This is a genomic window from Actinomadura sp. GTD37 (assembly GCF_041951365.1).
GTDB lineage: Bacteria > Actinomycetota > Actinomycetes > Streptosporangiales > Streptosporangiaceae > Spirillospora.
The window spans coordinates 1281109-1335174 of record NZ_JBGNUS010000001.1 but is presented as its reverse complement, the minus strand read 5'-3'; the positions used below and the strand labels follow the sequence as shown (position 1 = coordinate 1335174).

65 protein-coding genes (2 of these 65 cut by a window edge) are annotated in these 54066 nt (G+C 70.7%); 14 read left to right on the top strand and 51 right to left on the bottom strand.

Annotation, left to right across the window (positions count from 1 at the left end):
- Positions 1-1422, bottom strand: partial view of an NAD(P)H-hydrate dehydratase gene (locus ACA511_RS06550; protein ID WP_375023139.1) — the 5' portion only. Its footprint begins 54 nt before the window's first position; only the first 1422 of its 1476 coding nucleotides appear in the window; its start codon is at positions 1420-1422; the stop codon falls past the left edge of the window.
- 225 nt (positions 1423-1647) lie between these two features.
- Here ACA511_RS06550 and ACA511_RS06545 point away from each other — a divergent pair, with 225 nt between their 5' ends.
- From ACA511_RS06545 to ACA511_RS06535, 3 genes are all read left to right on the top strand, one after another.
- Positions 1648-2508, top strand: coding sequence for a helix-turn-helix domain-containing protein (locus tag ACA511_RS06545; protein ID WP_375023138.1), 861 nt, complete (start codon positions 1648-1650; stop codon positions 2506-2508).
- Between the two features lie 40 nt (positions 2509-2548).
- Positions 2549-2767, top strand: coding sequence for a DUF397 domain-containing protein (locus tag ACA511_RS06540; RefSeq protein ID WP_375023137.1), 219 nt, complete (start codon positions 2549-2551; stop codon positions 2765-2767).
- Positions 2768-3030: 263 nt separating this feature from the next.
- Positions 3031-3237 carry a DUF397 domain-containing protein gene (locus ACA511_RS06535; protein WP_375023136.1) on the top strand — a complete coding sequence of 69 codons (207 nt, stop codon included), beginning with the start codon at positions 3031-3033 and terminating at the stop codon, positions 3235-3237.
- Between the two features lie 162 nt (positions 3238-3399).
- Here the strand turns inward: ACA511_RS06535 and ACA511_RS06530 are convergent, their stop codons facing one another.
- From ACA511_RS06530 to glmS, 3 genes are all read right to left on the bottom strand, one after another.
- Positions 3400-4419: an ABC transporter permease gene (locus tag ACA511_RS06530; protein ID WP_375023135.1), complete on the bottom strand. Its 1020-nt coding sequence runs from the start codon at positions 4417-4419 to the stop codon at positions 3400-3402.
- A gap of 6 nt (positions 4420-4425) precedes the next feature.
- On the bottom strand, positions 4426-5370 hold the full coding sequence (locus ACA511_RS06525; RefSeq protein WP_375023134.1) for an ABC transporter ATP-binding protein: 945 nt from the start codon (positions 5368-5370) through the stop codon (positions 4426-4428).
- A 78-nt stretch (positions 5371-5448) separates the two neighbouring features.
- Positions 5449-7293, bottom strand: a complete 1845-nt coding sequence (glmS, locus tag ACA511_RS06520; protein WP_375023133.1) for a glutamine--fructose-6-phosphate transaminase (isomerizing) — start codon at positions 7291-7293, stop codon at positions 5449-5451.
- Positions 7294-7417: 124 nt separating this feature from the next.
- Here glmS and coaA point away from each other — a divergent pair, with 124 nt between their 5' ends.
- Complete coding sequence (coaA, locus tag ACA511_RS06515; RefSeq protein WP_375023132.1) at positions 7418-8359, top strand: type I pantothenate kinase; 942 nt, start codon at positions 7418-7420, stop codon at positions 8357-8359.
- Positions 8360-8369: 10 nt separating this feature from the next.
- On the opposite strand, the gene ACA511_RS06510 is transcribed toward coaA, so the two are convergent.
- Positions 8370-9737, bottom strand: coding sequence for an alkaline phosphatase PhoX (locus ACA511_RS06510; protein ID WP_375023131.1), 1368 nt, complete (start codon positions 9735-9737; stop codon positions 8370-8372).
- A gap of 169 nt (positions 9738-9906) precedes the next feature.
- On the opposite strand from ACA511_RS06510, the gene ACA511_RS06505 reads away from it, so the two are divergent.
- From ACA511_RS06505 to ACA511_RS06490, 4 genes are all read left to right on the top strand, one after another.
- Positions 9907-11787: a DUF4132 domain-containing protein gene (locus tag ACA511_RS06505; RefSeq protein WP_375023129.1), complete on the top strand. Its 1881-nt coding sequence runs from the start codon at positions 9907-9909 to the stop codon at positions 11785-11787.
- Between the two features lie 88 nt (positions 11788-11875).
- Complete coding sequence (locus ACA511_RS06500; RefSeq protein WP_375023128.1) at positions 11876-14032, top strand: MMPL family transporter; 2157 nt, start codon at positions 11876-11878, stop codon at positions 14030-14032.
- A gap of 5 nt (positions 14033-14037) precedes the next feature.
- Positions 14038-15207, top strand: a complete 1170-nt coding sequence (locus ACA511_RS06495; protein ID WP_375023127.1) for a sensor histidine kinase — start codon at positions 14038-14040, stop codon at positions 15205-15207.
- A 1-nt stretch (position 15208) separates the two neighbouring features.
- Complete coding sequence (locus ACA511_RS06490; RefSeq protein ID WP_375023125.1) at positions 15209-15835, top strand: response regulator; 627 nt, start codon at positions 15209-15211, stop codon at positions 15833-15835.
- Here the strand turns inward: ACA511_RS06490 and ACA511_RS06485 are convergent.
- From ACA511_RS06485 to ACA511_RS06465, 5 genes are all read right to left on the bottom strand, one after another.
- Positions 15832-16548, bottom strand: a complete 717-nt coding sequence (locus tag ACA511_RS06485; RefSeq protein ID WP_375023124.1) for an ABC transporter permease — start codon at positions 16546-16548, stop codon at positions 15832-15834. The genes ACA511_RS06490 and ACA511_RS06485 overlap by 4 nt on opposite strands.
- On the bottom strand, positions 16545-17483 hold the full coding sequence (locus tag ACA511_RS06480) for an ABC transporter ATP-binding protein (protein ID WP_375023123.1): 939 nt from the start codon (positions 17481-17483) through the stop codon (positions 16545-16547). The genes ACA511_RS06485 and ACA511_RS06480 overlap by 4 nt, the downstream gene beginning before the upstream one ends.
- Positions 17480-18358, bottom strand: coding sequence for an ABC transporter permease (locus ACA511_RS06475; RefSeq protein ID WP_375023122.1), 879 nt, complete (start codon positions 18356-18358; stop codon positions 17480-17482). Before ACA511_RS06475 ends, ACA511_RS06480 begins: the two co-directional genes overlap by 4 nt.
- Positions 18355-19302, bottom strand: coding sequence for an ABC transporter ATP-binding protein (locus ACA511_RS06470; protein WP_375023121.1), 948 nt, complete (start codon positions 19300-19302; stop codon positions 18355-18357). The genes ACA511_RS06475 and ACA511_RS06470 overlap by 4 nt, the downstream gene beginning before the upstream one ends.
- 85 nt (positions 19303-19387) lie before the next feature.
- A complete protein-coding gene (locus ACA511_RS06465) occupies positions 19388-20344 on the bottom strand; it encodes a DUF389 domain-containing protein (RefSeq protein WP_375023119.1) in 957 nt (318 codons plus the stop codon).
- A gap of 124 nt (positions 20345-20468) precedes the next feature.
- Here ACA511_RS06465 and ACA511_RS06460 point away from each other — a divergent pair, with 124 nt between their 5' ends.
- Positions 20469-21269: an HNH endonuclease family protein gene (locus ACA511_RS06460; RefSeq protein WP_375023118.1), complete on the top strand. Its 801-nt coding sequence runs from the start codon at positions 20469-20471 to the stop codon at positions 21267-21269.
- 251 nt (positions 21270-21520) lie between these two features.
- Here the strand turns inward: ACA511_RS06460 and glmM are convergent, their stop codons facing one another.
- From glmM to rplM, 3 genes are all read right to left on the bottom strand, one after another.
- Positions 21521-22864 (bottom strand): phosphoglucosamine mutase, encoded by a 1344-nt coding sequence (gene glmM / locus ACA511_RS06455; protein ID WP_375023117.1) that lies wholly within the window; start codon positions 22862-22864, stop codon positions 21521-21523.
- A 119-nt stretch (positions 22865-22983) separates the two neighbouring features.
- A complete protein-coding gene (gene rpsI / locus ACA511_RS06450) occupies positions 22984-23496 on the bottom strand; it encodes a 30S ribosomal protein S9 (RefSeq protein WP_375023116.1) in 513 nt (170 codons plus the stop codon).
- Between the two features lie 93 nt (positions 23497-23589).
- On the bottom strand, positions 23590-24042 hold the full coding sequence (gene rplM, locus ACA511_RS06445) for a 50S ribosomal protein L13 (protein ID WP_375023115.1): 453 nt from the start codon (positions 24040-24042) through the stop codon (positions 23590-23592).
- A 528-nt stretch (positions 24043-24570) separates the two neighbouring features.
- On the opposite strand from rplM, the gene ACA511_RS06440 reads away from it, so the two are divergent.
- The 3 genes from ACA511_RS06440 to ACA511_RS06430 are packed head-to-tail and all read left to right on the top strand — an operon-like array spanning position 24571 to position 28296.
- Positions 24571-25497 (top strand): CAP domain-containing protein, encoded by a 927-nt coding sequence (locus ACA511_RS06440; protein ID WP_375023114.1) that lies wholly within the window; start codon positions 24571-24573, stop codon positions 25495-25497.
- A 41-nt stretch (positions 25498-25538) separates the two neighbouring features.
- Entirely contained in the window at positions 25539-26597 is a 1059-nt protein-coding gene (locus ACA511_RS06435; RefSeq protein WP_375023113.1) for a hypothetical protein, read from the top strand.
- Between the two features lie 25 nt (positions 26598-26622).
- Positions 26623-28296, top strand: a complete 1674-nt coding sequence (locus ACA511_RS06430; protein ID WP_375023112.1) for a hypothetical protein — start codon at positions 26623-26625, stop codon at positions 28294-28296.
- A gap of 103 nt (positions 28297-28399) precedes the next feature.
- Here ACA511_RS06430 and truA read toward each other — a convergent pair whose 3' ends face one another.
- The 8 genes from truA to infA form a co-directional block, all read right to left on the bottom strand.
- Entirely contained in the window at positions 28400-29287 is an 888-nt protein-coding gene (truA, locus tag ACA511_RS06425; protein ID WP_375023111.1) for a tRNA pseudouridine(38-40) synthase TruA, read from the bottom strand.
- Positions 29288-29542: 255 nt separating this feature from the next.
- Positions 29543-30061 (bottom strand): 50S ribosomal protein L17, encoded by a 519-nt coding sequence (gene rplQ, locus ACA511_RS06420; RefSeq protein WP_375023110.1) that lies wholly within the window; start codon positions 30059-30061, stop codon positions 29543-29545.
- Between the two features lie 95 nt (positions 30062-30156).
- On the bottom strand, positions 30157-31170 hold the full coding sequence (locus ACA511_RS06415; RefSeq protein WP_131950911.1) for a DNA-directed RNA polymerase subunit alpha: 1014 nt from the start codon (positions 31168-31170) through the stop codon (positions 30157-30159).
- A gap of 113 nt (positions 31171-31283) precedes the next feature.
- Positions 31284-31910: a 30S ribosomal protein S4 gene (rpsD, locus tag ACA511_RS06410; RefSeq protein WP_375023109.1), complete on the bottom strand. Its 627-nt coding sequence runs from the start codon at positions 31908-31910 to the stop codon at positions 31284-31286.
- A gap of 20 nt (positions 31911-31930) precedes the next feature.
- Positions 31931-32332 carry a 30S ribosomal protein S11 gene (rpsK, locus tag ACA511_RS06405; RefSeq protein ID WP_021596710.1) on the bottom strand — a complete coding sequence of 134 codons (402 nt, stop codon included), beginning with the start codon at positions 32330-32332 and terminating at the stop codon, positions 31931-31933.
- Positions 32333-32382: 50 nt separating this feature from the next.
- The gene (gene rpsM / locus ACA511_RS06400) at positions 32383-32763 is read right to left on the bottom strand and encodes a 30S ribosomal protein S13 (protein ID WP_375023108.1); all 381 of its coding nucleotides are present in this window, start codon (positions 32761-32763) and stop codon (positions 32383-32385) included.
- A 198-nt stretch (positions 32764-32961) separates the two neighbouring features.
- Positions 32962-33075, bottom strand: coding sequence for a 50S ribosomal protein L36 (rpmJ, locus tag ACA511_RS06395; RefSeq protein ID WP_021596712.1), 114 nt, complete (start codon positions 33073-33075; stop codon positions 32962-32964).
- 65 nt (positions 33076-33140) lie between these two features.
- The gene (gene infA, locus ACA511_RS06390; RefSeq protein WP_067629441.1) at positions 33141-33362 is read right to left on the bottom strand and encodes a translation initiation factor IF-1; all 222 of its coding nucleotides are present in this window, start codon (positions 33360-33362) and stop codon (positions 33141-33143) included.
- Positions 33363-33621: 259 nt separating this feature from the next.
- On the opposite strand from infA, the gene ACA511_RS06385 reads away from it, so the two are divergent.
- The gene (locus tag ACA511_RS06385; protein ID WP_375023107.1) at positions 33622-34179 is read left to right on the top strand and encodes a hypothetical protein; all 558 of its coding nucleotides are present in this window, start codon (positions 33622-33624) and stop codon (positions 34177-34179) included.
- A 442-nt stretch (positions 34180-34621) separates the two neighbouring features.
- Positions 34622-35437 (top strand): phosphodiesterase, encoded by an 816-nt coding sequence (locus ACA511_RS06380; protein ID WP_375023106.1) that lies wholly within the window; start codon positions 34622-34624, stop codon positions 35435-35437.
- 17 nt (positions 35438-35454) lie between these two features.
- Here the strand turns inward: ACA511_RS06380 and ACA511_RS06375 are convergent, their stop codons facing one another.
- The 30 genes from ACA511_RS06375 to ACA511_RS06230 form a co-directional block, all read right to left on the bottom strand.
- On the bottom strand, positions 35455-35898 hold the full coding sequence (locus ACA511_RS06375; protein WP_375023105.1) for a DUF1707 domain-containing protein: 444 nt from the start codon (positions 35896-35898) through the stop codon (positions 35455-35457).
- A 14-nt stretch (positions 35899-35912) separates the two neighbouring features.
- Entirely contained in the window at positions 35913-36752 is an 840-nt protein-coding gene (gene map, locus ACA511_RS06370) for a type I methionyl aminopeptidase (protein WP_375023104.1), read from the bottom strand.
- 87 nt (positions 36753-36839) lie between these two features.
- Positions 36840-37490, bottom strand: coding sequence for an adenylate kinase (locus ACA511_RS06365; protein ID WP_375023103.1), 651 nt, complete (start codon positions 37488-37490; stop codon positions 36840-36842).
- Positions 37490-38716 (bottom strand): preprotein translocase subunit SecY, encoded by a 1227-nt coding sequence (secY, locus tag ACA511_RS06360; protein WP_375023102.1) that lies wholly within the window; start codon positions 38714-38716, stop codon positions 37490-37492. The genes ACA511_RS06365 and secY overlap by 1 nt, the downstream gene beginning before the upstream one ends.
- A gap of 301 nt (positions 38717-39017) precedes the next feature.
- Positions 39018-39494 carry a 50S ribosomal protein L15 gene (gene rplO / locus ACA511_RS06355; RefSeq protein WP_375023101.1) on the bottom strand — a complete coding sequence of 159 codons (477 nt, stop codon included), beginning with the start codon at positions 39492-39494 and terminating at the stop codon, positions 39018-39020.
- A gap of 1 nt (position 39495) precedes the next feature.
- A complete protein-coding gene (gene rpmD / locus ACA511_RS06350) occupies positions 39496-39678 on the bottom strand; it encodes a 50S ribosomal protein L30 (RefSeq protein ID WP_375023100.1) in 183 nt (60 codons plus the stop codon).
- Positions 39675-40295, bottom strand: a complete 621-nt coding sequence (gene rpsE / locus ACA511_RS06345; RefSeq protein ID WP_375023099.1) for a 30S ribosomal protein S5 — start codon at positions 40293-40295, stop codon at positions 39675-39677. Before rpsE ends, rpmD begins: the two co-directional genes overlap by 4 nt.
- Before the next feature lie 34 nt (positions 40296-40329).
- The gene (gene rplR / locus ACA511_RS06340) at positions 40330-40716 is read right to left on the bottom strand and encodes a 50S ribosomal protein L18 (protein ID WP_375023098.1); all 387 of its coding nucleotides are present in this window, start codon (positions 40714-40716) and stop codon (positions 40330-40332) included.
- Positions 40717-40774: 58 nt separating this feature from the next.
- Positions 40775-41311, bottom strand: a complete 537-nt coding sequence (gene rplF, locus ACA511_RS06335) for a 50S ribosomal protein L6 (RefSeq protein ID WP_375023097.1) — start codon at positions 41309-41311, stop codon at positions 40775-40777.
- Between the two features lie 17 nt (positions 41312-41328).
- On the bottom strand, positions 41329-41727 hold the full coding sequence (rpsH, locus tag ACA511_RS06330; RefSeq protein WP_375023096.1) for a 30S ribosomal protein S8: 399 nt from the start codon (positions 41725-41727) through the stop codon (positions 41329-41331).
- A gap of 145 nt (positions 41728-41872) precedes the next feature.
- A complete protein-coding gene (locus ACA511_RS06325; protein WP_018657585.1) occupies positions 41873-42058 on the bottom strand; it encodes a type Z 30S ribosomal protein S14 in 186 nt (61 codons plus the stop codon).
- Between the two features lie 2 nt (positions 42059-42060).
- Positions 42061-42636 (bottom strand): 50S ribosomal protein L5, encoded by a 576-nt coding sequence (rplE, locus tag ACA511_RS06320; RefSeq protein WP_375023095.1) that lies wholly within the window; start codon positions 42634-42636, stop codon positions 42061-42063.
- A gap of 5 nt (positions 42637-42641) precedes the next feature.
- Entirely contained in the window at positions 42642-42950 is a 309-nt protein-coding gene (gene rplX, locus ACA511_RS06315) for a 50S ribosomal protein L24 (RefSeq protein WP_375023094.1), read from the bottom strand.
- A complete protein-coding gene (gene rplN / locus ACA511_RS06310; RefSeq protein ID WP_021596728.1) occupies positions 42950-43318 on the bottom strand; it encodes a 50S ribosomal protein L14 in 369 nt (122 codons plus the stop codon). Before rplN ends, rplX begins: the two co-directional genes overlap by 1 nt.
- Positions 43319-43417: 99 nt before the next feature.
- Entirely contained in the window at positions 43418-43690 is a 273-nt protein-coding gene (gene rpsQ, locus ACA511_RS06305; protein WP_375023093.1) for a 30S ribosomal protein S17, read from the bottom strand.
- A complete protein-coding gene (gene rpmC / locus ACA511_RS06300; RefSeq protein WP_375023092.1) occupies positions 43687-43932 on the bottom strand; it encodes a 50S ribosomal protein L29 in 246 nt (81 codons plus the stop codon). The genes rpsQ and rpmC overlap by 4 nt, the downstream gene beginning before the upstream one ends.
- Entirely contained in the window at positions 43932-44351 is a 420-nt protein-coding gene (gene rplP, locus ACA511_RS06295; RefSeq protein WP_021596731.1) for a 50S ribosomal protein L16, read from the bottom strand. The genes rpmC and rplP overlap by 1 nt, the downstream gene beginning before the upstream one ends.
- Before the next feature lie 7 nt (positions 44352-44358).
- A complete protein-coding gene (rpsC, locus tag ACA511_RS06290; protein ID WP_375023091.1) occupies positions 44359-45249 on the bottom strand; it encodes a 30S ribosomal protein S3 in 891 nt (296 codons plus the stop codon).
- A complete protein-coding gene (gene rplV / locus ACA511_RS06285) occupies positions 45249-45632 on the bottom strand; it encodes a 50S ribosomal protein L22 (RefSeq protein ID WP_375023090.1) in 384 nt (127 codons plus the stop codon). The genes rpsC and rplV overlap by 1 nt, the downstream gene beginning before the upstream one ends.
- Before the next feature lie 39 nt (positions 45633-45671).
- Positions 45672-45953, bottom strand: a complete 282-nt coding sequence (gene rpsS / locus ACA511_RS06280; protein ID WP_285942707.1) for a 30S ribosomal protein S19 — start codon at positions 45951-45953, stop codon at positions 45672-45674.
- Between the two features lie 12 nt (positions 45954-45965).
- Positions 45966-46799 carry a 50S ribosomal protein L2 gene (gene rplB / locus ACA511_RS06275; protein WP_375023089.1) on the bottom strand — a complete coding sequence of 278 codons (834 nt, stop codon included), beginning with the start codon at positions 46797-46799 and terminating at the stop codon, positions 45966-45968.
- A gap of 42 nt (positions 46800-46841) precedes the next feature.
- The gene (gene rplW / locus ACA511_RS06270; protein WP_375023088.1) at positions 46842-47141 is read right to left on the bottom strand and encodes a 50S ribosomal protein L23; all 300 of its coding nucleotides are present in this window, start codon (positions 47139-47141) and stop codon (positions 46842-46844) included.
- 12 nt (positions 47142-47153) lie between these two features.
- The gene (rplD, locus tag ACA511_RS06265) at positions 47154-47756 is read right to left on the bottom strand and encodes a 50S ribosomal protein L4 (RefSeq protein WP_375023087.1); all 603 of its coding nucleotides are present in this window, start codon (positions 47754-47756) and stop codon (positions 47154-47156) included.
- Positions 47753-48403, bottom strand: coding sequence for a 50S ribosomal protein L3 (rplC, locus tag ACA511_RS06260; protein ID WP_375023086.1), 651 nt, complete (start codon positions 48401-48403; stop codon positions 47753-47755). Before rplC ends, rplD begins: the two co-directional genes overlap by 4 nt.
- A gap of 14 nt (positions 48404-48417) precedes the next feature.
- Entirely contained in the window at positions 48418-48726 is a 309-nt protein-coding gene (gene rpsJ, locus ACA511_RS06255; protein ID WP_018657599.1) for a 30S ribosomal protein S10, read from the bottom strand.
- Positions 48727-48833: 107 nt separating this feature from the next.
- Complete coding sequence (tuf, locus tag ACA511_RS06250; RefSeq protein ID WP_375023085.1) at positions 48834-50027, bottom strand: elongation factor Tu; 1194 nt, start codon at positions 50025-50027, stop codon at positions 48834-48836.
- A gap of 82 nt (positions 50028-50109) precedes the next feature.
- Positions 50110-52221 (bottom strand): elongation factor G, encoded by a 2112-nt coding sequence (gene fusA / locus ACA511_RS06245; protein WP_375023084.1) that lies wholly within the window; start codon positions 52219-52221, stop codon positions 50110-50112.
- Between the two features lie 40 nt (positions 52222-52261).
- Positions 52262-52732 (bottom strand): 30S ribosomal protein S7, encoded by a 471-nt coding sequence (gene rpsG / locus ACA511_RS06240; RefSeq protein ID WP_021597494.1) that lies wholly within the window; start codon positions 52730-52732, stop codon positions 52262-52264.
- Complete coding sequence (rpsL, locus tag ACA511_RS06235) at positions 52732-53106, bottom strand: 30S ribosomal protein S12 (RefSeq protein ID WP_089324469.1); 375 nt, start codon at positions 53104-53106, stop codon at positions 52732-52734. Before rpsL ends, rpsG begins: the two co-directional genes overlap by 1 nt.
- 588 nt (positions 53107-53694) lie before the next feature.
- Positions 53695-54066: the 3' portion of a hypothetical protein gene (locus ACA511_RS06230; protein WP_375023083.1), read on the bottom strand. Its footprint extends 1305 nt past the window's final position; the window shows 372 of its 1677 coding nt (coding positions 1306-1677); the start codon falls outside the window, past its right edge; it ends in the stop codon at positions 53695-53697.

Here is a 54066-nt window from a genome sequence, read left to right as displayed (position 1 = left end):
GCTTATGGGGGATTCGGCGCCGGGGGTGGGGGCGGCGGCCAGGCGGGCGGCCAGGCCGTGGAGGTAGGCGCCGGCGGCGGCCGCTTCGATGGCGGGCAGGCCGCCTGCCAGGAGGGCGCCGACCAGGCCGGACAGGACGTCGCCCGTGCCGGCCGTCGCGAGGCGGGGAGTGCCGGTCGGGTTCACGCGGACGGGGCGGTCCGCCTCGGCGACCAGGGTCGTGGAGCCCTTGAGCAGGACGGTCGCCGCAAGTTCGGCGGCCGCGCGGCGGACGTGGTCGAGGCGGGCGCCCTCGATCTCGGCGCGGTCCGCGGCGATGAGGCGGGCGAGTTCGCCCGCGTGCGGGGTGAGGACGGTCGGCGCGGCGCGGCGCAGCAGGTCGCGGCGGCGGGACAGGACGGTGAGGCCGTCGGCGTCCACCAGGACGGGCAGGTCGGTGGCCAGGACCGCTTCGAGGAGGGACTCGCCGGAGTCGCCCGTGCCGAGGCCGGGGCCGACGACCCATGCCTGGACGCGTCCGATGCGGTCGAGGACCCCGGCGTCCTGGCGGCCCGGCTCGATGACCGTGGTGACGGCCTCCGGCCAGCGGTGCCGGACGAGTTCGACCGGGTGCGCGACGGAGGCGAAGCGGACCATGCCCGCACCGCCGTGGACGGCGCCGCCCGTGCACAGGACGGCCGCGCCGGTGAACTCGTCGCCGCCCGCGAGGACGCCGACGACGCCGCGCCGGTACTTGTCGGACTCGGGCCCCGGCTCGGGCGGCCGGACGTCGGAGGGGCGCGCCGCGACGACGTCCGGGGCGGGCAGGTCGGGGCCGAGCCCGATGTCGACCAGTTCGACCACTCCGCAGTAGGACGCGCCCGGGTCGATGAGAAGGCCCGGCTTGTGCGTCCCGAACGTGACGGTGACGTCGGCGTGGACGGCGGCGCCCTCGACGCGGCCGGTGCTCGCGTCCACGCCGCTCGGCACGTCGCAGGCGACGACGAGGGCGGCGGACCGGCCGGCCAGTTCGGCGTAGCGGGCATGCGGGTCGCGGAGGCCGCCGGCGCCGCCGATGCCGGTGAGGCCGTCGATGATCAGGTCGGCGCCGGCGATGGCGGCCTCCGCGCCGCCGGCCGGCAGGCGCCCGCCGGCGGCCAGCAGCGCGGCCAGGCCCCCCTCGTGGATCTTGGAACCGGCCTGGACCGCGTGCACCCGGGCGCCGCGCCGGGCGAGCCGGGCCCCGGCGTAGAGGGCGTCGCCGCCGTTGTCGCCGCCGCCGACCAGGAGGACGACGCGGGATCCGTACACGGCGGGCAGGAGGCGGGCGCAGACCGAGGCGAGGCCGGCGGCGGCGCGCTGCATGAGTGCGCCGTCCGGGAGCCGGGCCATCAGGGCCCGCTCGGCCGCCCGCACCTTGCCGACCTCGTGCGCGTACCTCATCCGGCGCTCCCCCAGTCGATCACACACTTAGCGTGCCACGGGAATGCGCTCCGCAACCCCGCACCCGCGCCTTTGTACCTTGCGCTGCAACTTTCGGTGTCATGTGCGCAAAAGAATCATCGGCCGTAGAATCTTCCTCATCAGCTCCGATGTATTCGCACTGCGGCACCCCGGTGCGGCAGAATGCGCCCTGATCAGTCCGCCGGGACTGGAGAGGCCCGAGCAATGAGCGCTTCCCGAGGTCCCTCCGTCCGGCAGCGTCGGCTCGCCGCAGAGCTCCGCAGGCTGCGCGAACGCAAGGGTCTCACCGGGGACGAGGTGGCCGAGCGGCTCGCCTGGTCCACCGCCAAGGTCAGCCGGCTCGAGAACGCGCGGACCGGCGCGAAGATCGGCGACGTGCAGCGGCTGCTGGAGCTGTACGAGGTCGACGGCGCACGGCACGCGGACCTCGTCTCCCTCGCGCAGGACGCCGCCCAGCGCGGCTGGTGGGAGGAGTACCGCGACCTGCCGAGCCCGCTCGCCGATTTCATCGCCCTGGAGTCCGAGGCCACGGCGGCCAGGGAATGGGGCAGCACCGTCTTTCCCGGGCTGCTGCAGACGGAGAACTACGCACGGCACGTGATCGGCGGCTGGAGCGACCTCGCCACGCTGCCCCCGCAGGAACTGGAACGCCGCCTCGACGTGCGAATGCGGCGCCGCGCGCTGCTGGACGGCCCGCGCCCGCTGGAACTGTCGGCGGTGCTGGACGAGGCGGTTCTGCAGCGCCTCATCGGGGACCAGAAGGTCATGCGCGAGCAGCTCGAACATCTGTACCGGATGACCGAGTCGCCGAACGTGAACGTACAGATCCTGCCCTTGGGTATCGCACACTCGGTGTTGGCTGAATCGTTTATCCTTCTGGAATTCTCACCGGTGCATGACATCGTTTTCCCTGATATCGTGCACGTCGAATCCCTGACAATCAGCCACTTCGCGGAGGAGGCTGTCACCTATATGTACAGCCTCGCCTATTCGAGCCTGGCCGGCCAGGCGCTGGACGCCGACGAATCCCGGCGCCGCATCGCCGCGGCCAAAGACGCCTGGTGAGGGGTCCGCTGAGGGGCTCAATCCTTGTGAAAGGCACCGAGTGTCCCCTTTCGCCACTCCTGCTCCGCAATGGAGGAGAAGCGCCCGCTGCGGGGCGAGTAACACGTGCGTCGAAATCGCCGCACTGGTCGGTTCGTCCCTTTCCATTGGGGCGCGCGACGCAAAGCACGGTACGCAGAGCCCGGTCCTGTCCTTCTCCCACGGAGAGTGGCACGACTTCCTCGAACGAGCCAAGAAGGGCGAATTCGATCTGGGCTGACGAGGCGGCGCTGAAGCGCCGCTGAGCCCGCGTCCGCCGCCTCACGAGGGCGCGCGGAGGGGCACGCCGGACGGGCCGGGTCCCACGCAAGACCCGGCCTGGTCGCACCACACCGGAAACTCTGGACCTACCTCGGCACGCCTGTCGCACGGGTACCGCGCCACCCGTTCGTGATCAGGCGTTTTTTGCGATCTTGTTACCGTGTGCTTGATGTACCGGCAGCGCGGCCGCGTCCAAGGCAGCTTTCGATGCAGGGAGCCGGAATGAGTTTCCATGCGACACCGCCCGCCCAGTGGAGAAGAAGCACCCGATGCGGCGCCAGCAACGGCTGCGTCGAGGTCGCCCGGCTGGACGGCGGCACGATATCCGTGCGCGACACCGAGGACACCGGGGCGGCCCTCGTGTTCGGCCCCGCCGAATGGCGCAGGTTCACCGAGCGCGCCAGGGACGGCCGTTACGACGGTCACTGAAAGACGCTCTGCAACTTACACGCCGATTGAGAATTCCAGTGGATCGGAGAATCTCATTCGACGGCAGAAGCCGCGTGTTGTTCCGGCGCCGGGTGAACATCTTCGCGCCGCGCCTGCCCGCGCCACATGAATTTCATCGAGGTGATCAGCGGCACGCGTTTATCAGGCCACTCGGACGCCTCTCGGCACCCGGTGGAGGGGCGTCCGCAAACGGGAGGTGGTGAGGGCGACGGCGCCCGCCGCGAGGGCGAGGTCGAAGGCCAGGCCCCACGGCCACACGGCCGCTCCCTCGTCCCGGCGGCTCTTGTGGGTCCGGCCGCCCTCGTCTTGGCGGCCGTCGTAGGTCAGGCCGTCGTAGGTCCGACCGCCCCGGCGGATGTCGCGCATGCTGCGGCTGAGCTCGCCCAGCGGGTCCGACGACGGCGACCGGTGGATCACCTGGTCGCCGACGAAGATCTCGGTCTTGGGCAGCCGCGGCGCCGCGTCGGCGAGCACGACGACCGGGTTCGGGGACAGCAGCCACCAGACGCGTTCGCTGTGCTCGACGGTGTAGCCGCCGTACCGGCCGGGCCGGTGCTCGCCGGTGAGCTGGAGGGCGATCGCGTACACCAGCGGCGTCCCCGCCAGCAGGACGAACACTGTGATGTAGGACATCAGCACCGAGGTGATGCTGCGGGCGAGGAGCGCCGACCATGCCTGGGAGATCGCGCACACCACGCCGATGAGCAGGGCCGTGACGATGAGGACGGCCTGCGCCCGGACCGGGCTGATCACGCCCTCGACGACCGGCACCAGCAGGACCGGCAGCGTGAGGAGGAGGGTGACCAGCCCCGTCCCCCAGGCGGCGGCGAGCTTGCCGAGCACGATCTCGCCCGGCGTCAGCCGGGTGACCTGCAAGGTGGCGAGCGTCCCGCGCTCCCGGTCACCGTTGATCGACTGGCCGCCGAGGGCGGGGGTGACGAGCAGCATCAGCACCAGCACCCCGAGTAGCACCCCGCCGAACATCGGGATGCCGGGCCGGTCGGCACTCGACCCCCCACCGGTCTCCAGCGCCAGCCGGAACAGCAGCCCGAGCCCGTTGACGAGGACGAACCAGGCCGCGAGCAGCGCCTTCCAGCGGCCGGTGCGCAGCCGCGTCCTGATCTCCTGCCGTGCCACGAGGACGATTCCGCGCGCGGTCATCGCCGGTCACCTCCGGGTCTCGGTCATCGCGAGGTAGGCCGATTCGAGTGCGCTGCCGGCGGGGGCGAGGCCGCAGACGGGCACCCCGGCCCCGACCAGCTCGGCCAGCAGGCCCGCGGCCTCGGCCTCGGTGAGCGGGCCGACCTCGGCGCCGCCCGGCAGCGCGGTGGACTGGAGCCACGGCAGCCCGTCGAGCGCGCCGGTCAGGGCCGCGGCCAGCCGTTCCGGGTCGAGCGAGCGGATCCGCCACCGGACGCGGGACGACGCGCCGGCGAGGTCCGCCATCGCGTGGTCGCCGACCGTCCGGCCGTGGTCGACGAGGACGACCCGGTCGGCGATCTCCTCCAGCTCGCTGAGGATGTGGCTGGATACGAGCACCGCGACGCCGTCCGCCGCCAGGGAGCGCAGCAGGTCGCGCAGCTCGACGCGCGAGCGCGGGTCGAGGCCGGACGCGGGCTCGTCCAGCAGCAGGACGCGGGGGCGGTGCACGAGCGCGCGCGCCATCCCGAGCCGCTGCTTCTGCCCGCGCGACAGGGCGTGCACGGGCCGCCCGACGTGGTCGTCCAGGTGGACGAGGGTGAGCAGCGCCTTGACCCGGCGCGCACGCTCGTCCTTCGGCAGCCCGTAGGCGTCGGCGAAGAACGCGAGGTACTCGTCCACCGTCAGCTGGTCGTACACGCCGAAGGTGTCGGGCATCCAGCCGAGCGAGTCGCGGGCCTGGACGGGACGGGCCAGCGCGTCATGCCCCGCGATCCGCACCGTGCCCGCGTCGGGCGCGAGCAGCGTCGCGAGGATCAGCAGCAGCGTCGTCTTGCCCGCGCCGTTGGCGCCGACGAGCGCCGTGACCTGCCCGTACGGGACGGTGATGTCGAGGCCGCGGAGCGCCTCCACCGGGCCGAACCGCCGGGTGACCCCGCGCGCCTCGATGCCGAGGCCGCCGTCCTCCGCCACGCGCCACCTCCGCCGCCGGACCCGTCTCGATCCTGCTGAGACGCGGCCCGGATCCGGGAGGTTCCGGAGATACCGCCCCTATTCGACGGTGACGGACTTGGCGAGGTTGCGGGGCTGGTCGACGTCGTGCCCCTTGGCGGTGGCCAGCTCGCACGCGAACACCTGGAGCGGGACGGTCGTGACGAGCGGCTGGAGCAGCGTCGGGACGGCCGGGACGCGGATCAGCGTGTCCGCGTACGGCTCGACCGACTCGTCGCCCTCCTCGGCGATGACGATCGTCCGGGCGCCGCGGGCCCTGATCTCCTGGATGTTCGACACGATCTTGTCGTGCAGGACGTCCCGCGCGCGGGGCGGCACCACGACCACGACCGGCAGGTTCTCCTCGATGAGCGCGATCGGGCCGTGCTTCAGCTCGCCGGCGGCGAAGCCCTCGGCGTGCATGTAGGCGAGTTCCTTCAGCTTGAGCGCGCCCTCCAGCGCCACCGGGAAGCCCACGTGGCGGCCGAGGAACAGCACGCAGTGCTCGCCCGCCAGCGACCGGGCCAGCTCGCGGACCGGCTCCATGGTCTCCAGGACCTTCTCGACCTTCTCCGGCATCCGCTCCAGGAGCTGCACCATGGCGAACACCTCGTCGCCCCACTTGGTGCCCCGCACCTGCGCGAGGTACAACGCGATCAGGTAGACGGCGACGAGCTGGGTGAGGAACGCCTTGGTGGACGCGACCGCGATCTCCGGCCCGGCGTGGGTGTAGAGGACGCCGTCGCACTCGCGCGGCAGCGTGGAGCCGTTGACGTTGCAGATGCCGAGCAGCTTGGCCTTCTGCTCGCGGGCGTGCCGGACGGCCATCAGCGCGTCCATCGTCTCCCCGGACTGGGAGATCGCGATGACCAGCGTCGCCGGCGACAGGATCGGGTCGCGGTAGCGGAACTCGCTGGCCAGCTCCACCTCGCAGGGCAGCCCGGCCCAGTGCTCGATCGCGTACTTGGCGATCAGGCCCGCGTGGTAGGACGTCCCGCACGCCACGATGATGATCTTGTCGACCTCGCGCAGCTCGCGGTCGGAGATGCGCATCTCGTCCAGGTGCAGCCGCCCGTCGGAGCCGATCCGGCCGAGCAGCGTGTCGGCGACGGCGCGCGGCTGCTCGGCGATCTCCTTGAGCATGAAGTAGTCGTAGCCGCCCTTCTCGGCGGCGGACACGTCCCAGTCGACGTGGTACTCCTTCACCTCGGCGGGGCGCCCGTCGAAGTCGGTGACGGTGACCCCGCCGGCGCGCAGCTCGACGATCTGGTCCTGGCCGAGCTCGATCGCGTCGCGGGTGTGCGCGATGAACGCGGCGACGTCGCTGGCGAGGAAGTTCTCGCCCTCCCCGACGCCGACGACGAGCGGCGAGTTGCGGCGCGCCCCGACGACGAGGTCCGGGTCGCCGGTGTGCACGGCGACCAGCGTGAACGCGCCGTCCAGCCGGCGGCAGACGCGGCGCATGGCGTCGGCGAGGTCGCCGCCCGCCTTCAGCTCGTCCTCCAGCAGGTGCGCGACGGCCTCGGTGTCGGTGTCGGACACGAGGCCGTGCCCGCCCTCGGCCAGCTCGGCGCGCAGCTCGGCGAAGTTCTCGATGATCCCGTTGTGGATCACCGCGACGGAGCCGGTGCAGTCGACGTGCGGGTGCGCGTTGCGGTCGTTCGGCGGGCCGTGCGTCGCCCACCGGGTGTGCCCCATGCCGAGCGTCCCGGCGGGCGGCGGCTCCTCCGCCAGCGCCCCCCGCAGGTTCACGAGCTTGCCCGCGCGCTTCGCCGTCGCCAGCTTCCCGTCGGCCAGCACGGCCACTCCGGCCGAGTCGTAGCCGCGGTACTCCAGCCGCGCCAGCCCCTCGACGACCACGTCGAGCGCCGGCCGGCCGCCTACGTACCCCACGATTCCGCACATGGCGGCAACTCTATTCGGTGTCCTCCCCAGGGGCCCACCCGCGAACGCCGTAGTCGGGCTCCGCTAGCGTGAACCGGAGGTGAAATCCCGGTGACGCGCTGACCTGCCCGGTTAGTGTTCAGCCATGACGAGCGGATGGGACAGCGTGCCGAGCCCCTATGTGGAACTCTCCCGCGACGCCTGGCGCGCCCTGCGCGAGAGCACCCCGCTGCCGCTCACGCCCGGTGAACTGGACGCGCTGCGCGGCCTGAAGGACCCGATCGACATCACCGAGGTCGAGGAGGTCTACCTGCCGCTGTCGCGGCTGCTCAACCTGTTCTTCCTGGCGGACGGGCGGCTCCGCGACACCGTCAGCGGGTTCCTCGGCGACGAGGTGCGGCCGACCCCGTTCATCATCGGCGTGGCGGGCAGCGTCGCGGTCGGCAAGTCCACGACGTCCCGGCTGCTGCGCACGCTGCTGGCCCGCTGGCCGGAGCACCCCAGCGTGGAGCTGGTGACGACCGACAGCTTCCTGTACCCGAACGCCGTGCTGGCCGAGCGCGGGATCATGGACCGGAAGGGCTTCCCCGAGTCCTACGACCGGCGCGCCCTCGTCCGGTTCGTCTCGGAGATCAAGGCGGGCGCGGCGGAGGCGGCGATCCCGGTGTACTCGCACCTGGAGTACGACATCCTGCCGGACGCGGCGCAGACCGTCCGGCGGCCCGACATCCTGATCGTCGAGGGCCTGAACGTCCTGCAGCCGCCCCCGCCCGGCACCCTCGGCGTGTCCGACTTCTTCGACTTCTCCATCTACGTGGACGCCCGGGTCGAGGACATCCGGCAGTGGTACATCGACCGGCTGTTCGCGCTGCGCCGCACCGCGTTCACCGACCCGCGCTCCTACTTCCACAAGTACGCGCACGAGCTGGACGAGGACGAGACCGCCGCGTTCGCGCAGCGCGTGTGGCGGGACGTCAACGAGATCAACCTCGTGTCCAACATCCTGCCGACACGCGCGCGCGCCACGCTCGTCCTGCACAAGAACCGCGAGCACGCCGTGCAGCGGGTCCGCCTGCGCAGGATCTGACGGGCCGCGCTCAGCCGCCCCAGGGGCCGGTGACCGCGAAGGTCGTGCCCGGCGTGTAGACGTTGACGAACATGGTCCGCTGGTCCGGGGAGAACGTGACCCCGGCGAACTCGCCCCATTCGGGCTCGTCGTCGGTGCCGGTGTTCTGCCGGTTCCGCGCCATCGCGTAGACCTTCCGGCCGCGGGACACGCCGAACACGTGCTGCGCGCCGTTCCCGTCCTCGCACACCATCAGCCCGCCCTGCGGCGCCAGGCAGATATTGTCGGGCGACTCGCCGGGCTTCTGGACGTCGGCGCCGGGGCCGAACACGATGACGAGGGCCAGCCGGCGGCGCCGCGGCTCGTACGACCACACCTGCCCGAAGTGGTCGGCGCGCGACCCGTCCGCCGTCTTCGCGAAGCTCGACACGAAGTAGACGCGGTCACCGCCCCAGTAGCAGCCCTCCAGCTTCTGCGCGTGCGTGATGCCGCCCGGCCCGAAGTCCTGGAACCGGATCGCGGTCTCCTTCGCCAGCGGATCGGGCACCCGCGCCCACTCGACGCGCTCGAACACCGTCCCCGGCGCCTGCACGACCGACAGGTCCGGGACGCCGGGGACGCGCAGCGCCTCAAGCCGTCCGCCCGCCCGCAGGCTGCCCGGCCCGCCGCGCGGCTTCTCCGGCAGGAAGCGGTAGAACAGCCCGAACGGCTTGTCGAACGCGTCCTCGGTCTCGTAGACCGTGCCGTCGCGCGGGTCGACGGCGATCGCCTCGTGCTGGAACCGCCCCATCGCGGTCAGCGGCTCGGGGACGGTCCGGTCCCGCCGGTAGGGGTCGACCTCGAAGATGAACCCGTGGTCCTTGGTGTAGCCGTTGGTGCCGGCCTTGTCCTCGGTCTCCTCGCAGGTCAGCCAGGTGTGCCACGGGGTCGGACCGCCCGCGCAGTTGACGGACGTCCCGGCGATCGCGACGCGCTCGGTGCGCACGCGCCCGGCGTCGTCGACCTCCAGGGCGGTGCAGCCGCCGAGGCCCTCGGGGTCGTAGGTGACGCCGTCGACGGGCGGGACCCGGTGCGCGGCGTCCGGACGGTTCTCGTGGTTGCGGACGAGCCACGTCCGGCCGCGTCCGGGGAACGCCGACATGCCGTCGCAGTGGCTCGGCACCGCACCCTCCCCGGAGCGCAGCGGCTCGCCCTCCCGGGACAGGACGGTGTACCGGAAACCGCGCGGCAGGTCGAGCAGGCCGTCCGGGTCGGGCACGAGCGGCCCGTACCCGTCCCGCCCGCCGGTCGGCGCGGCGGCCGCGCTCCCCGCGAACAGCTGCTCCACGGCACCGGTGAAGGCGATCCCCGCCCCCACCGCTCCCGTCCCCGCCAGAAGCCGGCGGCGCGTGACTGACATGGGTGCACACTCCCTGGTCTGGAAAGATCGAAGACCCTCCAGCCCGTTGTAACACGCGTCACACCGGCGGCATATGGCACACCTCCACAGGCGTGTCAGGCGGGCGGCGCGGCGATCACCTCGCGCAGCCGGACGGCCTGCGCGTCCTGGAACGCGGTGACTCCCCCGCGTGCTCGTCGACGAACTCCTCGCCGACGGGCGCTACCACGACGACTGGGGCGGCTGGCCGTACCGGGTTCCGCTGAAGCACTTCGCCGCGCGGCGCGGCCTCGCCGCCCACCGGCTGATCCTGAGCGCGGCCAAGGCGCACCCCTCCTGCGCGGAGGCCCTCGTCCCGTTCCTGGACGACGCCACGGCCCAGCTGATGATCGGCGCGCTCGGCCGCGTCGACGGGGCCGCGCGGCTCTGGTTCGGATGGCACGGCCCGGCCGCGGCCCCGTTCGTCGTCCCGGAGGCGCTGCGCAAGCCCGGCCCGAAACGCGCGAAGGCCGAGCGGGGGCTCACGCTCATCGCCCGCGAGCACGGCGCCGGATGCCTCGTGGAGGCGGCGCGGCGGTACGGCGAGGAGGCCGCCGCGGCGATCGGCGCGCTGCGCACCGACCCCCTCGACCAGTACCCCGACGACCTGCCGGAATGGGACGAGGAGCGGGTCCGCGACACGCTCCCCCGGATCCTGCTGCGCGGCCGGGAGCGGGCGCTTCCGGTACGGGCCGCCCGGAACTTCGTGACGATGCTGCTGATCTCCTCGCCCGAGGACCCGTACCCGGGCTGCGAGCAGGTCGTCGAACTGTGCGACCCGGCGTCCCTCGCCGAGTTCGCCTGGGCCCTGTGCGCGAACGAGCGCGGCAGCGGGAGCTGGGCCTCGCCGGGCGTCCAGTACGCGCTGCGCCGCCTCGGCGACGCCGGGACGGCCGCCCTGCTCACCGACCGGATGGCCCGCTGGGACAACTACTACGCGTGGACGTTCAAGGGGCTGACGGCGCTCGACGTCCTCATGTCGATCGACGCGCCGGTGGACGGCCTGCTGCGCCATCTGGACCGGCTCGCCCGCCGTGCCGCGTCCGCCAAGCACCTGCGCCCCCGCGCGCAGGGCCGGCTGAACGCGATCGCCCGGGAGCGCGGGCTGGCGCCCGAGCAGCTCGCGGACCGGCTCGTCCCCGACCTCGGCCTGGACGCGGACGGCTCGCTGACGCTCGACTACGGCCCGCGCCGGTTCACGGTCGGCTTCGACGAGCAGCTCAGGCCCGTCGTGACCGACGCGGACGGCAGACCGCGCAAGACGCTGCCCAAGCCCGGCGTGAAGGACGACGACACTCTCGCCACCGCCGCCTACAAGCGCTTCGCCGACCTGAAGAAGGAGGTCAGGGCGGTCGCCGCCGACCAGGTCGGACGGCTGGAGAGGGCGATGGCGGCCGGGCGGTCCTGGACGCCCGGCGAGTTCCGCACGCTCCTCGCCGGGCATCCGCTGATGCGCCACATCGCCCGCCGCCTGGTGTGGCGCGCCGGTGAGACAGCGTTCCGGATCGCCGAGGACGGCACGCTCGCCGACGTCCGGGACGACGAGTACGCGCTGCCGCCGGACGCCCGCGTGACGCTCCCGCACCCCGTCCTGCTCGGCGCGGACGCCGTCGCGGCGTGGGCCGCGGTCTTCGCCGACTACGTCATCCTCCAGCCGTTCCCGCAGCTCGGACGGCCCGTCCACGACCTGGCGGACGGCGAGCGCGACACCGCCCGGCTGACCCGCTTCGAGGGACGCACCGCCCATTTCGGCAGGTTCACGGCCCTGACGTCCCGCGGCTGGACCCTCGGCGGCAAGGAGACCGGCGGGTTCCGCCGCCAGGTGAACCTCATGACCCCGGACGGCCGCCACGTGATGGTCGCGTTCGAGCCCGGCATCCGCGTCATCGCCCCCGAGGAGTACGCCGAGCAGACGATCGAGCGGGTCATGCTCATGACCGGCCGCCACTCCGGGAAGGAGCACCCGTTCGGCGCGCTCGACCCGGTCACCGCGTCCGAACTGCTCGCCGACCTGGCCCGCCTCACCGGCTGAGGGACGGCCGCGTCCACCGATCGGTCGACGGAAGGTTCAACCGGTCGAGGCTCATGCGGGCAGGGGGCCGGCGACGAGGATTTCGGCCATGACGAACCTCCTAGTGCGCATGGCCCGGTGGAGCGCCGGGCATCCCTGGCGCGGCATCGCCGCCTGGTTCCTGTTCGTGGCGCTGTGCCTCGGCGTCGGAGGCGCGGTCGGCGGGCACGCCGCGACGACCGAGGACTTCTGGATCGGCGAGGCCGGACGCGCGGAGGCCATGGCCACCGAGGGCGGGCTCCAGCAGAAGCCCGTCGAGCACGTCCTGATCACCGGCAGGGGAGCCGGCGCCGACGCGGCCGCGAAGGACGCCGCCGCCCGGATGAAGGGCCTCCCGGAGGTCGAGTCGGTGTCCGCGCCGGTGCGCTCGGCCGACGGGACGGCCGTCCGGGTCGACGTCACCTTGAAGGGCCCCGAGCTCGAAGGCAAGGAGCACGTCGATCCGCTGATCGCGCAGACCGCGGCGGTGCAGAAGGCGCACCCGGACGTGCTGGTCGAGGAGACCGGGAGCCCGTCCATCAGCAAGGGCGTCGGCCAGTTGCGCAGCGACGACCTCGGCCGCACCGAGATGATCGCGCTGCCGATCACGCTGATCACGCTGCTGCTGGTGTTCGGGTCGTTCGCGGTCGCCGTGGTGCCGGTGGTGCTCGCGCTCTCCTCGATCGCGGCGGCGATCGGGCTGTCGATGCTCGCCTCGCACGTGTTCCCGGACGCCGGGATCGGCGCGAGCATCATCCTGCTGATCGGCATGGCCGTCGGCGTCGACTACACGCTGTTCTACCTGAAGCGGGAACGGGAGGAGCGCGCGCGCTCCGGCGGACGGCTCAGCGCGCGGGCGACGGTGGAGCTCGCCGCGGCGACGTCCGGGCGCTCCGTGGTGATCTCCGGCCTGGCGGTCGCCGTGTCCAGCGCGACGCTGTACCTGGCGGACGACGTCATCTTCTCCTCCATCGCGACCGCCGCGATCGTGGTCACGCTGGTCGCGGTGGTCAGCTCGCTGACCGTCCTGCCCGCCGTGCTGGCGAAGCTCGGCGGCTGGGCGGAGCGGCGGGCGGTGCGGCGCGGCCGCGCGCCGAAGGCGCCCAAGGTCGGCACCGGCCGGATCACGCGGGCGATGCTGCGTCCCACGAGCCGGCACCCAGCCGCGACGCTCGCCGCGTCGGTGCTGGTGATGCTGGCGCTGGCGGCCCCGCTGCTGAACCTCGACCTGACGGACATGGGCCGCGAAACCCATCCCCGCTCGATCCCCGCCATGCGCGTGTACGACCGGATGAACGCGGCGTTCCCCGAGCTGAAGGCCGCGCACCTGGTCGTCGTGAAGGCCGGCGCGGGGCAGGCGGACGACGTGCGAGCGGCCCTGGACGACCTTTCCCGGCAAGCCGGGAAGGACCCGCTGCTCGCCGGGACGTCCCGGCCGCGCACCTCCCCGGACGGCCGGATCAGCGTCCTCGAACTCGCGGTGCCGCACCACGTGAGCACCCCCGAGGCGGGACGGTCCCTCGACCGCGTACGGGACGAGTACGTGCCGGCGACGGTCGGGAAGCTGGCCGCCGAGACCGCCGTGACCGGGGACGTCGCCCGCTACGCCGACTACCCCGAACACCAGAAGAGGCAGCTGCCGTTCGTCGTCGGAGCCCTCCTGCTGGTCACGTTCGCGCTGACCGTGTGGGCCTTCCGCTCGGTGGTCCTCGGCCTGATCGGCGTGCTGCTGAACCTGCTGTCGGCGGGGGCGGCGCTCGGCCTGCTGACCGCCGTGTTCCAGGGGACGTGGGCGGAGGGGCTGCTCGGCTTCACCTCCACCGGCTCGATCGGCTCCCGCGTCCCGCTGCTGCTCTTCGTGATCCTGTTCGGCCTGTCGATGGACTACCAGGTGTTCGTCATCAGCCGGATCCGGGAGGCGGCGCAGCGCGGCGCCTCCACCCGGCAGGCCGTGCTGGACGGCGTCGGCGGCTCGGCGAGCGTCGTGACCAGCGCCGCGTTCGTCATGGTGACGGTGTTCGCCAGCTTCATCCCGCTGCACATCATGGAGATGAAGCAGATGGGCTTCGCGCTCGCGGTCGCCGTGCTGCTGGACGCCGCCGTCATCCGCATCATGGTCCTGCCCGCGCTGATGCTGCTGCTCGGCGACCGCTGCTGGTGGCCGTCGCGGAGCATGCGGCGGGCCCGGGACCGCGACGCCGGCCGGATCCCGCAGAACGTAGGCTGACCGCCATGCAGCCGCCCAGCGAACGTCCCCAGGTGCGGGCGCTCCGCCGCTGGTACGTCACCGGCTGGGTGCTCCTCGGGCTGGTCCCGCCCGGCATCGCCGTGTGGGACCACCCGGAAGGGACGCGGTCGACCACGCTGGCGCTGCTGTCGCTGCTCGCCCTCTGCTACCCGGTCACCGGAACGCTCCCCGGCGATCCCCGGCTCCGCCGGACCGCCTTCCTGGGCGTCCTCGCCGCCGGGACCGGCGCCGTCTCCTACCTGATGGGCGGCGCCGCGTCCCTGCTCATCGTGTCCCTCCCGCACTTCTGGATCTTCGCCGGGAGCCCCCGCCGCGCGATCGTCCTCAGCGGCGCCGCCACCGCGGCGACGGTGGCGGGCGCCGCCGCCCAGTCGGCCCCGGACGGGCAGGTCCTCCCCGGGAACTCGGTCGCCGCGCTCATCGGGTACGCGGCCGGCGTCCTGTTCGGGCTGTGGATGCACCGGGTCGTCGGGCAGCACGACGACCGCGCCCGCCTCCTCGCCGCCGACCTGGCGGACGCGGAGCGGCGGCTCGCCGAGGCGCAGCGCCGGCAGGGCGCCGCCGACGAGCGCGAACGCCTCGCCCGGGAGATCCACGACACACTCGCGCAGGGGTTCGCGTCCATCGTCGTCCTCGCGGAGGCGGCGCGCGGCGGCCTCCGCTCCGACCCGGGCAGGAGCGCCCAGCAGCTCACCTCCATCGAGCAGACCGCCCGGGAGAACCTCGCCGAGGCCCGCGTCCTCGTCGGGGCCGCGGACCAGGGCAGCGTGGCCCCCGCGTCCGTCGCCCGGACGCTGCGCCGCACCCTCGACAGGTTCGCCGAGGACACCGGGCTCAGCGTCAGCGCCGAACTGCCGGACGTCGAATGCGACCAGACGACCCGGATCGCGCTGCTGCGCTGCACCCAGGAGTCGCTCGCGAACGTCCGCAAGCACGCCGCCGCGTCCACGGTCGGCGTCGTCCTCGAACGGGGGCCGCACGGCGTGGAACTGGAGATCACCGACGACGGGCGCGGCTTCGCGGTGGCCGACTCCCGCGGCTTCGGCCTGGACGGCATGCGCCGCCGCCTCGCCGAACTCGGCGGCGACCTCACCGTGACCAGCTCCCCCGGCGACGGCACCCGGATCCTCGCCATGATCCCCCTGAAGGCATGACATGACCGGAAAACTCAGGATCATCGTGGTGGACGACCACACGGTCATGCGCGCGGGAGTCGTCGCGCTGCTGGCCGCCGAGCCCGCCATCGAGATCGTCGGCGAGGCGGGCGACGGCCGCGAGGCCATCGCGCTCGCCGCGCGGCTCCGGCCCGACGTCGCCCTGCTCGACCTGCGGATGCCCGTGCTGGACGGCGTCGCCGCCACCGCCGAGATCGGCCGGCTCGGGACCCGCGTCCTCGTCCTCACCACCTACGACACCGACACCGAGATCGAGCGCGCCATCGAGGCCGGCGCCATCGGCTACCTGCTGAAGGACACCACCCGCGACCAGCTCGTCGAGGCCCTGCACGCGGCGGCGCGCGGCGAGACCGTCCTCGCGCCGCGCGTCGCCGAGAAGCTCGTCGCCCGGATGCGCCGCCCCGACCCGGTCACGCTGACCGCCCGGGAGATCGACGTCCTGCGGGCGGTCGCCGACGGCCTGTCCAACGCCGAGATCGGCCGGCGGCTCGTCATCGCCGAGGCGACCGTCAAGACGCACCTGCTCCGCGTGTTCGCGAAGCTGGACGTCGGCGACCGCACCCGCGCCGTCGTCGTCGCCATGGACCGCGGCCTCCTCGCCCCCTAGTCGGCGCTCGCGACCGGGAGGGACCGGAGCCGGAAGGTCGCCAGCAGCGTCCCCGCGGCGGTGACCAGGACGAGCAGCGTGACCGCCAGCGGCAGCCCGACGGTCGAGGTGACCGGCGACGCGTCCGTCAGCGCGTCCGTGATGGACAGGCACCACTGCTGGATGGACGCCGACTTGGCGCCCGGCGCGAAGCTGCCGAGCAGCGACTCCCAGACCAGCGCGTACAGCAGGCCGATCGTGACGGCGTTGCGGCTGGCGACGGCGAGCGCGACGAACACCGCGCTGTAGGCGACGCCGCCGACCAGGACGCCGATCGCGAACGCGGGCGTCAGCTGCGCGGTCGTCCCGGTGAGGACGAGGCCCGCGAGCAGCGTCGGCACCGTCGCGAACGCCGTCACCAGGACGATCGCCACGACGAGCTTCGTCAGCACGATCACCTCGCGCGGGATCGGCTTCGTCAGCACGTACATGATCTGGCCGTCGTCGATCTCCGGCCCGATCACCCCGGTGCCGGCGATCAGCGCGAGCAGCGGCAGCAGCGTGGCGAGCCCGAACTGCTGCAGGACGCCCGCGGAGACGTCCAGGTCGTTGTTGCCGGTCGCGCGCAGGACCGCCGCCAGCACCAGCATGATCAGCGGCAGCCCCAGCAGGAGCAGCGCCCGCTTCCGCCCGAGCATCCCCCGGAACGTGATCATCGCGATGGTCGTGTTCATCTTGCCACCAGGTAGGAGAAGACGCTTTCGAGGGACTCGTCCGACGGGGAGACCTCCCAGAGCCGCACGTCCGCGTCGCGGGCGAGCTGCGGGAGCAGCAGGGTGAAGCGCTGGAAGTCGACCGCCTCGACCCGCAGGCCCTTCTCGGTGAGCTGGACGCTGCGGGCCGAGCCGTCCGCGATGATCGAGGCGGCGAGCCGCCGGTCGTCGGACGAGCGGACGAGGAAGATGTGCGGCCGGTCGGTCATCAGCCGCCGGATCTTGCGGAAGTCGCCGGACGCGGCGTGCCGCCCCGCGACGATCACCTCGATGTGGCTGGCGAGCCGCTCGACCTCCTCCAGGATGTGCGAGGAGAACAGGATCGTGCGGCCCTCGGCGGCCATCCGCTGGATGAGGTCCATCAGCTGGAGGCGCTGCCGCGGGTCCATGCCGTTGAACGGCTCGTCCAGCAGCAGGACGGGCGGGTCGTGCACCAGCGCCGACGCCATCTTGATGCGCTGCTTCATGCCCTTGGAGTAGTTGCCGATCGGGCGCTGCGCGGCGTAGTCCATCTCCACGAGGCCGATGGCGCGGCGGGCCGCGGCGGCCGGCTCGGGCAGCTTGTGCAGCTTCGCCATCGCGACGATGAACTGCTCGCCGGTCAGGAAGTCGTACGCCGACTCGCGTTCGGGGACGAGACCCAGGCTGCGGTAGGCGTCCGGGTTGCGCCAGATCGGCTTCCCGTTCAGCGTGACGCTGCCGGACGACGGCGCCAGGAACCCGCCCATCATGTGGATGAGCGTCGACTTGCCGGCGCCGTTCGGGCCGAGGAGCCCGGTGACGCCCGGCCCGACCCTCATCGACACGCCGTTCACGGCGACGACGTTCCCGTACCAGCGGGACACGCTCTCCAGGACCAACTCGCTCGGGGTCCCTGTGGGGGGACGACCATTCATGAAAGGCCCGCCTTCCGGAACCTGCGGTACAGGACCGCGATCGAGCCGACGACGATGAGGGCGCACAGCGCGAGCGCGACGACGCCGCCGGTGACGCCGGGCGCGATGCCGGCCGAGGACGACTGCGCGCCGAGCAGGCGGACCTGCACGATGTCCACCAGGTTGAACGGCGCGAACAGCCCCGCCCAGCCCTGGACGGTGAAGTTCGTCTCCGCCTCGGCGATCCCCTGGACGGCGCCGACGACCGCGGCGCTCACCATGTAGACGGCGATGACGGCGGCGACGCCGAAGCCGCGGCGCGGCGTGAACGCCGCGACCACCATCCCGATCGCCGCCAGCACGAGCGCGAACAGCACGCAGCCGACCAGCGCGCCGAGGTACTTCAGCAGCTGCTCCCCCGAGTCGGGCATCTTGGTGATCAGCCCGCCGGCGTACAGGACGGTGACGGGCAGCGCCATCAGCGCGAGCAGCGCGGTCGTCAGCGCGGCGCCCTTCGCCAGGACGAAGTCCAGATGGCCGACCGGGCGGGAGAAGTACAGCGGGATGACGTGGAAGCGCACCTCGCGGGAGGCCAGCACCGGCGCCTGCGTGGCCAGGAAGATCGCCACGATGACCTGCATGATGTTCGCGTAGGCCGCGTAGCGGATCAGCGCGTCCGGCTCCTTGCTGAACGCGAACGCCGCGACCGACCCGGCGGCCGGCAGCAGCATGATCGCCGCCAGCAGGAACGGCATGACCTTGGCCCGCGCGGGGCGGCCGAGCCCGAACGCGGCGCGCAGGTTGTGCACGTACAGCGACCGCAGCACGTACGCGCGGCCGTTGCGGCGCCCGTCGTAGTGGCGGTAGCCGATGTCGTGGATGGTGCTCGTGCTCATCGCGGCGCTCCCTGCTGGACGGCCCCGGCGGGGGCGGGCGGCGCGGGCGGCGCCGTCTGGAAGACCTCCTCGATGTGGTGGCGGCGCTGCTCCATCCGGATCAGCCGCAGCCCGAGGTCCGCGACGCCGTCGCGGACCAGGTCGTAGGTCGTCTCGCCGGCGATGTCGACGATGAGGAACCGACCCTCCGGACGGACGGTCACCCCCTGGTCGTACAGGTGCTGCCCGAGCGCGTCCCGTCCCTCGTCGACCTCGACGGTCAGCACGCCGCTCGCGGTGGTGTACGCCTCGACGGCCTGGGACCGCAGCAGCTTCCCGCCGTCGATGATCACGACGTGGTCGCAGACCCGCTCCAGCTCGCCCAGCAGGTGGGAGGTGACGAGGACGCTGATCCCGAACTCGGCGCCGATGCGGCGGATCAGTTCGAGCATCTCGTCGCGTCCGGCCGGGTCGAGGCCGTTGGTCGGCTCGTCCAGGAACACGAGCTTCGGGTCGTGGACGAGGGCCTGCGCCAGCTTCACGCGCTGGCGCATGCCGGTCGAGTAGCCGCCGATGGGGCGGTAGCGCTCCTCGTACAGGCCGACGTGCCGGAGCGTGTCGGCGGCGCGTTCGCGGGCGGCGGTCGCGGGGAGCCCGCACATCCGGGCCATGTGCACCACGAACTCGGTCGCGGACACGTCCGGCGGCAGGCAGTCGTATTCGGGCATGAAGCCGACGCTCTCCCGGATCCGCAGGCCCTCGCGCGCGATGTCGAGCCCCAGCACGGTCGCGGTGCCGGAGGTCGGCGGCAGCAGCCCGAGCAGGATCTTGATGAGCGTCGACTTGCCGGCGCCGTTGGCTCCGACGAGCCCGACGACGCCCGGCTCGACGGCCACGGTGAGGTCGTCCAAGGCGGTCACCCGGGGGAACCTCATCGACAGGCCCTGGGTGGCGATTATCGGCATGGTCCGAACCTAGCGGCTGGTTTCGGGCGGCACGTCACCCTGAAGGGCTACGCCGGGGCAGCCTTTCGGCCAATGCCGCGGCGACCTAAGTACGACGCCCGGCCGCCGGACGTCTCCCCCGCCGGAGGACGGCGCTCCACAGCGCCTTCTGCACGAGCAGCGTCGCCGCCCCCGCGATGATCATCCCGGCGAAGTTGACCGCGAGCTGGAGCAGCGAGCCGGTGATCTCGCTGCCGTGCTTGAGCGCCAGCGCGACCGCGAGGTTCCCGGCGGCGGGCACGGTGGTGACGGAGATGAAGACGCCGACCAGCGCCGACGACTTGCCCGCGGTGAGCGACAGGACCCCGGCGCCGCCGGCGAGCAGCGCGACGATGAACGACCACCGGTCCGGGCTGTAGATGAACGCGGTGAGCGGGCGCTGCTCGGGCAGCCGGTCCAGCTCGATCACCCCGGTCCACCGGCTGACCAGCGCGCACACGTACGTGATCACGATGGCGACGGTGAACCCGACGACCAGCGCCCGCACCGCCTGGACGATGTGCGACGGCTGCCACCGGACGAGCCCGTAGCAGATCGCGGCGATCGCGCCGAACTCCGGGCCGAGCACCATCGCGCCGACCACCAGCACCGGCGAGTCGATCAGCGCGGCGATCCCGGCGAGTTGCGTCGCCAGCGCGAGGAACGCGACGAACGACCAGGTCAGCGCCGTCCCCTCGCTGACCTGCCGGTCGAGTTCCTCCCAGACGACGGCGTCGTCGCCGTGCCCGGGCGCCAGCTCCTTGGCCGCATCGGCGGTCTCCGACAGCGTCAGGTCGACCTTGTCGAGCGCGATGGAGCCGTCCCGGTCGACGCCGAGCGCGCGCAGCGCGTCCAGCACCTCGTTGGCGGACTCGCGGGCGATGTCGCCGGTCACGAGGTCGCCGCGCGGGGACCGGGCGGCGCCGCCGATGACGACGATGTTGGTGGCCCCGGCGCATTCCGACAGCGTTTCGCAGACGGCCTCCGTCCGGTCCGCCGGGACGATGGCTCTGAGATGCAGCACGGGCCAATGGTGCCGTAAACGACGGGTCCGTGTGACCGCGACGCCAGGCCGTACGGTTTGATCGGTTATTTGCGCGCCCATTGGTGAAGGACAACGGCAGTGAACTCCCCAGGATGGTGACGGTATGACGCGACGGGACGGGATTCGGCGAGGACCGGGCAGGAGGCTCCTGGCCGCCGCGGCGCTCGCCGTCGCCGTGCCGCTGGCGGTGTCCGGCTGCGAGGAGACCCTGGGCGCGGGCGGGCCGTCCGGCGGCGCGTCCGGCGGCGCACCGCCGGCCCGCGGCGACGGGAACGCGAGCAGCCCGCTCGACAACCCCGACGGCACCGAACCGGGCCTCGCCGCCATCGGCTCCGGCGGCGACCGGGCGAAGGCCCGCACGCTGATCACGAAGGTCGCCACCAAGGGGCGCGGGCCGAAGACCGGCTACGAGCGCGACGAGTTCGGCTACGCGTGGATGGACAGCGCGCCCGACGTCCCGTTCGCGCGCAACGGCTGCGACACGCGCAACGACCTGCTGAAGCGCGACGGCGAGAAGGTCCGCTACCGGTCCGGGTCCGACTGCGTGGTCATCTCCCTCACGCTGCACGACCCGTACTCCGGCAGGACGATCCAGTGGGAGAAGGCCCATGCCGCCGCCGTCCAGATCGACCACGTGATCCCGCTGTCGTACGGCTGGCAGATGGGCGCGTCGCGGTGGCGGAAGCCGAAGCGCGAGTCGATCGCCAACGACCCGCTGAACCTCATCCCGGTGGACGGCCCGCTCAACGGCGCCAAGAGGGACTCCGGCCCGGCGTCGTGGCTGCCGCCGAACAAGCGGATCCGCTGCTCCTACGGCGTCCGCTTCGCGCAGGTGGCGCTGAAGTACGACCTGCCGGTGACCGCCGCCGACAAGAAGGTCATGCTCGGCCTGTGCGGCGGATGACCGCCGGACGCCGATACGGACGCGCCGACATCAGACACCGTCTCAGCCAAGCGGCGACCGGAAGCCGAACGTCCGTAACCCCGGCCGCCGACGACCTCCGCGCTGCGATCGCGTGCGAAGCCGGGTTCAAGCGAAGCGAGAACCTGATCGCGCAGCGAGCCGCCAGGCGAGCCGGAGCGATGCAGCGATCGCCGCTTTGCCCGTTGTAGGAAGGCGCGCCAGCGCCTGACGCCGAGGGCAAAGCAATAAGCTCAGCCGAGGGCGGTCTTCACCACTCCGGCGAGGTGCTCGGCGACCGACTGGGCCTGCTCCTCGGAGGCCGCCTCGACCATCACGCGGACCATCGGCTCGGTGCCGCTCGGGCGGATCAGGACGCGGCCCGTCTCGCCGAGACCGGCCTCGGCGGCGGCGACGGCCTCGGCCAGTTCCGGGGATGTCTTCGCGCGGGCCTTGTCGACGTCCTTGACGTTGATGAGCACCTGCGGCAGCCGCGTCATCACCTTCGTCAGCTCGTCCAGCGGGCGGCCCCGGCGGACCATCGCGGCCAGCAGGTGCAGGCCCGTCAGGACGCCGTCGCCGGTCGTCGCGTGGTCGAGCATGATGACGTGGCCGGACTGCTCGCCGCCGAACCCGAAACCGCCCTCTTTCATCGCCTCCAGGACGTACCGGTCGCCGACCGCGGTCTCCACCACGGTGATCCCGGCCTCCCGCATGGCGAGCTTGAAGCCGAGGTTCGACATCACGGTCGCGACGACGGTGTCGGACGGCAGCGCGCCCGCCTCGCTCAGGTCGAGCGCGAGGACGGCCATGATCTGGTCGCCGTCCACGACCTCGCCGGACGCGGTCACGGCCAGGCAGCGGTCGGCGTCGCCGTCGTTCGCGATGCCCACGTCCGCGCCGTGCTCCCGGACCGCCGCCCGCAGCGCCTCCAGGTGCGTCGAGCCGCAGCCGGCGTTGATGTTCAGGCCGTCCGGCGCCGTCCCGATCGTGAAGACCTCGGCGCCGGCGCGGCGCAGCGTCTCGGGGGCCACGTCGCAGGACGCGCCGTTCGCGCAGTCGACGACGACGCGCAGGCCGTCCAGCGACACCCGGACGGTCGAGACCAGGTGCGCGACGTACTGCTCGACGGCGCCGTGCGCCTCGCGGACGCGGCCGACGCCGGCGCCGGTCGGCGGGTCCCACGCGTCGCCGAGCCGCGCCTCGATCCGGTCCTCGATCTCGTCGGGCAGCTTGTAGCCGCTGCGGTCGAAGAACTTGATGCCGTTGTCGGGGGCCGGGTTGTGCGACGCCGACAGCATCACGCCGAGGTCGGCGTCCAGCGTGTGCGTCAGGTACGCGACCCCGGGGGTCGGCAGGACGCCGAGGCGCAGCACGTCCACCCCGGCGCTGGCGAGGCCCGCCACGACGGCCGCCTCCAGGAACTCACCGGAGGCCCGCGGGTCGCGGCCGACCACGGCGAGCGGCCGGTGGCCCTTGAAGGCGCCCTGCTCGCCGAGCACCCGCGCCGCCGCGACGGACAGGTCCATGGCGAGCGGGGCGGTCAGATCGCGGTTGGCGAGCCCGCGCACGCCGTCGGTCCCGAACAGACGAGCCACAGTTCAACTCCCGATGAGACTGGACGACCCCGGAAATGCGGACGAGCCGCCGCACCCGCCGCGCCGGCCACGCGGAAAGACCGCGTGGGGCCACGGGGTGCGACGGCTCGTACCGTCGATCAACGCTTGCTGTACTGCGGAGCCTTGCGGGCCTTCTTGAGACCGGCCTTCTTGCGCTCCGGAACCCGCGCGTCGCGGGTGAGGAATCCGGCCTTCTTCAGCGCCGGGCGGTGCTCGATGTTCGCGAACTGCAGCGCGCGGGAGATGCCGAGCCGCAGCGCGCCGGCCTGGCCGGTGGTGCCGCCGCCGTTGACGCGGGCGAGCACGTCGAACTGGCCTTCCAGGCTCAGCAGCACGAACGGCTCGTTCACGATCTGCTGGTGCACCTTGTTCGGGAAGTACTGGTCCAGGGTGCGGCCGTTGATCTTCCACTGGCCGGTGCCGGGGACGATGCGGACCCGCGCGATGGCCTGCTTGCGGCGGCCGGTGCCGGCGGACGGGCCGGTCGCGATCGGCTGGCCGAGGAGCGCCTCGCCGGCGGCCTCGGGGGTCTCGGTGCTGTACTCGGACGGAGCGTCCTCGTACGAGTCGGTCTCGGCGCTCTGCTCGGGGGCGCCGGTGGTGTCGTCCACGGTTCTCCTTGGGGTGTTCTAGCCAGGGCGGCTGGCCCGTACCACGGGTGCCCCGGCGGCCTCATGTCTCTGCGTGCGCCCGGAGGCGCGGTGTCACTTCGCGGTCTGGCTGATCTGGGTGATCTCGAACGGCACGGGCTTCTGCGCCTGGTGCGGGTGCTCCGGCCCGGCGTAGACCTTCACCTTGCCGAACATCTTCCGGCCGAGGGAGGTCTTGGGCAGCATGCCCTTGATCGCCTTCTCGACCGCCCGCTCGGGGTTCTTGGCCAGCAGCTCGGTGTAGGTGATCGAGCGGAGCCCGCCCGGGTAACCCGAGTGCCGGTACGCCTTCTTGCGCTCCGCCTTGTTGCCCGACAGCGACACCTTGTCGGCGTTCACGATGACGACGAAGTCACCGGTGTCGAGGTGCGGGGCGTAGATCGGCTTGTGCTTACCCCGAAGCAGCTGCGCGACCTGACTGGCGAGACGGCCCAGCACGACATCGGTCGCGTCGATGACGTACCACTGACGCTGGACGTCAGCGGGCTTAGGGGTGTACGTGCGCACGGTCGTCAGCCTTCGTTTCTCGTCGACTTCAGCGGTTTCGATCCTCCGCTCCCCCTCGCGGGCGAGCGCCACGTGTCAGCGGAAATCCTGCTCGCGCCGATCAGAGGATCATCCGACCCGGCGCTCCGGGAGGCCGGGGCCCGCATCCGCGGCAGTTGACGCGAACGTTCTGGGACGCACCGGCTCGCTGCGGCGTCGCCCCCGCCCAGCGGGCAGGCTTCACGCACACAACAAAGAAGCAGAATACTCGGCCTCTTGGGCAGGGGTCAAAACGAACCGCCGCACCCGCCCGCGAGGCCCCGCGGGCAGCGGACGGACGGCACCCCGTCGATCACGAAGCGTAGTGCTTTCGATCTTTCTTGGCGGATCTTCGTAACTCGGGGTGCATATCGGGATATTGTGCCGGGCGACCGAGTCCACGCCGGTCTCGTGCCGGCCCGCACCCGGGAGCCCCCGCTGTCCACTCCCCGCAGACCCGGCGGTCCCGCCGGAGGCCACCAGCCCAGGCACGACGGGCGGGGCGGCCCGATGCCGCGCGCCAACGTCCCCCCTCCCCGCGACGAACTCGTCGCCGGCGGACCGCGTCGCGGCGCATCCCGCCAGGGACCGCCGCCCGGCGGACGCCGGACGAACGGCGGCGCCCCCGGCGGCCGCCGTCCCCAGGGCGGAGGACGCGAGCGGTCCCGGCTGAAGGGCGCGACCGGGCTGGTGGCGGTCGTCACCGCGTCCGGCCTCGCGATCGGCATCGGCGTCGCGATCGACCGGCTCGTGCTGCCCGGACTGCGGTCGGACAAGACCGCGGCGTCCGGGCCGGAGGGCAACCCGTCGACGCTGACCCTGCCGGGGCCGCAGAGCGACACCCCGACCACGGCCGGGCCCGGCGCTCCGGCGGGCGGCGAGACGGGTGCGCCCAGCGCTTCGCCCACGCCCACGGCGGCCGAGCAGACGCCGCCGCTCAAGCCGATCCACCCGCGCAAGACCGCGTCGGCCGAGCCGTCGAAGTCCAAGAAGGCGTCCGAGCCGGACGCTCCGCCGTCGTCCGGCGGCGGCGGTTCACCGGACGGTTCCGGTGGTTCGTCCGGCACCGAGGCCGCCGTCGTGGCGCTCACCAACGCCGAGCGCGCCAAGGAGGGCTGCAAGCCGCTGCGCACCGACCAGCGGCTCGTCGTCGCGGCCCGCAAGCACTCCGCGGACATGGCGGCCAACGACTACTTCGACCACACGTCCCGCAACGGCGACAGCCCGTGGAAGCGGATGGAGGACGCCGGCTACACCAGCCCCGGCGCGGAGAACATCGCCAAGGGCTACCCGACCGCCTCGGCCGTCGTGAAGGGGTGGATGAACAGCCCCGGCCACCGGGCCAACATCCTGAACTGCGGCCTGCGCGCCATCGGCGTCGGGCGCGCCTCGGGTTCCGGCGGCCCGCTCTGGACGCAGGACTTCGGCTGGAAGTGACCCGCCCCCGCGCCCGAACGAGGGACGGTATGGTCCAACGCATGGGTTACCCGGGCGATCAAGGCAAACCCGGCGACTGGCCCCCTCGTCAGTCGCCGCACGCGCCGTACGGACCCGGAGCCGAAGCGCCGCCGTACGGCCAGGACAAGGACGAGGCCCCGTTCGCACCACGCGACCGGGGGAACGACGGACCCTCCCCCTGGAGCGACCAGCCGGGCGAATGGGACGACCAGCCGGGCGGTTGGGACGACCGGCCCACCGCGGCCTGGGACGACGAGCCCGTCGCGGGCGGCGCGTTCGGCGCGGACGCCTACGGCTCCCCCGAGGGCAGGCCCCCCGGCCCGTCCGGCGGGCCGGCACGGCCCCAGCGGCGCCGCAACCTGCCGCTGATCATCGGCGGCTCGGCGGTCGCCGGGATCCTGCTCATCGGCGGCGGCGTCGGGCTGTCGTCGATGCTGAAGGACGACTCCAAGCCGAAGGCGGCGCCCACGCAGGCCGCGTCCGAGCAGGCGCAGCCGGCGCCGAGCCCGACCAAGCCCGTCCTCACGCCGGTGAAGCTGCAGAGCCGCAGCACCGACCCTAAGCCGCTGACCCTCAAGGAGGTCTTCGGCAAGGCGACGTTCACCGCGGGCGGCCACAAGTACGTCCGGACGGCCGCGAACTACCAGAAGAGCTGCACCGGCGTCGTCGGCGGCGCCACCCTGGAGAAGGCCCTGAAGAAGGGCGGCTGCACGCAGGCGATGCGGGCCACCTACGCGCTCTCCACCGGTTCGCTCATCGGCACCGTCGGCGTCTTCAACCTGGAGAACGAGACCGCGGCCAAGACGGCCGTGAAGGCCGCCGCCGCCAAGGACGCGTTCCTCCAGGCGCTGCCGGGCAAGGGCGCATCCAAGACCAACGGCAAGGGCGAGGCGTTCGGCACCTCGCAGGCACGCGGCCACTACGTCATCATGACGTGGGTGCAGCGTCCGGACGGCAAGAAGGTCGCGAGCAAGTACCATGCGGCCGTCCGGGTCTTCGGTACGCAGATGGTCAAGGGCAGCAACCTCGCCCTGGCCCTGCATTACAGGGAGACCGAAGGCAAGCCCCTCCAAAAGTGACCCCTCCGAAATACCCTCACTGCTTATGTCTGGACCTAGAGACACCCGGGAGACCGCCGAGGCGGCGGGGACGTCCGGCGTCCCCGCGGACTCGGCGCCCCCCAGCTTCGGCGGCACGGCTCCCCCGGCCGGCGCGCCACCCGTGAGCACGGACGCGGGCACGGACGCGGGCACGGGCGCGGGCAGCTCCGCCGGAGAAGCCGCCGAGCAGGCGGCCAGCAAGGCGGCCGGCAAGGCGGCCGGCGAGACCGAGTCCGCCGCCGAGGCCGCCTCCTTCCGGCTGCCCACGTACGGTCTGGAGGCTCCGTGGTGGGCCGCCGAGTCCGCGGACACGGCCCCGCCCGCCGAACCTCCCGCCCCCGCCCAGAACACCGCCGCGGCGACCGCTCCGGCCGCTGCGCCCGAAACCGCGGAGCCCGAAGCCACCGAAGACGCCCCCGCTCAGCACACCGGCGGCCAGGCCGCCGCTGCGCCGACCCCCGTCGCGCAGCCGCCCGGCAGGCTCGTCGCCGGCGCGGGAGTCCCGTCCGTCGACTCCCGCCGGGCCGTGCCCGCCGAGCCGATCGTCAAGTCCCCGGTCACGGGCGACGACACCGACCCGGACGGCTTCCAGGCCGTCCGCCCGGAGGGCGGCGCCCCCGAGGACGAAACCGCAGAGGACGACACCACCGTGGACAACTCCGCCGTGAACGAGACCGCGGAGGGCAGTCCCGCGCCGGTCTCCGCCTTCGAGAAGGCGAAGGAGGCGGAGAACGCGTCCGCGCAGACCGCCGTGCTCGTGCCCGACGCCATCCTGCCGCGCGGCGTCGTCCCGCCCACCGGCAGCGGACCGTTCCCGCACCCCGAGACCGCGGACGGCGCCACCGCCCCCCAGGCGGCCGTCATCGCGCCGGTGTACCACGCCGAGGGCGGCGTCCCGCTCGACACCCCGCCGCCCCCGGGGCAGCCGCCTCAGCCGTCCCGGCCGCCGCAGGGCGGCGGCCGCGGGAACCGGCGCCGGACGCTGCTGATCGGCGGCGGCGCGGCGGTCGTCCTCGCGGCGGCCATCGCGCTGTTCACCATCGGCGGGACGAAGTCGGGCGACGACGGCGGCGAGGGCGACAAGCGGGGCGCGCCCGAGCCGTCCGCCGCCGCCCCGGCGCCGTCCGCCCCCGCGACGAAGCCCCCCGCGGCCGCCCCCGTGAACATCGCCGACGAGAAGACCGACACCAGGGACCTCACGTTCCGCGACGTGTTCCCCCAGCCGACGCTCAGCCTCGGCGGGCGGACCTACACCCGCGACCGCTGGTCCCTCAACCGCGACGTCAGGTACGCGGCCCGCGGCTCCATGCTCCGCACGCTGGAGCAGCAGCAGTGCCGCAAGATCATCCGCGCGACCTACATCGACCGGAAGAGCGGCCTCGCCGTCACGTCCGGCATCGCGGTGATGCCGACGAAGGCCGCCGCGACCACGGTGAGCAAGGCCGGCGACCCCGCCGCGTACGAGTGGTTCCGCGGCATGGCGGGCAAGCACTCCCCCGACATCGACCGCGCCGGCGGCTACGCGGCCGCCACCGTCCGCGGCCGGTACGTGGCCTACGCCTACGTGCAGTGGGCGAACGGCAAGAAGGCCAAGCCCGGCGACCAGCTGATCAAGCAGGCGGCCCAGCGGTTCATCGACTACGACCTGCGCCCGATCATGGCCCGCGCCCGCAGTTGACCCGACCCGCACGACGGCCGCGGAACCCGGACCCGGATTCCGCGGCCGCTCCGCTTCCAGACCGCGTGCCGCACCGGACCGTGCCGCGCAGGCCGTTGGGCGACTAGAACGTTCCAGGCTGGGACGGGGCGGGCTGCTGGTCGGCGGCCGTGGCGGCGGCGGTGGCGTTGAGCGTCCGGACCCGCCGGGTCTCCTGGGCGCGGCGCGCGAGGCTGTCGTCGCCGGGGTAGCGGATCTCCTCCAGCGACAGGCCGTGCGCGGCCGCCACGTTCACGCCGGAGTCGCGGACGCGGGCGGCGAGCACCTCGGCCGGCCACTCCACCTCGCGCCGGCCGTCCCCGACCATGATCAGCGCCCCGACGAGGGCGCGGACCATCGAATGGCAGAACGCGTCGGCCTCGACGGTCGCGAGCGCCAGGTACGGGTCGCGGTCGTCGCGCGTCCACTCGTAGCGGAGCAGCTCCCGGATCGTCGTCGCGCCCTCCCGCTTCCGGCAGTACGCGGCGAAGTCGTTCTCGCCGACGAGCCGACGCGCCGCGTCGTTCATCCGGTCGAGGTTCAGCGGACGCGGATGCCACAGCACGTCGTGGCGGCGCAGCGGCTCCACGCCGAAGGGGTTGTCGCACACCCGGTACACGTAGCGGCGCGACAGCGCGGAGAACCGGGCGTCGAACCCCTCGGGCGCGATCGACACGCGCCACACCCGCACGTCCGGCGGCAGCAGCCCGGCGAGGCGGCGCGGCATCGTCCCGTTGATCGCCGAGTACGCGGCGACCGGCACCACCAGGTGCGCGACCTGCCCGCGCGCGTGGACGCCCGCGTCGGTTCGGCCCGCGACGGTGAGCATGGGCGGGGGGTCGAGCCGGAGCATGCGGGCGAGCGCGTCCTCGATGACGCCCTGGACGGTCCGCTGGTTCGGCTGTCTCGCCCAGCCCGCGAAGTCCGACCCGTCGTAGCCGATGTCGAGCCGGAGTCGTACCAGAGCGGTCATGTCAGCCGAATTGTCCTTCTGCAGCGTTGCCTGTTCCTCCCGGTGCTCCGCGCTCATCCGGCACTCCTCTGACATGCTCCCCGGTGAATCGTCGCCCCCCTGACATGACCATGCGATCAAGTCTCGCAAAGATGAGGCCCGCCGTCCCGCAGGGGGAGCGGCGGGCCTATTCATCATGTCGGCCGAAACCGTCAACGCGTTGGCCAAGGGAGCATATGCCCCCGCGTGCGGGGAGCCCCCTGGGCCGGGAACGCCCTACTTGGCGTCGTCTTCGTCCTTGGCCGCCGGCGCCTCGTCCGTGTCCGCGGCCTTGGCCTCGGGCTCGGCGTCGGCCGCCTTGCTGAGGGTGACCTCGCCCTCGGCGGGCAGCTCCTCCTCGGCGGCCTTCGGCGCCGTCCGGCCGGTGGCGGCCGGCATCGGCTCCGTCACCAGCTCGATCACGGCCATCGGGGCGTTGTCGCCCTTGCGCGGCCCGATCTTGGTGATGCGGGTGTAGCCGCCGGGACGGGTCTCGAAGCTCGGCGCGATCTCGGTGAAGAGCGCGTGGACGACGCCCTTGTCGCGGATCGTCTTGGCCACCAGGCGACGGTTGTGCAGGTCGCCCTTCTTGGCCTTGGTGATCAGCTTCTCCGCCAGCGGGCGGACCCGTCGGGCCTTGGCCTCGGTGGTGGTGATGCGGCCGTGCTCGAACAGCGCCGTGGCGAGGTTCGCCAGGATGTGGCGCTGGTGCGCGGCGCTGCCGCCGAGGCGGGCGCCCTTGGTGGGCTGAGGCATGACGTTGTCCTTCCTGCACCGGCCGTGTCAGGTACCGGTGGCAGCTGGTTCCGGTCCGGCCGGGGGACGCGCCCCCGGCCGTCCGGCATCGGTTTCTAGTACTGCTCGGTCTCGGCGTAGCTCTGGTCGTCGTCGCCGTAGGCGTCGGCCGCCGCGCTCGGGTCGAACCCGGGCGGGGAGTCCTTCAGCGACAGGCCCATGTCGTTGAGCTTCTGCTTGACCTCTTCGATCGACTTGGCGCCGAAGTTGCGGATGTCGAGCAGGTCCTGCTCGGAGCGGGCGACGAGCTCGCCCACCGAGTGGATGCCCTCGCGCTTCAGGCAGTTGTAGGAGCGGACCGTGAGGTTCAGCTCCTCGATCGGCAGGGCCAGGTCCGCGGCGAGCGCGGCGTCCGTCGGGGACGGGCCCATGTCGATGCCCTCGGCCTCGACGTTGAGCTCCCGGGCCAGGCCGAACAGCTCGACGAGGGTCTTGCCGGCCGACGCGACGGCGTCGCGCGGCAGCATCGCCTGCTTGGTCTCCACGTCCAGGATGAGGCGGTCGAAGTCGGTGCGCTGCTCGACTCGGGTCGCCTCGACCTTGTAGGTGACCTTCAGCACGGGCGAGTAGATGGAGTCGATCGGAATCCGCCCGATCTCCTGGCCCGGCTGCTTGTTCTGCGCGGCGGAGACGTAGCCGCGGCCGCGCTCGACCGTCAGCTCCATCTCCAGCTTGGCCTTGTTGTTCAGCGTGGCGATGTGCAGGTCCGGGTTGTGGACCTCGACGCCCGCCGGCGGCGCGATGTCGGCCGCGGTCACCTCGCCCGGGCCCTGCTTGCGCAGGTACATGACCACGGGCTCGTCGTGCTCGGACGAGACGACGAGCTCCTTGAGGTTCAGGATGATGTCGGTGACATCCTCCTTGACCCCGGGCACGGTCGAGAACTCGTGCAGGACGCCCTCGATGCGGATGCTGGTGACGGCTGCACCGGGGATCGAGGAGAGCAGGGTACGACGCAGCGAGTTGCCGATCGTGTAGCCGAAGCCCGGCTCCAGCGGCTCGATGGTGAACCGCGACCGGTACTCGTCGACCTGCTCTTCGGTGAGAGTGGGGCGCTGAGCGATGAGCATGGTGGTGCCTTCTTTCCGCGGTGCCCGCTATTTGACGACCGCGTTCTGGAGTGTTCCCCGATCCGCCGGGGTCTCGCTGGGAGACCCCGGCGGACGTTGAGCCCTACCCGCTCTTACTTGGAGTAGAGCTCGACGATCAGCTGCTCCTGGACGGGAGCTTCGATCTGCTGCCGGACGGGCAGCGAGTGCACGAGGATCCGCATCTTCTCGCCGTCCACCCCGAGCCACGCCGGGACGGGGCGCTCGCCGATCTCGGCCTTGGCGACCTGGAACGGCGTCGACTCCACCGACTTCGGCTTGACGTCGATGATGTCGGCCTCGCTCACCAGCGCCGACGGGATGTTGACCTTCTTCCCGTTGACCCTGATGTGGCCGTGGCGGATGAGCTGGCGGGCCATGTCGCGGGACTTGGCGAAGCCGCCGCGGTAGACCACGTTGTCGAGCCGGCGCTCCAGGAGGGCGAGCAGGTTGTCACCCGTCTTGCCCTGCTGGCGGTTCGCCTCGACGTAGTAGTTGTGGAACTGGCGCTCCAGGATGCCGTAGATGCGCCGCGCCTTCTGCTTCTCGCGAAGCTGCAGCAGGTACTCGGTCTCCTTGGGCCGACCGCGGCCGTGCTCACCCGGAGGGTAGGGACGGATCTCGATCGGGCACTTGGGGCCCATGCACTTGCTGCCCTTGAGGAACAGCTTCATCTTCTCGCGGCGGCAGAGCTTGCAGTCCGCACCGGTGTAACGAGCCATTGTTCTAGATCTCCCCTGCCTCAGACCCGGCGACGCTTCGGCGGGCGGCAGCCGTTGTGCGGAACGGGCGTGACGTCCTGGATCGAGCCCACCTCGAGACCGGTCGCCTGCAGCGACCGGATGGCGGTCTCGCGGCCCGAGCCCGGGCCCTTCACGAAGACGTCGACCTTGCGCATGCCGTGCTCCATCGCGCGCCGGGCGGCGGCCTCGGCGGCCTGCTGCGCGGCGAACGGGGTGGACTTGCGCGAGCCCTTGAACCCGACGTGGCCCGAGGAGGCCCAGGAGATCACGTTGCCGTTGGGGTCGGTGATCGAGACGATCGTGTTGTTGAACGTGCTCTTGATGTGGGCGTGCCCGTGAGCGACGTTCTTCTTTTCCTTGCGGCGCACCTTCTTGGCGCCGACACGGCTCTTAGGAGGCATGTGCTCTCTCTACTCTGAGGTCATCGATCCGGAGGACCGACTCCGGACTACTACTTCTTGCCGGCCTTCTTCTTGCCGGCCACGGTCTTCTTCTTGCCCTTGCGGGTGCGCGCGTTGGTCTGCGTGCGCTGCCCGTGCACCGGAAGCCCGCGGCGGTGCCGGATGCCCTGGTAGCACCCGATCTCGATCTTGCGGCGGATGTCCGCCTGGACCTCGCGGCGGAGGTCACCCTCGATCTTGTAGTTCGCCTCGATCCAGTCACGGAGCTTGATCAGCTCGTCGTCGCCGAGCTGGTGCACCCGCATGTCGCCGCTGACGCCGGTACCCTCCAGGGTCTCCAGCGCCCGCGTCCGGCCGATGCCGAAGATGTAGGTGAGAGCGACCTCGAGGCGCTTTTCGCGCGGGAGGTCAACGCCGAGGAGGCGTGCCATCGTGGGCAGTTCCCTTCATAGTGCGGAGGTATGGACGCATCGCGTCCGCACACACCCTGCCCGGGTGGCGGCCCCGGCCTCCGACGATCCGAGGGTGGTCCTCCACACGCCGCTGCCGTACGTCCCGATCACCGAGGTGATCGTGAGCCGTACGGCCACGGGTGGAGGCTGCGATGCGCTTGCTGTGGTTGTGGAGCGTCAGCCCTGACGCTGCTTGTGGCGCGGGTCAGAGCAGATGACCATGACCCGGCCGTGCCGGCGGATGACGCGGCACTTGTTGCAGATCTTCTTGACGCTCGGCTTGACCTTCACTGGGTCTCCTAGAGATAAGGGTCACCCCCGCGCCGCCACGCACGGGGAAGGCAACCCCAGTGGGATTACTTGTAGCGGTAGACGATCCGACCGCGCGTGAGGTCGTAGGGGCTCAGCTCCACAACGACGCGGTCGTCCGGCAGGATCCGGATGTAGTGCATCCGCATCTTGCCGCTGATGTGGGCGAGCACCTTGTGCCCGTTCTCGAGCTCCACCCGGAACATGGCGTTCGGGAGGGACTCGATGACGGTGCCCTCGATCTCGATGGCCCCTTCTTTCTTGGGCATGTCCTCCGCGCTTCGCTGATCGGCTCATTGGACGCGGCCCGGCTCTCCAGGGGAGAATCGGCCGCAACCCACTACGACGCGAGAGCGTCGGAAACGGGGAATCAGGCGGCCGGCGACGGACCGACATAGGAGTCTACGTCAACCGGACGCGCAATGCGAAATCGACGCACGCCACGAGTCCGGAGACTGCTCCCGAGTCAAGCATACATCGCCTGCGCGTTGTACCTTTCCAGGAGAGCGACGTCAGAGGAGGATCAGCATGCCGAGCTATGACTTCGCGCTGATCCTCAGCCGTCCCCTCTACGAGGACGAACTGGATCCGCTGTTCGACCGCACGTACGGCGCGGTCACGGTGTCGATCGTCAGCGAGCCGGAGCACGCCGAGCGTCCCGGCAACGCGTCCTGCACCTGGCAGGGCGCCACCCTCGCCGCGGCGATCATGGACGTGGTCGAGCACGTCGAGGAGAGCGCCCCCGGCCTGCACGTCCTCCAGGTGGAGGCCGACCCGCTGCTGACGATCCGCGACATCGCCGAGCGGGTGGGCCGCTCGTTCGACTCCGTCCGGCACGCGATCACCGGCGCCCGCGGCGCCACCGGCTTCCCCTCCTCGGAGATGTCCACCGCGGGCCACCGGCTGTGGCGCTGGTCGAAGGTGGCCGCCTGGTACGGCCTGGACGACCCGCAGCTCGTCGAGGCCAAGCCGACCGTCCAGGCCATCAACGGCTGGCTCGCCCTGCGCGACGTGGTCCCCGACGTGGCCCCGCCCGCCGATGAGGTCACCTCGGCCCTCTCCCTGGTAATCCCGCACGTCGCCTGAGGGCCGCACGGAGCGGAGCGCCAGCGGAGCGGAGTGCGGCGCTCAGGCGACCGCACTCGGGGGCGTGGGGATCTCCCCACAATGAATCGCCTGAGGGCCGCACAGAGCGGAGCGCCAGCGCAGCGGAGTGCGGCGCTCAGGCGACCGCACTCGGGGGCGTGGGGATCCCCCCACAATGAATCGCCTGAGGGCCGCGCGGAGCGGAGCGCCAGCGGTCACGCTCGAACGCGGCCCTCTGCCGTCCTTCCGCCGTCGTCCGCGGTGATCCGTCGTCGAGCGAGGTGGCGGGTGGGGGCGGGGCGTGGAAGATGCCCGTAATGTCGTTGTGCACGGGGCGGAGTCGACAGTGCGGGCGGGCGGGCGCGAAGATCGTCACGAGGACGCGGCCCGGGGGTGGGCGAAGCGCGGGCCGGTCATGTCTTCAGGGCGAAGGGGAGAATCGATGGCGATCATCGCGCAGCTGAGCGATGTCCACCTTGCGGCCGGGCGGGACGGCGAGGTGGACGACGGCTCGGGGCCGGTGCGGGCGCTGCGCGCGGCCGTGTCGAGCCTGCTGTCGCTGCCCGCGCGGCCCGACGCCGTCGTCCTCACCGGGGACCTCGCCGACGCCGGACGGCCCGCCGAGTACGCGCGGCTGCACGCGCTGCTGTCGCCGCTGCCCATGGCCGTCTTCCCCATGTGCGGCAACCACGACGACCGCGACGAGATGCGCAGGGTGTTCAAGGACCATCCGGCCGTCGCGGCGACGGCGACGTCCCCGCAGGCGCCCATGCAGTACGCCGCCGACGTGGCGGGCGTGCGGCTCGTCTGCTGCGACACCACCGTGGACGGCCACTCGCACGGGCACATGAGCGAGGAGCGGCTCGCCTGGCTGGACGACGTGCTGCGGGCCGCGCCCGACACGCCGACGGTCGTCGCCACCCACCATCCGCCGTACCCCATCGGCATGCGGTTCATCGACGACCTGCGGTTCGTCGACCCGGCCGGGTTCGCGTCCGTGATCTCCCGGCACCGGCAGGTCGTGCGGATCATCTCCGGGCACGTCCACCGGGCGTCGGTCGGGTCGCTCGCGGGGACGGTCAGCACCACCTGCCCGAGCACCTACCGGCAGCTCTTCCTCGACCTCACCAAGCAGGGGCGCGCCGCGGTCACCGGGGAGCCCGCCGGGTTCGCCCTCCACCTCATCGGGGAGGACGGCACCGCCACCACGCATTTCGCCCCGACCGGCAACTACCGGCCGCTCATGGACGTGGAGTAGCGGTCAGTGAGCAGCGGTCAGTCGCCGTGCCGGTCGCCGAAGATCGTGCGCATCAGCAGGATCGCGCCCCACGGGCCCGCCACCCAGATCCACCACGGGTAGACGGCGCCCACCGTCACCAGGACGATCAGCCAGACGGTGAAGTTGATCGCGCTGACCGTCGCCCACGCGCCCCACATCGCCTTCATGCGCTGCGTGTCGACGCCCCCGGACGCGGGCCGCGCCGGCGACGCGGTGCTCTTCGGCTGCGTCGCCGGGACGGGCAGCTGGTAGAGGTCCTCTTCGGGGAGGTCTGAGGTCACGTCCTGGAGCTGCCCGAGCGTCTTCGCGTCGTACACCGACTCCAGCCGCTCCTGCAGCTCGTCCATGGTGATACGGCCCAGCGCGCAGTGCTCGCGCAAACTCGCGGCCACTCGGTCGCGGTCGGCGTCCGAGGCCCGCAGGTCAGGGTTCGGCGCCATCGTTCCTCCGCATCTCAGGACGAGCTGTCATTCCCATTCTGCGCGGCCGAACCCAGCTTCTGGAACCACTCCCGGCCCTCGTCCAGGGCCGTCAGGACGCGGGGGCCTTCCGGAGTGACCGCGAACGTGTGCTCGAAGTGCGCGGAGTAGCGGCCGTCGGTCGTCACGACCGTCCAGCCGTCGTCCAGCTCCCGGGTCTCCTTGGTGCCGAGGTTGACCATCGGCTCCACCGCGAAGCACATCCCCGGCTCCAGGACGGGGCCGTGCCCCGCCGCACCGTGGTTGGGAATGAGCGGGTCCATGTGCATCTCGGTCCCGATGCCGTGCCCGCCGTAGCCCTCGACGATGCCGTAGCGGCCCTGAGAGCGGATGTGAGCCTCGATCGCGTGCGACATGTCCGTCAGGTGGGCCCCGGCCCTTCCGGCCGCGAGACCGTGCCACAGGGACGTCTCGGTGACCTCCAGCAGCCGGCGCAGCTCGTCGGCGACCTCCCCGACGGGGACGGTGATCGCGGCGTCGCCGTGCCAGCCCGCCACGATCGCGCCGCAGTCGATGGAGATGACGTCGCCGTCCCGCAGCACCTTGCCCGCCCGCGGGATGCCGTGCACGATCTCCTCGTTGATCGACGCGCAGATCGTCCCGGTGAAGCCGTGGTAGCCCTTGAAGGACGGGACGCCGCCGTTGTCGCGGATGTGCCGCTCGGCGAGCGCGTCCAGGTCCAGGGTGGTGATCCCCGGCTTGACGGCCTCGCGCAGCAGTTCCAGCGTCCGGCCGACGAGCAGGCCCGCGGCCCGCATCAGCTCGATCTGCTCCGCCGTCTTCATCTGGATGGTGGGCCTACGCCGCTTGAACATCATTTCCCCCTGCACCGGGTTGGCCGCCGCCGGGCGGGCGGGGGGCCGAGGCCCCGCGCCCGCACCGTCACTTCTCCAGCGGACCGGTCACTTCTCCAGCGGGCGCAGCGCCGCCAGCGCGCGCTTGGTGACCTCTTCGACCGGCCCCGTCGCGTCGATGCCGACCAGGATGTTCTCGTCGGCGTAGAACTGCACCAGCGGGGACGTGTCGTCCCGGTACACCTCCAGGCGGTGCATGACGACCTCTTCCTTGTCGTCGTCGCGCTGGAAAAGGTGGCCTCCGCAGTCGTCGCAGACGTCGTCCTGCTTGTCGTCGAAGTCGACGTGCCAGATCCGGCCGCACTTGTCGCAGGTGCGCCGGCCCGACAGCCGCCGGACGACCTCGTCCTCGTCGACGACGAGTTCCAGGACGATGTCGAGCCGCACGTCCCACTCGGCGAGGATCTTCTTGAGTGTCTCCGCCTGCGGGACGTTGCGCGGGAACCCGTCGAGCAGGAACCCGTCGCGGGCGTCCTCCTCGCCGAGCCGGTCGCGCACCATGGCGATGGTGACCTCGTCGGGGACGAGGTCGCCGCGGTCCATGTACTGCTTCGCCTGCAGGCCGAGTTCGGTCCCGCCGCTCACGTTCGCGCGGAAGATGTCACCTGTCGAGATCTTCGGGACCGACAGATGAGATGCGATGAACTGGGCCTGCGTCCCCTTGCCCGCTCCCGGGGGGCCCACCAGCACGATACGCACTACCGGAGGAAGCCCTCGTAGTTGCGCTGCTGCAGCTGACTCTCGATCTGCTTCACGGTATCCAGTCCGACGCCGACGACGATGAGGATGCTCGCGCCACCGAAGGGGAAGTCCTGGGTCGCGTTCAGGAGTGCGAACGCCACCATGGGGATCAGGGACACGAGCCCCAGGTACAGCGCACCCGGTGCGGTGATCCGGGTCAGCACGAAGTCGAGGTATTCGGCGGTCGGCCGACCTGGACGGATACCTGGGATGAATCCACCATACTTCTTCATGTTGTCGGCTACTTCAGTGGGGTTGAACGTGATCGCCACGTAGAAGTAGGTGAAGAAGATGATCAAGACGAAGTAGAAGCCCATGTGCCAGGCGTTGTCCTGCTGCAGGTACGGCTGGACCTTCTGCAGCCACTTGGTGTTGGGCCACAGCTGCGTCGCCAGGATCGGCAGGTAGAGCAGCGACGAGGCGAAGATGATCGGGATGATGCCCGCCTGGTTCACCTTCAGCGGGATGTAGGTCGACGTCCCGCCGTACATCCGCCGGCCCACCATGCGCTTGGCGTACTGGACGGGGATGCGGCGCTGGGCCTGCTCGACGAACACGACACCGGCCATGATCGCCAGGCCGACGAGGATCACGATCGCGAAGACGAAGCCGTTCTTGGCCTTGTAGATGCCCCAGAACTGGCCCGGGAAGACCGCCACCACCTGGGTGAAGATCAGGATGGACATGCCGTTGCCGACGCCGCGGTCGGTGACCAGCTCGCCCAGCCACATGATGAAGGTCGTGCCCGCCACCATGCAGATCACCATCGTGATGATCGGGAAGAGCGCGGTGTCGTAGAGGATGTCGCCGCTGCCGGACACGCCCTGGAACAGCTGCCCGGTGCTCGCCATCGCCACGATGCCGGTGGCCTGCAGGATCGCCAGGCCCACCGTCAGGTAGCGGGTGTACTGGGTGATCTTCGTCGTGCCGGCCTGGCCCTCCTTCTTGAGGGCCTCCAGCCGCGGGATCACCACCACCAGCAGCTGCAGGATGATGCTCGCCGTGATGTACGGCATGATGCCGAGCGCGAAGATCGACAGCTTGAGAAGCGCGCCACCGCTGAACAGGTCGACAAGACCGTAGAGCTGGTTGCTCTCCTTGGCCGCGTCCGCGGTGTCCTTCAGTACCTTCACGTTCACGTTCGGTGTCGGCACGATCGATCCGAGCCGGAACACCAAGATCATGAACAACGTGAAGATAAGCTTATTACGCAGGTCAGGCGTACGGAAAGCCCGAGCGAACGCGGTCAGCACCATTCCTCCTGCGTGACTGGCGGGTTCATCATGGCCACCGAGGGGCCGGTAACAGGTCCATGAGGTCGGACGGAGGATATCCGAGGAGACGCGTACGTGCGCAATCTCACGCGAGTCACCTTCGCCCGTGCGACTCTAACAGCAGAAGACGCCGGGGCCGTCCCGCCTTTCCCGGTGACCTCGCGGCCCCGGGAGTCAGGCGAGCACGGCCCCGGCATCGAAGTGCGCTCTCTTAAAGCTCGTCGGTGGTTCCACCGGCGCCGGCGATCTTCTCCTTCGCGGAGCCGGAGAAGGCGTGCACCTTCACCTGGACCGCGACGGAGATGTCGCCCGTGCCGAGGACCTTGACCGGACGGCCGGGGCGCACCGCGCCCTTCGCCGCCAGATCCTCCGCCGTGACCTCGCCGCCCTCGGGGTAGAGCGCGGCGAGCTTGTCCAGGTTCACGACCTGGAACTCGACCCGGTTCGGGTTCTTGAAGCCCTTCAGCTTCGGCACCCGGCGGATCAGGGGCATCTGGCCGCCCTCGAAGCCGACGGGGACGGTGTTGCGGGCCTTGGTGCCCTTGGTGCCGCGACCCGCGGTCTTGCCCTTGGACGCCTCGCCGCGGCCCTTGCGGACCTTCGACTTGTTGGCGCCGCGGGCCGGACGCAGGTCATGGACCTTGAGCGGGGTGCCCTCGGAAGTGTCCTTACCGAGATCAGCCGCCATGTCAGTCGACCTCCTCGACGGTGACCAGGTGCGCCACCGTCCGGATCATGCCCCGCACCTCGGGGCGGTCCTCGCGGACCACGGTCTGCCCGATCTTCTTCAGGCCGAGGGTGCGCAGCGTGTCACGCTGGTTCTGCTTCTCACTGATCACGGACTTCTTCTGCGTGATCTTCAGAGTGCTCACGACGACCCGACCTCCGCCCTCGGCTCGTTGCCCGCGGCGCGCGCGCGCAGCATGGCCGCCGGGGCGACGTCCTCGATCGGCAGGCCGCGCTTGGCCGCGATCTCCTCCGGACGCTTCAGCGCCTTCAGCCCCGCGATCGTCGCGTGCACGATGTTGATCGCGTTGTCGCTGCCCAGCGACTTGCTCAGCACGTCGTGGATGCCGGCGGCCTCCAGCACCGCGCGCACCGGGCCACCGGCGATGACGCCGGTACCGGGGCTGGCCGGACGCAGCAGGACCTCGCCCGCCGCGTCCCGCGCCTGCACCAGGTGCGGGATGGTGCCCTGGATCCGCGGCACCTTGAAGAAGTGCTTCTTGGCCTCCTCGACGCCCTTGGCGATCGCCGCGGGCACCTCCTTGGCCTTGCCGTAGCCGACGCCGACGGTGCCGTTGCCGTCACCGACGATCACCAGGGCGGTGAAGCTGAAGCGACGCCCGCCCTTGACGACCTTGGCGACACGGTTGATCGCCACGACCTTCTCGATGTACGACTGACCCTTGTCGGCGCCACCGCGGCGGTCGTCGCGGCGATCGCGACGGTCGCCACCCTGACCGCCGCCACGCCTCTGCGCTGCCATCAGTGGTTCCTCTCGTTCACCATGTTGAGGGCCATCAGAGCTGCAGGCCCCCCTCGCGCGCACCGTCCGCGACAGCGGCGATGCGGCCGTGGTACTTGTTGCCGCCGCGGTCGAACACGACCGCCTGCACACCGGCCTGCTTGGCCCGCTCGGCGACGAGCTCGCCGACCTTGCGGGACTTGGCCGTCTTGTCGCCGGAGTCGGCGCGCAGGTCCGCCTCCATCGTCGACGCGCTGGCCACCGTGTGGCCCTTGTCGTCGTCGATGACCTGGACGAACACATGCCTGCTGGAGCGGGTCACGACCAGGCGAGGACGCGCGGCGCTGCCGACGACCTTCTTCCGGACCCGCAGGTGCCGGCGCTTGCGGGACTTGGCCCGCGCCGACGTGGCCTTCGCGGCCAGGGTCTTGGTGCCTGCCATGACTACTTACCAGCCTTTCCGACACTCGGAACCACAGCGGCGGATCCGCGCCCCCGCATCACTTGCCAGCCTTTCCGACCTTGCGCCGGATCTGCTCGCCTTCGTAGCGCACGCCCTTGCCCTTGTACGGGTCGGGCTTGCGCAGCTTGCGGATGCGGGCGGCGATCTCGCCGACGAGCTGCTTGTCGATGCCCTCGACGGTCAGCTGCGTCGGGCGCTCGACGGAGAGCTTGATGCCCTCCGGCGCCTCGAACGGGATCGGGTGGCTGTACCCGAGCGAGAACTCGACGTTCTGGCCCTTGGCCACCACCCGGTAGCCGACGCCCTGGATGACCAGGGTCTTCTTGTAGCCGTCGGTGACCCCGACGACCATGTTGTTGATCAGCGTGCGGGTGAGCCCGTGCAGCCCCCGCACCTTGTTGATGTCGTTCGGCCGGCTGACGACGATCCTGCCGTCCTCCTGGCTGACCTCGATGGGCTCCGCGACGGTGTGCGACAGCGTGCCCTTCGGCCCCTTGACGGTGACCTCCCGGCCGTCGAGGTTGACCTCGACGCCGCTGGGCACGGTGATGGGGAGACGTCCAATACGAGACATTTTTTAAGTACCTCCCCTCACCAGACGTAGGCGAGGACTTCCCCGCCCACGCCGCGCTTGCCGGCCTGCCGGTCGGTCATCAGGCCGGCGGACGTCGAGATGATCGCGACGCCCAGCCCGCCCAGGACCCGCGGCAGGTTGTCCTTCTTCGCGTACACGCGCAGACCCGGCTTCGAGACGCGCTTGATGCCGGCGATCGAACGCTCGCGGGTCGGGCCGAACTTCAACTCGATGTTGAGCTCCTTGCCGACCTTGGCGTCCTGCACGCTCCAGCCCGAGATGTAGCCCTCCTGCTGGAGGATCTCGGCGATGTGCGCCTTGATCTTCGAGTACGGCATGGCCACGGAGTCGTGGTATGCCGAATTCGCGTTCCGCAGACGCGTCAGCATGTCTGCGATCGGGTCGGTCATCGTCATGGCCTACAGGCCCTCCCTCGCCACGGTTTCCTCGGGTTGATGCGTCCCGTGGACCTTTGGCGCGGTCGTGGACGTCCTCGCGGACGCCCGGTTGGTCATTACAGGCCGGCTTCCGTCCCCCGGGGGCGTCCCCCGGGGGATGCGGTCACCAGCTGGACTTCGTGATGCCGGGCAGCTCGCCGCGGTGCGCCATCTCCCGGAAGCAGACACGGCACAGGCCGAACTTCCGGTAGACGGAGCGCGGACGCCCGCAGCGCGAGCACCGAGTGTACGCGCGCACGCCGAACTTCGGCTTCCGCGCCGCCTTGGCGATCAGCGACTTCTTCGCCATGCTCAGCTCTCCTTGAAGGGGAAGCCCAGGAGCTTGAGCAGCGCCCGGCCCTCGTCGTCGGTCTTCGCGGACGTCACGACCGTGATGTCCATGCCCCGCTGCCGGTCGACCTTGTCCGGGTCGACCTCGTGGAACATGACCTGCTCGGTCAGCCCGAAGGTGTAGTTGCCGTTGCCGTCGAACTGCTTCGGCGACAGGCCGCGGAAGTCGCGGATACGGGGCAGCGCGGTCGCGAGCAGCCGGTCCAGGAACTCCCACATGCGGTCGCCGCGCAGCGTGGCGTGCGCGCCGATCGGCATGCCCTCGCGCAGCTTGAACTGCGCGATGGACTTGCGGGCCCGGTTCACGGCCGGCTTCTGGCCGGTGATCAGCGACAGGTCGCGGATCGCGCCCTCGATCAGCTTGGCGTCCTTGGCCGCGTCGCCGACGCCCATGTTGACCACGATCTTGGTCAGCGTGGGGATCTGCATGACGTTGGCGTAGCCGAACTGCTCACGCATCTGCCCCGCGATCTCCTCGCGGTAGCGGACCTTGAGCCTCGGCGTCGGCACGGGACGCTCGGTGACGGTCTCAGTCATGGGTCTCAGATCTCCTTACCGCTACGGCGCGAGATCCGAACCTTCGTGCCGTCGTCGTTGATGCGGTAACCGACCCGTACCGGCTTGCCGTCCTCGACGACCGCGACGTTGCTGACGTGCAGCGGCGCCTCGACCGTGACACGGCCGCTCTCCTTGCCGGCACGCTGCTGGTCGGCCTTGATGTTCTTGGTGATGAGGTTGACGCCCTCGACGACGACGCGCTCGGCGCGCGGGTCGACGCGCAGGACCTTGCCCGTCGCGCCCTTGTCCTTGCCGGCGAGGACGATCACTTCGTCGCCCTTGCGGATCTTCATCAGAGCACCTCCGGCGCGAGCGAGATGATGCGCATGAACTTCTTCTCACGCAGTTCACGGCCCACCGGGCCGAAGATGCGCGTGCCGCGGGGGTCCCCGCCGTCCTTGATCAGGACGGCCGCGTTCTCGTCGAAGCGGATGTAGGAGCCGTCCGGGCGCCGGCGCTCCTTGCGGGTGCGCACGACGACCGCCTTGACGACGTCACCCTTCTTCACGCCCGCGCCGGGAAGGGCGTCCTTCACCGTCGCGACGATGATGTCGCCGACTCCCGCGTAGCGCCGACCCGAGCCGCCGAGAACGCGGATGCAGAGGATCTCCTTCGCACCCGTGTTGTCGGCGACTTTGAGTCGCGACTCCTGCTGGATCACGTCAACTCCTGTTCGTCACACCGGTTCTGCACCGGACGTCGTCCGGCCAGCCTGGTGGAACCAGTCATGTACACATTGCGAGGCTGCCGCCCCGCGGGCCTACTTGGCCTTCTCGAGGATCTCCACCACGCGCCACCGCTTGGTGGCCGACAGCGGACGGGTCTCCATGAGCCGGACGCGGTCGCCCACGCCGCACTCGTTGGCCTCGTCGTGCGCCTTGTAGTTCTTCGTGCGGCGGATCACCTTGTGGTACCTGCGGTGGGTCACGCGGTCCTCGACGGACACGACCACGGTCTTGTCCATCTTGTCGCTGACCACCAGGCCCTCAAGGACCTTGCGGCTGGTCCGCTTCTCCGCCTGCTGCTCGGTCATTCGTTGCCCTCCACGGCGTCGTCGTCGGCGACCGTGACGATGCCGAGCTCGCGCTCCCGCATCACGGTGTAGATGCGGGCGATCTCGCGCTTGACGGTGCGCAGCCGCCCGTGGCTCTCAAGCTGGCCGGTAGCGGCCTGGAAGCGGAGGTTGAACAGCTCCTCCTTCGCCTCCTTGAGCTTGGTGACCAGGACGTCCTCGGGCTCGGTCCGCAGGTCGTCGGCGGTAAGACCCTTGGCCATCAGGACTCACCCACCTCTCGCTTGACAATCTTGCACTTCATCGGAAGCTTGTGGATCGCGCGCGTGAGCGCCTCCCGAGCGATCTGCTCGTTCGGGTAGGAGATCTCGAAGAGCACGCGGCCGGGCTTCACGTTGGCCACCCACCACTCCACGGAGCCCTTGCCGGAGCCCATGCGGGTCTCGGCGGGCTTCTTGGTCAGCGGACGGTCCGGGAAGATGTTGATCCAGACCTTGCCGCCACGCTTGATGTGACGGGTCATCGCGATACGCGCGGCCTCGATCTGACGGTTCGTCACGTACGCGGCCTCGACGGCCTGGATGCCGTACTCGCCGAACGTCACCCTCGTGCCGCCCTTGGCCATGCCACGGCGCTTCGGGTGGTGCTGCTTGCGGTGCTTGACCTTGCGAGGGATCAGCATCGGTTACTCAGCTCCCCTCACCCTGCGGAGCAGCCTCGGCCGCCGGGGCCGGCTGCTCGGAACCCTGCTGCTGCTTCTGCTCGCCGCCGGCGCGTCCGCCGCGCTCGCCGCCACCGGCGCCGCCGCGTCCGCCACGACCGCCGCGGCCTCCACCGCCGCCGCCGCCACCGCGACGCTCGCCGCCGCCACCGCCGCCACCGCGGCGCTCACGGCCACCGCCGCCGCCACCGGAGGCGCGCTGCTGCGCGGCCCGCTGCTCGCGCTCGGCACGCGTCGCCGCGGCCTCGCCCTTGTAGATCCACACCTTGACGCCGATGCGGCCGAACGTCGTCCGGGCCTCGTAGAAGCCGTAGTCGATGTCGGCGCGCAGCGTGTGCAGCGGGACCTGGCCCTCGCGGTAGAACTCCGACCGGGACATCTCGGCGCCGCCGAGGCGGCCGCCGCACTGCACCTTGATGCCCTTGGCGCCGGACTTCATCGCGGACTGGATCGCCTTGCGCATGGCGCGGCGGAACGCGACCCGGCTCGACAGCTGCTCGGCCACGCCCTGCGCGACGAGCTGCGCGTCGATCTCGGGGTTCTTCACCTCGAGGATGTTCAGCCGGACCTGCTTGCCGGTCAGCTTCTCCAGGTCGCCCCGGAGGCGCTCGGCCTCCGCGCCGCGGCGGCCGATGACGATGCCCGGCCGGGCGGTGTGGATGTTGACCTCGACACGGTCACGGGTCCGCTCGATCTCCACCTTGGAGATGCCCGCCCGGTCCATGCCCTTTTGCAGCATGCGCCGGATCTGGACGTCTTCCTTGACGTAGTCCTTGTAGAGCTTGTCGGCGAACCACACGGATTTGTGGTCGGTTGTGATGCCGAGCCGGAACCCGTGCGGGTTGATCTTCTGACCCACTACCGGGCCCTCCTCGTCTTCTTACCGCCGGAGGACGCGGACACGGCGTCGTCCCGCGATTCCACGACCACGGTGATGTGGCTCGTGCGCTTGTTGATGCGGTAAGCCCGGCCCTGGGCGCGGGGACGGAAACGCTTGAGCGTCGGCCCCTCGTCCACCCACGCACGGCTCACGACGAGCCCGTCCGTGTCGAGCTTGAAGTTGTGCTCGGCGTTGGCGATGGCACTCGCCAGCACCTTGCCCACCGGCTCACTAGCAGCCTGGGGGGCGAACCGCAGCACCGCCTGAGCCTCCGCGGCAGGCAGGCCGCGGATGAGGTCCACCACGCGGCGGGCCTTCCTGGGCGTGACGCGGACGTACCGCGCCTGGGCCCTGGCTTCCATCGCTGTTCCCTCTCTCCTACGTGCGAACTGCTCTGCCTGCTAGCCGCGACGGCTGCGGCGGTCTTCCTTGACGTGGCTGCGGAACGTGCGGGTCGGCGAGAACTCGCCGAGCTTGTGTCCCACCATCGCGTCGGTGATGAACACCGGGACGTGCTTGCGGCCGTCGTGCACGGCGATCGTGTGACCGATCATGTCCGGCACGATCATGGAGCGCCGCGACCACGTCTTGATGACGTTCTTGGTGCCCTTCTCGTTCTGGACGTCCACCTTCTTCATGAGGTGGTCGTCCACGAACGGGCCCTTCTTAAGGCTACGTGGCATGACGAGCGACTCCTACCGCTTCTTCTTGCTGCGACGACGGACGATCAGCCGGTCGCTCGACTTGTTCGCCTGGCGAGTGCGGCCTTCCTTCTTACCGGCGGGGTTCACCGGGTGGCGGCCACCGGAGGTCTTGCCCTCACCACCACCGTGCGGGTGGTCGATCGGGTTCATGGCGACACCGCGGACGGTCGGGCGCTTGCCCTTCCACCGCATCCGGCCGGCCTTGCCCCAGTTGATGTTCGACTGCTCGGCGTTGCCGACCTCGCCGACCGTCGCGCGGCACCGCAGGTCCACCATCCGCATCTCGCCGGAGGGCATGCGCAGCGTGGCGTACTTGCCCTCCTTGGCCAGCAGCTGGACGCCGGCGCCCGCACTGCGGGCGATCTTGGCGCCGCCGCCGGGCTTCAGCTCGATGGCGTGGATGACCGTACCGGTCGGGATGTTGCGCAGCGGCAGGCAGTTGCCCGGCTTGATGTCCGCGCCCGGCCCGTTCTCCACCCGGTCGCCCTGCTTCAGGCCGCGGGGAGCGAGAATGTAGCGCTTCTCGCCGTCCACGTAGTGCAGCAGCGCGATCCGCGCGGTGCGGTTCGGGTCGTACTCGATGTGCGCGACCTTGGCCGGCACGCCGTCCTTGTCGTGCCGGCGGAAGTCGATCACGCGGTAGGCGCGCTTGTGCCCGCCGCCCTGGTGCCGGGTCGTGATGCGGCCGTGGTTGTTGCGGCCGCCCTTCTTGGGGAGCGGACGCAGCAGCGACTTCTCCGGCTCACGGCGCGTGACCTCGACGAAGTCGGCCACGCTGGAGCCGCGACGTCCCGGAGTCGTCGGCTTGTAGTTACGGATGCCCATCTTTTTCGTTCATCCCTTTATCTGCTTCGGGGCCTCGGCCGGTTAGGCCGGGCCGCCGAAGATGTCGATCCGCTCGCCCTCGGCCAGGCTGACGATGGCTCGCTTGGTGTCCTTGCGCTTGCCGTAGCCGAACCGGGTGCGCTTGCGCTTGCCCTGCCGGTTGAGCGTGTTCACGCTCGTGACCTTGACGCCGAACACGGCCTCGACGGCCTGCTTGATCTGCGTCTTGTTCGCATCCGGGCGGACGACGAACGTGTACTTGTTCTCGTCCAGCAGCCCGTAGCTCTTCTCCGAGACGACCGGCGCGAGGATGATGTCGCGGGGGTCGGCGATCTTGTTCATGTGCGACCCTCCTTACTTCTTCGCCGCGCGCGAGATGAACTCGTCGTACGCCGTCTTCGTGAAGACCACGTCGTCGTTCACCAGCACGTCGTAGGTGTTGAGCTGGTCGGAGACGAGAACGTGCACGCTCGGCTCGTTGCGCAGGCTCTTCCAGGTCACCTCGTCCTCGCGGTCCAGGACCAGGAGGACGCGGTTGGCCTCGGTGACCTCGCGCAGGGCCTTCAGCGCCGTCTTCGTCTTCGGGGTGTCGCCCTCGATGATGCTGTCCACGACGTGCACCCGGCCGAAGCGGGCGCGGTCGGACAGCGCGCCGCGCAGCGCGGCCGCCTTCATCTTCTTGGGCGTCTTCTGCGAGTAGTCCCGCGGCTGCGGGCCGTGCACGACGCCGCCGCCGGCGAACTGGGGCGCGCGGATCGAGCCCTGGCGGGCCCGGCCGGTGCCCTTCTGCCGGTACGGCTTCTTGCCGCCGCCGCGGACTTCGCCGCGGGTCTTGGTCGAGTGCGTGCCCTGGCGGGCCGCGGCCAGCTGCGCCACCACGACCTGGTGGATCAGCGGCACGCTGGTCTTCGCGTCGAAGACCTCGCCGGGCAGGTCGATGTCGAGTTTGGAGGTCACTTGCCCGTCCCCTTCACTGCGTCGCGCACCAGCACCACGCCGCCGTTGGGACCGGGAACCGCGCCCTTGATGAGCAGCAGGTTCTTCTCCGCGTCGATGGCGTGGACGGTCAGGTTCTGCACGGTGGTACGGGCGTTGCCGTGCCGCCCCGCCATGCGGAGGCCCTTGAAGACGCGACCCGGGGTCGCGCAGCCGCCGATCGAACCCGGCGAGCGGTGCTTGCGCTGGGTGCCGTGCGAAGCGCTGAGGCCCTTGAACCCGTGGCGCTTCATGACACCCGCGGTGCCCTTGCCCTTGCTCGTGCCGGTCACGTCGATCTTCTGGCCGGCCTCGAAGACGTCGGCGGTGATCTCCTGGCCGAGTTCGAACTCGGTGGTGTCGTCGGCCCGCAGTTCGACGAGGTAGCGGCGCGGCGTCACGCCGGCCTTCTCGAAGTGACCCGCGCGCGGCTTGTTCACCTTGCGGGGGTCGATCTGCCCGTACCCGATCTGGACGGCGCTGTAGCCGTCCTTCTCCTGGGAACGGAGCTGGGTCACGACACACGGCCCGGCCTGGACGACGGTTACCGGAACCATCCGGCCCTCATCGTCGAAGACCTGGGTCATGCCGAGCTTCTCGCCCAGGACGCCCTTCCTCTGCGTACTCATTCTCGGTGCGTCCCTTAGAGCTTGATCTCGATGTCAACGCCGGCCGGCAGGTCGAGCCGCATCAGCGAGTCGACCGTCTTGGGCGTCGGGTCGATGATGTCGATCAACCGCTTGTGCGTGCGCATCTCGAAGTGCTCGCGGCTGTCCTTGTACTTGTGCGGCGAGCGGATGACGCAGTACACGTTCTTCTCGGTCGGCAGCGGCACCGGGCCCGCGACCTTGGCGCCCGTCCGCGTCACCGTCTCAACGATCTTCTTCGCGGAGGTGTCGATGACCTCGTGGTCGTAGGCCTTGAGCCGGATGCGGATCTTCTGTCCCGCCATGGTGGCCTCGGTGTCCTTTGCTGTAGTGCCGCTGATACTTCAGAGTCGTGGCGCGGCGGCCCGGTTGCCGGGGTCCCGGCGGCCGGGCCGCCCCGCTACGAGGGGTGTTACTTGATGACCTTGGTGACGCGACCGGAGCCGACCGTCCGGCCACCCTCGCGGATGGCGAACTTGAGGCCCTCTTCCATGGCGACGGGCTGGATCAGCTCGACGCGCATCTCGGTGTTGTCGCTCGGCATGACCATCTCGGTGCCCTCAGGGAGGTTCACCACGCCGGTGACGTCCGTGGTCCGGAAGTAGAACTGCGGACGGTAGTTGTTGAAGAACGGCGTGTGGCGGCCGCCCTCGTCCTTGGACAGGATGTAGACCTGCGCCTCGAACTCGGTGTGCGGGGTCGTGGTGCCCGGCTTGATGACGCACTGGCCGCGCTCGACGTCCTCGCGCTTGATGCCGCGCAGGAGCAGGCCGACGTTGTCGCCCGCCTGGCCCTGGTCGAGCAGCTTGCGGAACATCTCGACACCGGTGACGGTGGTCGTGGCCTTCTCGTTCTTGATGCCGATGATGTCGACGGTCTCGTTGACGTTGACGACACCGCGCTCGACGCGGCCGGTCACGACGGTGCCGCGGCCGGTGATCGAGAAGACGTCCTCGATCGGCATCAGGAACGGCTTGTCGACGTCGCGCACCGGCTCCGGCACGTTCTCGTCGACGGCGTCCATGAGCTCGCCGATCGACTGGGCCCACTTCTCGTCGCCCTGCAGCGCCTGGAAGGCGGAGACGCGGATGACCGGAAGGTCGTCGCCCGGGAACTCGTACTCCGACAGCAGCTCGCGGACCTCGAGCTCGACGAGCTCGAGGATCTCCTCGTCGTCCACCATGTCGCACTTGTTCAGCGCGACGACGATGTAGGGCACGCCGACCTGGCGGGCCAGGAGCACGTGCTCCTTGGTCTGCGGCATCGGGCCGTCGGTCGCGGCGACCACCAGGATGGCGCCGTCCATCTGCGCGGCACCGGTGATCATGTTCTTGATGTAGTCCGCGTGACCGGGGCAGTCCACGTGCGCGTAGTGCCGGGCCTCGGTCTGGTACTCGACGTGCGAGATCGAGATCGTGATCCCGCGCTCGCGCTCCTCCGGCGCCTTGTCGATGTCCTCGAACGGCGTGAAGGGGTTGAGGTCCGGGTACTTGTCGTGGAGCACCTTGGTGATCGCCGCGGTAAGCGTCGTCTTACCGTGGTCGATGTGTCCAATGGTGCCGATGTTCACGTGCGGCTTCGTCCGCTCGAACTTGGCCTTCGCCACTGGTTGCTCCTTGTTGCGATCCTCGGCCGTCTAGACGACCGCTTCGATGTACGTCCTGGTGATCTGTGGGCAGGCCCGGCGGCTATTCGCCCCGCGCCTTGGCGATGATCTCCTGCGCCACGTTCGTGGGAACCTCGGCGTAGGAATCGAACTGCATCGTGAAAACAGCCCGGCCCTGGGTCTTGCTGCGCAGATCACCCACGTAGCCGAACATCTCCGACAGGGGCACGAGCGCCTTGATGACGCGCATGCCGTGCCGCTCGTCCATGGACTGGACCTGACCACGGCGGCTGTTGAGGTCGCCGATCACATCGCCCATGTTCTCCTCGGGCGTGGTGACCTCGACGGCCATCATCGGCTCCAGCAGCGTCGGGGACGCCCTGCGGGCGGCCTCCTTGAACGCCATGGAGCCGGCGACCTTGAACGCCATCTCCGAGGAGTCGACCTCGTGGTAGGCGCCGTCGCGCAGGGTGACCTTCACGCCCACCATCGGATAGCTGGCGAGGACACCGAACTCTGCGGCCTCCTGGCAGCCCGCGTCGACCGACGGGATGTACTCCCGCGGGATGCGGCCACCGGTGACCTTGTTCTCGAACTCGTAACCGTCGGACCCGCCGCCCAGCGGCTCCAGGTCGATGATCACGCGGCCGAACTGGCCGGAGCCACCCGTCTGCTTCTTGTGGGTGTACTCGACCTTCTCGACCTTCCGCGTGATCGTCTCGCGGTAGGCGACCTGCGGCTTGCCGACGTTCGCCTCGACCTTGAACTCGCGCTTCATCCGGTCGACGAGGATCTCCAGGTGGAGTTCGCCCATGCCCGAGATGATGGTCTGGCCGGTGTCCTCGTCCGACCGGACCTGGAAGGACGGGTCCTCCTCGGCCAGCCGCTGGATCGCGGTGCCGAGCTTCTGCTGGTCGGCCTTGGTCTTCGGCTCGATCGCGACGCTGATGACCGGCGCCGGGAAGTTCATCGACTCCAGCACGATCGGGTTCTTCTCGTCGCACAGTGTCTCGCCGGTGGTGGTCTGCTTGAGCCCCATCACCGCGACGATGTCGCCGGCGCCCACGCGCTCGATCTCGGTGCGCTTGTTGGCGTGCATCCGGTAGATCTTGCCGATGCGCTCCTTGCGCTCCTTGACCGAGTTCATCACGTTCGTGCCGGTCTCCAGCACGCCGGAGTACACCCGGACGAAGGTGAGCTTGCCGAGGTGCGGGTCGCTCGCGATCTTGAACGCCAGCGCGGAGAACGGCTCGTCCTCGCTCGGCAGTCGCTTGAGCACCTTCTCCTCGTCGCGGACGGCGTGGCCCTCGATGGCCTCGACGTCCAGCGGGGAGGGCAGGTAGCGGACGATCGCGTCCAGCAGCGGCTGCACGCCCTTGTTCTTGAACGCCGTGCCGCACGTCACCGGGGTGAGGTTCGCGGCGATCGTCGCGCGCCGGATGCCCGCGTGAAGCTGCTCCGCGGTGGGCTCCTCGCCCTCCAGGTACAGCTCCATGACCTCGTCGTCGTTCTCGGCGAGGGTCTCGACCAGCTTGTCGCGCCACTCGCGCGCCGTCTCGGCGTGCGACTCGGGGATGTCGAGCGTGTCGTACATCTCGCCGAGCTTGGCCTCCTCGTTCCAGACGAGGGCCTTCATCTCGACGAGGTCGACGACGCCCTTGAAGTCGGACTCGGCGCCGATCGGCAGCTGCAGCACGAGCGGGGTCGCGTTGAGCCGGTTCTCGATCATGTCGACGCAGCGGTGGAACTCCGCCCCGACCCGGTCGAGCTTGTTGACGAAGCACATGCGCGGCACGCCGTACCGGTCGGCCTGGCGCCACACCGTCTCGGACTGGGGCTCCACACCGGCGACCCCATCGAAGACCGCGACCGCACCGTCCAGCACCCGGAGGTTGCGCTCCACCTCGACGGTGAAGTCGACGTGCCCGGGAGTGTCGATGATGTTGATCGTGTGATCGATCTCGTCCACGGGCCAGTGGCAGGTGGTGGCGGCGGAGGTGATGGTGATCCCCCGCTCCTGCTCCTGCTCCATCCAGTCCATGGTGGCCGCACCGTCGTGGACTTCACCGATCTTGTAGCTCATCCCGGTGTAGAACAGGATGCGCTCGGTCGTCGTGGTCTTGCCCGCGTCGATATGGGCCATGATCCCGATGTTGCGGACCCTGGCCAGGTCCACACCGGTTTTGGTAGCCACTGTCGTCCTCGCGTCGTCTCGTCGTTGCAGTTCGCCGGGGTTACCAGCGGTAGTGGGCGAAGGCCTTGTTGGACTCCGCCATCTTGTGCGTGTCCTCGCGCTTCTTGACAGAGGCGCCAAGACCGTTGCTGGCGTCGAGCAGCTCGTTCATCAGCCGCTCGGTCATGGTCTTCTCGCGACGCTGCCGGGCGTACACCACGAGCCAGCGGAGGGCGAGCGTGGTGCTGCGGGCCGGCCGCACCTCCACGGGGACCTGGTAGGTCGCGCCACCGACGCGGCGGCTGCGGACCTCCAGGGTGGGCTTCACGTTGTCGAGCGCGCGCTTCAGCGTGACGACCGGGTCGTTGCCGGTCTTCTCGCGGGCGCCCTCGAGGGCGTCGTAGACGATGCTCTGCGCGATGGAGCGCTTGCCGTCCAGGAGAATCTTGTTGATGAGCGCGGTGACCAGCGGCGAGTTGTACACCGGGTCAGCGATCAGCTGGCGCTTGCCAGCAGGGCCCTTGCGCGGCATCAGCTCTTCTCCTTCTTCGCGCCGTAGTGGCTGCGCCCTTGCTTGCGGTTCCGCACGCCCTGGGTGTCGAGCGCACCGCGGATGATCTTGTACCGAACGCCCGGGAGGTCCTTCACACGGCCGCCGCGCACGAGCACGATCGAGTGCTCCTGCAGGTTGTGACCGACGCCGGGGATGTAGGCCGTGACCTCGATCCCGCTGGTCAGCCGGACACGGGCGACCTTGCGAAGCGCGGAGTTCGGCTTCTTGGGCGTCGTCGTGTAGACGCGCGTGCAGACACCCCGGCGCTGGGGGCTGCCCTTGAGCGCGGGCGTCTTGTTCTTGGTCACCTTGTCCTGGCGGCCCTTTCGGACCAGCTGCTGGATCGTGGGCACCGCGTCTCCGTCTTCCTCGTACCGAGCTGGTAAGTCTTTTTGCTGCAATCACCACCTCAGGCGAGGCTGTGACCTGCCGGTTTCCCGACCCTCTCCGACCCACGCGGTCGGGCGTGTCGCCGCCTCACGGAAATACAACCGCGCGAAACCGACACAGACCGCCCGGCCCGTTTCAGGGCCGGACCAAGCCGGGGAGCGAGCCTCCCCCATCCGGCGCGCCCCGACGGCGTGAAACCGCCGGACCCACCGAGAATGAAGGAGCCTCATCAGATGCGGCGCTGGGGCTGGCCAACCGGCCTCGCCGACGCACACGCATAAGTGACCCGCAGAGCGGGCGCAAGTGAAGAGATTACCGACCCGCGCGGCAAAGTGCAAAACAAGAAGCGCACTACAGTGCGCACCCCATCGAGCGCAAGCCCGCAGAGCGTCGGGGAGCCTTCCCCGAGATGGTCAACGACACCGTGCCGACGGATGTTCCCGTCCCCGCACGAGTGCCGGGACGGGCACCCGTCGGCATTGTGTCCCACGTTCCCCCTGTTGGGGAAGATGTGGACAAGGCTTTGCCGGTTCGCCGCGCCGCGTCCCCGGCTAGAGGACGAAGGCGACGACCAGCACGACGAGGATCACCACGACGGCGACGGCGCCGATGACGAGCCAGAGCGTGTTCTTGCCGCCCTTGCCCTCCTCGGCCCCGTAGGCGGGCTGCTGGCCGTACTGGCCCTGCTGCCCCTGCTGGCCGCCGTACTGGCCGGGCTGGCCGTAGCCCTGCTGGCCGTACTGCTGCTGACCCTGCCCCTGCTGGTCGTACTGACCCGCCTGGCCCGGCTGACCCGCCTGGCCCTGCTGGTCGTACTGACCCTGCTGGTCGTACTGACCCTGCTGCCCCGGCTGGCCGTAGCCCTGCTGCTGGTACGGCTGGCCGTACTGCTCGGGCTGGCCGAAGCCCCGCTGCTCGCCGGG

Bases quoted from the DNA above. Each gene is read 5' to 3' on its own strand.
- ACA511_RS06545 (WP_375023138.1), top strand. From the start codon at position 1,648: ATGAGCGCTTCCCGAGGTCCCTCCGTCCGGCAGCGTCGGCTCGCCGCA.
- ACA511_RS06535 (WP_375023136.1), top strand. From the start codon at position 3,031: ATGAGTTTCCATGCGACACCGCCCGCCCAGTGGAGAAGAAGCACCCGA.
- ACA511_RS06530 (WP_375023135.1), bottom strand. From the start codon at position 4,419: ATGACCGCGCGCGGAATCGTCCTCGTGGCACGGCAGGAGATCAGGACG.
- glmS (WP_375023133.1), bottom strand. From the start codon at position 7,293: ATGTGCGGAATCGTGGGGTACGTAGGCGGCCGGCCGGCGCTCGACGTG.
- coaA (WP_375023132.1), top strand. From the start codon at position 7,418: ATGACGAGCGGATGGGACAGCGTGCCGAGCCCCTATGTGGAACTCTCC.
- ACA511_RS06510 (WP_375023131.1), bottom strand. From the start codon at position 9,737: ATGTCAGTCACGCGCCGCCGGCTTCTGGCGGGGACGGGAGCGGTGGGG.
- ACA511_RS06500 (WP_375023128.1), top strand. From the start codon at position 11,876: ATGACGAACCTCCTAGTGCGCATGGCCCGGTGGAGCGCCGGGCATCCC.
- ACA511_RS06495 (WP_375023127.1), top strand. From the start codon at position 14,038: ATGCAGCCGCCCAGCGAACGTCCCCAGGTGCGGGCGCTCCGCCGCTGG.
- ACA511_RS06490 (WP_375023125.1), top strand. From the start codon at position 15,209: ATGACCGGAAAACTCAGGATCATCGTGGTGGACGACCACACGGTCATG.
- ACA511_RS06485 (WP_375023124.1), bottom strand. From the start codon at position 16,548: ATGAACACGACCATCGCGATGATCACGTTCCGGGGGATGCTCGGGCGG.
- ACA511_RS06480 (WP_375023123.1), bottom strand. From the start codon at position 17,483: ATGAATGGTCGTCCCCCCACAGGGACCCCGAGCGAGTTGGTCCTGGAG.
- ACA511_RS06475 (WP_375023122.1), bottom strand. From the start codon at position 18,358: ATGAGCACGAGCACCATCCACGACATCGGCTACCGCCACTACGACGGG.
- ACA511_RS06470 (WP_375023121.1), bottom strand. From the start codon at position 19,302: ATGCCGATAATCGCCACCCAGGGCCTGTCGATGAGGTTCCCCCGGGTG.
- ACA511_RS06460 (WP_375023118.1), top strand. From the start codon at position 20,469: ATGACGCGACGGGACGGGATTCGGCGAGGACCGGGCAGGAGGCTCCTG.
- ACA511_RS06440 (WP_375023114.1), top strand. From the start codon at position 24,571: ATGCCGCGCGCCAACGTCCCCCCTCCCCGCGACGAACTCGTCGCCGGC.
- ACA511_RS06435 (WP_375023113.1), top strand. From the start codon at position 25,539: ATGGGTTACCCGGGCGATCAAGGCAAACCCGGCGACTGGCCCCCTCGT.
- ACA511_RS06430 (WP_375023112.1), top strand. From the start codon at position 26,623: ATGTCTGGACCTAGAGACACCCGGGAGACCGCCGAGGCGGCGGGGACG.
- truA (WP_375023111.1), bottom strand. From the start codon at position 29,287: ATGACCGCTCTGGTACGACTCCGGCTCGACATCGGCTACGACGGGTCG.
- rplQ (WP_375023110.1), bottom strand. From the start codon at position 30,061: ATGCCTCAGCCCACCAAGGGCGCCCGCCTCGGCGGCAGCGCCGCGCAC.
- ACA511_RS06415 (WP_131950911.1), bottom strand. From the start codon at position 31,170: ATGCTCATCGCTCAGCGCCCCACTCTCACCGAAGAGCAGGTCGACGAG.
- rpsD (WP_375023109.1), bottom strand. From the start codon at position 31,910: ATGGCTCGTTACACCGGTGCGGACTGCAAGCTCTGCCGCCGCGAGAAG.
- rpsK (WP_021596710.1), bottom strand. From the start codon at position 32,332: ATGCCTCCTAAGAGCCGTGTCGGCGCCAAGAAGGTGCGCCGCAAGGAA.
- rpsM (WP_375023108.1), bottom strand. From the start codon at position 32,763: ATGGCACGCCTCCTCGGCGTTGACCTCCCGCGCGAAAAGCGCCTCGAG.
- infA (WP_067629441.1), bottom strand. From the start codon at position 33,362: ATGCCCAAGAAAGAAGGGGCCATCGAGATCGAGGGCACCGTCATCGAG.
- ACA511_RS06385 (WP_375023107.1), top strand. From the start codon at position 33,622: ATGCCGAGCTATGACTTCGCGCTGATCCTCAGCCGTCCCCTCTACGAG.
- ACA511_RS06380 (WP_375023106.1), top strand. From the start codon at position 34,622: ATGGCGATCATCGCGCAGCTGAGCGATGTCCACCTTGCGGCCGGGCGG.
- ACA511_RS06375 (WP_375023105.1), bottom strand. From the start codon at position 35,898: ATGGCGCCGAACCCTGACCTGCGGGCCTCGGACGCCGACCGCGACCGA.
- map (WP_375023104.1), bottom strand. From the start codon at position 36,752: ATGTTCAAGCGGCGTAGGCCCACCATCCAGATGAAGACGGCGGAGCAG.
- secY (WP_375023102.1), bottom strand. From the start codon at position 38,716: ATGATCTTGGTGTTCCGGCTCGGATCGATCGTGCCGACACCGAACGTG.
- rplO (WP_375023101.1), bottom strand. From the start codon at position 39,494: ATGGCGGCTGATCTCGGTAAGGACACTTCCGAGGGCACCCCGCTCAAG.
- rpsE (WP_375023099.1), bottom strand. From the start codon at position 40,295: ATGGCAGCGCAGAGGCGTGGCGGCGGTCAGGGTGGCGACCGTCGCGAT.
- rplR (WP_375023098.1), bottom strand. From the start codon at position 40,716: ATGGCAGGCACCAAGACCCTGGCCGCGAAGGCCACGTCGGCGCGGGCC.
- rplF (WP_375023097.1), bottom strand. From the start codon at position 41,311: ATGTCTCGTATTGGACGTCTCCCCATCACCGTGCCCAGCGGCGTCGAG.
- rpsH (WP_375023096.1), bottom strand. From the start codon at position 41,727: ATGACGATGACCGACCCGATCGCAGACATGCTGACGCGTCTGCGGAAC.
- ACA511_RS06325 (WP_018657585.1), bottom strand. From the start codon at position 42,058: ATGGCGAAGAAGTCGCTGATCGCCAAGGCGGCGCGGAAGCCGAAGTTC.
- rplE (WP_375023095.1), bottom strand. From the start codon at position 42,636: ATGACTGAGACCGTCACCGAGCGTCCCGTGCCGACGCCGAGGCTCAAG.
- rplX (WP_375023094.1), bottom strand. From the start codon at position 42,950: ATGAAGATCCGCAAGGGCGACGAAGTGATCGTCCTCGCCGGCAAGGAC.
- rpsQ (WP_375023093.1), bottom strand. From the start codon at position 43,690: ATGACCGAGCAGCAGGCGGAGAAGCGGACCAGCCGCAAGGTCCTTGAG.
- rpmC (WP_375023092.1), bottom strand. From the start codon at position 43,932: ATGGCCAAGGGTCTTACCGCCGACGACCTGCGGACCGAGCCCGAGGAC.
- rplP (WP_021596731.1), bottom strand. From the start codon at position 44,351: ATGCTGATCCCTCGCAAGGTCAAGCACCGCAAGCAGCACCACCCGAAG.
- rplV (WP_375023090.1), bottom strand. From the start codon at position 45,632: ATGGAAGCCAGGGCCCAGGCGCGGTACGTCCGCGTCACGCCCAGGAAG.
- rpsS (WP_285942707.1), bottom strand. From the start codon at position 45,953: ATGCCACGTAGCCTTAAGAAGGGCCCGTTCGTGGACGACCACCTCATG.
- rplB (WP_375023089.1), bottom strand. From the start codon at position 46,799: ATGGGCATCCGTAACTACAAGCCGACGACTCCGGGACGTCGCGGCTCC.
- rplW (WP_375023088.1), bottom strand. From the start codon at position 47,141: ATGAACAAGATCGCCGACCCCCGCGACATCATCCTCGCGCCGGTCGTC.
- rplC (WP_375023086.1), bottom strand. From the start codon at position 48,403: ATGAGTACGCAGAGGAAGGGCGTCCTGGGCGAGAAGCTCGGCATGACC.
- rpsJ (WP_018657599.1), bottom strand. From the start codon at position 48,726: ATGGCGGGACAGAAGATCCGCATCCGGCTCAAGGCCTACGACCACGAG.
- rpsG (WP_021597494.1), bottom strand. From the start codon at position 52,732: ATGCCGCGCAAGGGCCCTGCTGGCAAGCGCCAGCTGATCGCTGACCCG.